At 61.1% G+C, this 54,742-nt stretch carries 44 protein-coding genes (1 of these 44 only partly in view); 24 read left to right on the top strand and 20 right to left on the bottom strand.

The window, feature by feature from the left end; genetic code table 11:
• The 7 genes from J5M56_RS07675 to J5M56_RS07705 all read left to right on the top strand — a co-directional run.
• A protein-coding gene (locus J5M56_RS07675) for a DUF2797 domain-containing protein (protein ID WP_207936292.1) crosses the window boundary here: on the top strand, positions 1-200 show its 3' portion. Its footprint begins 631 nt before the window's first position; only the last 200 of its 831 coding nucleotides appear in the window; the start codon falls outside the window, past its left edge; it ends in the stop codon at positions 198-200.
• Positions 201-213: 13 nt separating this feature from the next.
• Positions 214-2,871 (top strand): aminopeptidase N, encoded by a 2,658-nt coding sequence (gene pepN / locus J5M56_RS07680; protein ID WP_207936294.1) that lies wholly within the window; start codon positions 214-216, stop codon positions 2,869-2,871.
• Positions 2,872-3,113: 242 nt separating this feature from the next.
• Positions 3,114-4,154 (top strand): YCF48-related protein, encoded by a 1,041-nt coding sequence (locus J5M56_RS07685; RefSeq protein ID WP_207936295.1) that lies wholly within the window; start codon positions 3,114-3,116, stop codon positions 4,152-4,154.
• 20 nt (positions 4,155-4,174) lie between these two features.
• Entirely contained in the window at positions 4,175-6,550 is a 2,376-nt protein-coding gene (locus J5M56_RS07690) for an RND family transporter (RefSeq protein ID WP_186476898.1), read from the top strand.
• A 68-nt stretch (positions 6,551-6,618) separates the two neighbouring features.
• Positions 6,619-6,909, top strand: coding sequence for a DUF5629 family protein (locus J5M56_RS07695; protein ID WP_186476698.1), 291 nt, complete (start codon positions 6,619-6,621; stop codon positions 6,907-6,909).
• Positions 6,875-8,002, top strand: coding sequence for a lactonase family protein (locus tag J5M56_RS07700; protein ID WP_207936321.1), 1,128 nt, complete (start codon positions 6,875-6,877; stop codon positions 8,000-8,002). Before J5M56_RS07695 ends, J5M56_RS07700 begins: the two co-directional genes overlap by 35 nt.
• A 123-nt stretch (positions 8,003-8,125) precedes the next feature.
• The gene (locus J5M56_RS07705; RefSeq protein WP_186476699.1) at positions 8,126-8,302 is read left to right on the top strand and encodes a hypothetical protein; all 177 of its coding nucleotides are present in this window, start codon (positions 8,126-8,128) and stop codon (positions 8,300-8,302) included.
• A gap of 55 nt (positions 8,303-8,357) precedes the next feature.
• Here the strand turns inward: J5M56_RS07705 and J5M56_RS07710 are convergent, their stop codons facing one another.
• The 3 genes from J5M56_RS07710 to J5M56_RS07720 are packed head-to-tail and all read right to left on the bottom strand — an operon-like array spanning position 8,358 to position 13,827.
• Positions 8,358-8,951 carry a glutathione S-transferase gene (locus J5M56_RS07710; RefSeq protein WP_186476700.1) on the bottom strand — a complete coding sequence of 198 codons (594 nt, stop codon included), beginning with the start codon at positions 8,949-8,951 and terminating at the stop codon, positions 8,358-8,360.
• Positions 8,948-12,592: an AAA family ATPase gene (locus J5M56_RS07715; protein WP_207936296.1), complete on the bottom strand. Its 3,645-nt coding sequence runs from the start codon at positions 12,590-12,592 to the stop codon at positions 8,948-8,950. Before J5M56_RS07715 ends, J5M56_RS07710 begins: the two co-directional genes overlap by 4 nt.
• Complete coding sequence (locus J5M56_RS07720) at positions 12,589-13,827, bottom strand: exonuclease SbcCD subunit D C-terminal domain-containing protein (RefSeq protein ID WP_207936297.1); 1,239 nt, start codon at positions 13,825-13,827, stop codon at positions 12,589-12,591. The genes J5M56_RS07715 and J5M56_RS07720 overlap by 4 nt, the downstream gene beginning before the upstream one ends.
• 261 nt (positions 13,828-14,088) lie before the next feature.
• On the opposite strand from J5M56_RS07720, the gene J5M56_RS07725 reads away from it, so the two are divergent.
• Entirely contained in the window at positions 14,089-14,520 is a 432-nt protein-coding gene (locus J5M56_RS07725) for a DUF2628 domain-containing protein (RefSeq protein WP_186476703.1), read from the top strand.
• Between the two features lie 111 nt (positions 14,521-14,631).
• Here the strand turns inward: J5M56_RS07725 and J5M56_RS07730 are convergent, their stop codons facing one another.
• The 7 genes from J5M56_RS07730 to J5M56_RS07760 all read right to left on the bottom strand — a co-directional run bounded on the left by J5M56_RS07730 (position 14,632) and on the right by J5M56_RS07760 (position 21,937).
• Positions 14,632-16,257, bottom strand: a complete 1,626-nt coding sequence (locus tag J5M56_RS07730) for a BatD family protein (RefSeq protein ID WP_207936298.1) — start codon at positions 16,255-16,257, stop codon at positions 14,632-14,634.
• Entirely contained in the window at positions 16,254-17,972 is a 1,719-nt protein-coding gene (locus J5M56_RS07735; protein ID WP_207936299.1) for a tetratricopeptide repeat protein, read from the bottom strand. Before J5M56_RS07735 ends, J5M56_RS07730 begins: the two co-directional genes overlap by 4 nt.
• The gene (locus J5M56_RS07740; RefSeq protein WP_186476706.1) at positions 17,969-19,045 is read right to left on the bottom strand and encodes a VWA domain-containing protein; all 1,077 of its coding nucleotides are present in this window, start codon (positions 19,043-19,045) and stop codon (positions 17,969-17,971) included. The genes J5M56_RS07735 and J5M56_RS07740 overlap by 4 nt, the downstream gene beginning before the upstream one ends.
• Positions 19,038-19,532 (bottom strand): DUF4381 domain-containing protein, encoded by a 495-nt coding sequence (locus tag J5M56_RS07745; protein WP_060477738.1) that lies wholly within the window; start codon positions 19,530-19,532, stop codon positions 19,038-19,040. Before J5M56_RS07745 ends, J5M56_RS07740 begins: the two co-directional genes overlap by 8 nt.
• Entirely contained in the window at positions 19,529-20,473 is a 945-nt protein-coding gene (locus J5M56_RS07750; protein WP_186476707.1) for a DUF58 domain-containing protein, read from the bottom strand. Before J5M56_RS07750 ends, J5M56_RS07745 begins: the two co-directional genes overlap by 4 nt.
• A 3-nt stretch (positions 20,474-20,476) precedes the next feature.
• Positions 20,477-21,436 (bottom strand): MoxR family ATPase, encoded by a 960-nt coding sequence (locus tag J5M56_RS07755; protein WP_060477736.1) that lies wholly within the window; start codon positions 21,434-21,436, stop codon positions 20,477-20,479.
• 147 nt (positions 21,437-21,583) lie between these two features.
• Positions 21,584-21,937, bottom strand: a complete 354-nt coding sequence (locus J5M56_RS07760) for a hypothetical protein (protein ID WP_060477735.1) — start codon at positions 21,935-21,937, stop codon at positions 21,584-21,586.
• Positions 21,938-22,210: 273 nt separating this feature from the next.
• On the opposite strand from J5M56_RS07760, the gene J5M56_RS07765 reads away from it, so the two are divergent.
• Positions 22,211-27,076: an NAD-glutamate dehydrogenase gene (locus tag J5M56_RS07765; RefSeq protein ID WP_207936300.1), complete on the top strand. Its 4,866-nt coding sequence runs from the start codon at positions 22,211-22,213 to the stop codon at positions 27,074-27,076.
• Between the two features lie 60 nt (positions 27,077-27,136).
• On the opposite strand, the gene J5M56_RS07770 is transcribed toward J5M56_RS07765, so the two are convergent.
• On the bottom strand, positions 27,137-27,955 hold the full coding sequence (locus J5M56_RS07770; protein WP_060477733.1) for a pyruvate, water dikinase regulatory protein: 819 nt from the start codon (positions 27,953-27,955) through the stop codon (positions 27,137-27,139).
• A 188-nt stretch (positions 27,956-28,143) separates the two neighbouring features.
• Between J5M56_RS07770 and ppsA the strand changes: the two genes are divergently transcribed.
• The 8 genes from ppsA (at position 28,144) to J5M56_RS07810 (ending at position 36,425) form a co-directional block, all read left to right on the top strand.
• On the top strand, positions 28,144-30,519 hold the full coding sequence (gene ppsA, locus J5M56_RS07775) for a phosphoenolpyruvate synthase (protein ID WP_060477732.1): 2,376 nt from the start codon (positions 28,144-28,146) through the stop codon (positions 30,517-30,519).
• A gap of 102 nt (positions 30,520-30,621) precedes the next feature.
• Complete coding sequence (locus J5M56_RS07780; RefSeq protein WP_243430596.1) at positions 30,622-31,614, top strand: alpha/beta fold hydrolase; 993 nt, start codon at positions 30,622-30,624, stop codon at positions 31,612-31,614.
• A gap of 282 nt (positions 31,615-31,896) precedes the next feature.
• Positions 31,897-32,388 carry a ribonuclease E activity regulator RraA gene (gene rraA / locus J5M56_RS07785; RefSeq protein ID WP_060477730.1) on the top strand — a complete coding sequence of 164 codons (492 nt, stop codon included), beginning with the start codon at positions 31,897-31,899 and terminating at the stop codon, positions 32,386-32,388.
• A gap of 27 nt (positions 32,389-32,415) precedes the next feature.
• Positions 32,416-33,411, top strand: a complete 996-nt coding sequence (locus J5M56_RS07790) for a zinc transporter ZntB (protein WP_060477729.1) — start codon at positions 32,416-32,418, stop codon at positions 33,409-33,411.
• A 93-nt stretch (positions 33,412-33,504) separates the two neighbouring features.
• Positions 33,505-33,768, top strand: coding sequence for a hypothetical protein (locus tag J5M56_RS07795; protein WP_060477728.1), 264 nt, complete (start codon positions 33,505-33,507; stop codon positions 33,766-33,768).
• Positions 33,769-33,770: 2 nt separating this feature from the next.
• Complete coding sequence (locus tag J5M56_RS07800) at positions 33,771-34,595, top strand: mechanosensitive ion channel domain-containing protein (protein ID WP_060477727.1); 825 nt, start codon at positions 33,771-33,773, stop codon at positions 34,593-34,595.
• A gap of 113 nt (positions 34,596-34,708) precedes the next feature.
• A complete protein-coding gene (sigX, locus tag J5M56_RS07805; RefSeq protein ID WP_060477726.1) occupies positions 34,709-35,275 on the top strand; it encodes an RNA polymerase sigma factor SigX in 567 nt (188 codons plus the stop codon).
• Between the two features lie 109 nt (positions 35,276-35,384).
• A complete protein-coding gene (locus tag J5M56_RS07810) occupies positions 35,385-36,425 on the top strand; it encodes an OmpA family protein (protein ID WP_060477725.1) in 1,041 nt (346 codons plus the stop codon).
• A 231-nt stretch (positions 36,426-36,656) separates the two neighbouring features.
• Here J5M56_RS07810 and J5M56_RS27040 read toward each other — a convergent pair whose 3' ends face one another.
• Positions 36,657-36,785 (bottom strand): hypothetical protein, encoded by a 129-nt coding sequence (locus J5M56_RS27040; protein WP_279381806.1) that lies wholly within the window; start codon positions 36,783-36,785, stop codon positions 36,657-36,659.
• 123 nt (positions 36,786-36,908) lie between these two features.
• Here J5M56_RS27040 and J5M56_RS07815 point away from each other — a divergent pair, with 123 nt between their 5' ends.
• On the top strand, positions 36,909-37,934 hold the full coding sequence (locus J5M56_RS07815) for a quinone-dependent dihydroorotate dehydrogenase (RefSeq protein ID WP_207936302.1): 1,026 nt from the start codon (positions 36,909-36,911) through the stop codon (positions 37,932-37,934).
• Between the two features lie 95 nt (positions 37,935-38,029).
• On the opposite strand, the gene J5M56_RS07820 is transcribed toward J5M56_RS07815, so the two are convergent.
• On the bottom strand, positions 38,030-38,245 hold the full coding sequence (locus J5M56_RS07820) for a ribosome modulation factor (RefSeq protein WP_079227119.1): 216 nt from the start codon (positions 38,243-38,245) through the stop codon (positions 38,030-38,032).
• 565 nt (positions 38,246-38,810) lie between these two features.
• Here J5M56_RS07820 and rlmKL point away from each other — a divergent pair.
• A complete protein-coding gene (rlmKL, locus tag J5M56_RS07825; RefSeq protein ID WP_207936304.1) occupies positions 38,811-41,003 on the top strand; it encodes a bifunctional 23S rRNA (guanine(2069)-N(7))-methyltransferase RlmK/23S rRNA (guanine(2445)-N(2))-methyltransferase RlmL in 2,193 nt (730 codons plus the stop codon).
• Between the two features lie 93 nt (positions 41,004-41,096).
• Entirely contained in the window at positions 41,097-43,490 is a 2,394-nt protein-coding gene (locus J5M56_RS07830) for a diguanylate cyclase (RefSeq protein ID WP_207936310.1), read from the top strand.
• A 130-nt stretch (positions 43,491-43,620) separates the two neighbouring features.
• Here the strand turns inward: J5M56_RS07830 and dacB are convergent, their stop codons facing one another.
• Complete coding sequence (dacB, locus tag J5M56_RS07835) at positions 43,621-45,084, bottom strand: D-alanyl-D-alanine carboxypeptidase/D-alanyl-D-alanine-endopeptidase (RefSeq protein ID WP_207936312.1); 1,464 nt, start codon at positions 45,082-45,084, stop codon at positions 43,621-43,623.
• A gap of 187 nt (positions 45,085-45,271) precedes the next feature.
• Between dacB and J5M56_RS07840 the strand changes: the two genes are divergently transcribed.
• A complete protein-coding gene (locus J5M56_RS07840) occupies positions 45,272-45,616 on the top strand; it encodes a YggL family protein (RefSeq protein ID WP_186476713.1) in 345 nt (114 codons plus the stop codon).
• Here J5M56_RS07840 and J5M56_RS07845 read toward each other — a convergent pair.
• From J5M56_RS07845 to J5M56_RS07870, 6 genes are all read right to left on the bottom strand, one after another.
• Complete coding sequence (locus J5M56_RS07845; RefSeq protein ID WP_347709420.1) at positions 45,600-49,241, bottom strand: transporter substrate-binding domain-containing protein; 3,642 nt, start codon at positions 49,239-49,241, stop codon at positions 45,600-45,602. The genes J5M56_RS07840 and J5M56_RS07845 overlap by 17 nt on opposite strands.
• 19 nt (positions 49,242-49,260) lie before the next feature.
• Complete coding sequence (locus tag J5M56_RS07850) at positions 49,261-49,881, bottom strand: response regulator transcription factor (protein ID WP_060477674.1); 621 nt, start codon at positions 49,879-49,881, stop codon at positions 49,261-49,263.
• Positions 49,882-50,159: 278 nt separating this feature from the next.
• A complete protein-coding gene (locus J5M56_RS07855; RefSeq protein WP_186476714.1) occupies positions 50,160-51,491 on the bottom strand; it encodes a deoxyguanosinetriphosphate triphosphohydrolase in 1,332 nt (443 codons plus the stop codon).
• A 105-nt stretch (positions 51,492-51,596) separates the two neighbouring features.
• Entirely contained in the window at positions 51,597-51,926 is a 330-nt protein-coding gene (locus J5M56_RS07860; RefSeq protein WP_186476715.1) for a hypothetical protein, read from the bottom strand.
• Entirely contained in the window at positions 51,923-52,297 is a 375-nt protein-coding gene (locus J5M56_RS07865; RefSeq protein ID WP_060477671.1) for a phage holin family protein, read from the bottom strand. The genes J5M56_RS07860 and J5M56_RS07865 overlap by 4 nt, the downstream gene beginning before the upstream one ends.
• Positions 52,298-52,306: 9 nt before the next feature.
• A complete protein-coding gene (locus J5M56_RS07870; RefSeq protein ID WP_060477670.1) occupies positions 52,307-52,621 on the bottom strand; it encodes a YqjD family protein in 315 nt (104 codons plus the stop codon).
• A 321-nt stretch (positions 52,622-52,942) separates the two neighbouring features.
• On the opposite strand from J5M56_RS07870, the gene J5M56_RS07875 reads away from it, so the two are divergent.
• The 3 genes from J5M56_RS07875 to J5M56_RS07885 all read left to right on the top strand — a co-directional run.
• Positions 52,943-54,151 (top strand): ammonium transporter, encoded by a 1,209-nt coding sequence (locus tag J5M56_RS07875; protein ID WP_186476716.1) that lies wholly within the window; start codon positions 52,943-52,945, stop codon positions 54,149-54,151.
• Positions 54,152-54,224: 73 nt separating this feature from the next.
• Positions 54,225-54,464: a glutaredoxin family protein gene (locus tag J5M56_RS07880; protein WP_207936314.1), complete on the top strand. Its 240-nt coding sequence runs from the start codon at positions 54,225-54,227 to the stop codon at positions 54,462-54,464.
• 103 nt (positions 54,465-54,567) lie between these two features.
• Positions 54,568-54,742: D-Ala-D-Ala carboxypeptidase family metallohydrolase (locus J5M56_RS07885; protein WP_243430620.1), on the top strand; the 175-nt coding region annotated here is incomplete at its 3' end.

Raw genomic sequence — 54,742 nt, forward strand, 5'->3', positions numbered from 1 at the left:
AGCCGCTGGCCGATGCCGAAGTGGTGCACATGCGCTACCCGGTTCAGGCCTACCCGACAAAGGTCGTCAGCTTCAACCTCGACAAGGACCCGGTCGCCGAAGGCACGCTGCTCGGCATCAAGGGTCAGTACCTGATCTTCGATACCGGCGTGATCAATATTCGCAAGTACACGGCCTACCAGTTGGCCGTGCTCCAGTAAAAAGGACCTGCACATGCGTACCGAACAACCGCAAGTGATCTACCTCAAGGATTACCAGGCGCCCGAGTACCTGATCGACGAGACGCACCTGACCTTCGAGCTGTTCGAGGACCACACCCTGGTCCACGCGCAATTGGTCATGCGCCGCAATCCGGCGCTTGGGGCTGGCCTGCCGCCATTGGTACTGGACGGCCAGCAACTGGAGCTGTTGCGCGCCTCGCTGGACGATCATGAACTCGACGCGGGCGAGTTCCAGCTCGACGCGGACAGCCTGACCGTGCAGCCCAAGGCCGAGCGTTTCACCCTCGACACCAGCGTGAAAATTCACCCCGAGAGCAATACCGCGCTGGAAGGCCTGTACAAGTCCGGCAAGATGTTCTGCACCCAATGCGAGGCCGAGGGTTTTCGCAAGATCACGTATTACCTCGATCGTCCGGACGTGATGAGTACCTTCACCACCACCGTGATCGCCGAACAGCATCGCTACCCGGTGCTGCTCAGCAACGGCAACCCGATTGGCAGTGGACCGGCCGAAGATGGCCGTCACTGGGCCACCTGGGAAGACCCGTTCATGAAGCCGGCCTACCTTTTCGCGTTGGTGGCTGGCGACCTTTGGTGCGTCGAAGACAGTTTCACGCGCCAGTCTGGCCGTGATGTCACCCTGCGCATTTATGTCGAGCCCGAGAACATCGACAAGTGTGACCACGCCATGGTCAGCCTGAAGAAGTCCATGCGCTGGGACGAAGAGGTCTACGGCCGCGAGTACGATCTGGATATCTTCATGATCGTGGCGGTCAACGATTTCAACATGGGCGCCATGGAAAACAAGGGTCTGAACATCTTCAACTCCAGCTGCGTGCTGGCCCGTGCCGAAACGGCTACGGACGCTGCCCACCAGCGAGTCGAGGGGGTTGTCGCTCACGAGTACTTCCACAACTGGTCGGGCAACCGTGTGACCTGCCGCGACTGGTTCCAACTGTCGCTCAAAGAAGGCTTCACGGTGTTCCGCGATGCCGAGTTCAGTGCCGACATGAACTCGCGTACCGTCAAGCGCATCGAGGACGTGGCTTACCTGCGCACGCACCAGTTCGCCGAAGACGCCGGCCCCATGGCCCACCCCGTACGCCCGGAAAGCTTCATCGAAATTTCCAACTTCTACACCCTGACGGTGTATGAAAAGGGCGCAGAAGTGGTGCGCATGGTCCGCACTCTGCTGGGCGCCGAGGGGTTCCGCAAAGGCAGCGACCTGTACTTCGAACGCCACGACGGCCAGGCGGTGACCACCGACGATTTCATCAAGGCCATGGAAGACGCCAATGGCGTCGATCTGGCTCAGTTCAAGCGCTGGTACAGCCAGGCCGGTACTCCGCGCCTGGAAGTCAGCGAGGCCTATGACGCTGGCGCCCAGACTTACAGCCTGACCTTCCGTCAGAGCTGCCCGCCGACGCCTGACAAGGCCGAGAAACTTCCGTTCGTGATACCGGTGGAATTGGGCTTGCTCGATACCCAAGGCAACGATCTGGCGCTGCAACTGGTCGGGGAAACAACGGCCGTTGGTCATTCGCGGGTGCTGTCGGTGACCGAAGCCGAGCAGACGTTCACCTTCCAGGGTATCGCGAGCAAGCCACTGCCTTCGCTGCTGCGTGGTTTCAGCGCACCGGTCAAGCTGAGCTTCCCCTATGACCGCGACCAGCTGATGTTCCTGATGCAGCACGACAGCGACGGCTTCAACCGCTGGGAGGCGGGCCAGCAGTTGTCGGTGCAGGTGCTGCAGGAGTTGATCGGCCAGCATCAGCGCGGCGAAGCACTGGCGCTCGACCAGCGCCTGATCACGGCCTTGGGCACGGTACTGGGCAACGAATCGCTGGACCCGGCCATGGTTGCAGAAATGCTCTCGCTGCCTGGCGAAGCGTATCTGACCGAGATCAGCCAAGTGGCCGACGTCGATGCCATCCACGCCGCCCGCGAATTCGCTCGCCAGCAGATCGCCGAGCAGTTGTTCGATGCGCTATGGGCGCGCTACCAGGCCAACCGCGAAGTGTCACGCAGCACCGCTTACGTGGCCGCCGCCGAGCACTTTGCCCGCCGCAGCCTGCAGAACATCGCCCTGTCTTATCTGATGCTGACCGGCAAACCTCAGGTGCTCAAGGCGACCCTGGAGCAGTTCGAACAGTGCGATAACATGACCGAACGCTTGACGGCGCTGGCGGTGCTGGTCAACTCGCCGTTCGAAGCTGAGCGCGCCGAGGCCCTGGCAAGCTTCGCCGAGCACTTCAAGGACAACCCATTGGTCATGGACCAGTGGTTCAGCGTGCAGGCAGCCAGCACGCTGCCAGGCGGGTTGGCGCGGGTCAAAGCGTTGATGCAGCACCCGGCATTCACTCTGAAAAACCCGAACAAGGTGCGGGCGCTGATCGGTGCCTTTGCCGGGCAGAACCTGGTCAACTTCCACGCCGCCGATGGTTCCGGATATCGCTTCTTGGCGGACCTGGTGATCGAGCTCAATGCGCTGAACCCGCAGATTGCCTCGCGTCAACTGGCACCGCTGACCCGCTGGCGTAAGTATGACGCTGCCCGGCAGGTGCTGATGAAGGGTGAGTTGGAGCGGATTCTCGCCTCCGGGGAGCTGTCGAGTGATGTCTATGAGGTGGTGAGCAAGAGCCTGGCTTGAGTTTTTGTAACCGCAACTGACCGCTTCGCGGGTAAACCCACTCCAACAGAGACCGCCCAGGCTTTGAGGCCTGTGCCAGACCTGCTGGGGCGAGTTTATCCGCGAAGCTGTTTAGCGGTTAACAAAACATAACGTCCCGCACGTTGTAATCCTTCAAACTTCCCCGATACGATCCCCACAAGCCTCTAATGCAGGCCTTTCACAGCACGGACCCATCAAAAACAAAACAACAGGGGATGGTCATGAAGCAGCGGGTGATGACGCAGGCCAGGCGTGGTGCCTGGCCGTCGGCGGCCGGCGCAATGCTGGCGCTGGTACTGGGAATATGGGCCGACAGCGCGCAGGCCGCTGCTGCCGATGAATACTCCACCGAATCCGCCAAGGCCAGCCAGAGCCTGCTGATTGGCGCGACCCATGCCGGCAAGCGCCTTGTGGTGGTCGGTGATCGTGGCCACATTCTGTTTTCCGATGACCAAGGCATCACCTGGACCCAGGCCCGGGTGCCCACCCGGCAATTACTAACCGCCGTGTTCTTCCTCGACGACAAGCGCGGCTGGGCGGTGGGTCACGATGCGCTGATTCTTGCCAGCAGCGACGGCGGCGCCACTTGGACCAAGCAATTCGAAGACCTGGCCCGCGAAGCGCCTCTGCTCGATGTCACCTTCCTCGATGCACAGCATGGTTTTGCCGTGGGCGCCTATGGCGCGCTGCTGGAAACCCGCGACGGCGGCCAGCACTGGCAGGACATCGCCGAGCGCCTGGACAACCCCGACCAATTGCACCTCAATGGCATCGCCCGCGTGCGCGATGCTGGCCTGTTCATCGTCGGTGAGCAGGGCGGTATGTATCGCTCCAGCGACGAAGGGCAGAGCTGGACCAAGGTGCAGGGCCCTTATGAAGGCTCGCTGTTCGGCGTGATAGGCACCGCCAAGGCGCAGACGCTGCTGGCTTATGGGCTACGCGGCAATCTTTTCCGCTCAAGCGACTTCGGTGACAGTTGGCAGCCGATCGCCCTCAAGGTCGCCCGTGGCGAGCTCGAATTCGGCCTGGCAGGCGCTACGCTTGTCGAGGATGGCAGCCTGGTGCTGGTCGGCAACGGCGGCAGCGTGCTGCGCAGCATCGATGACGGGCAGACGTTCAGTGTCTACAACCGCAGCGACCGCATCGCGCTGGCCGGTGTCACTGGCCTGGCCGACGGCGGCCTGTTGCTGGTGGGGCAGGGTGGCGTACATCTGGCCAGTGCCGACGGCGCGCAGCGTGCGGCTAAGCAGGTGCGCCCATGACCAGCAGGGAGAGCATCACCATGCACCCGCATCATCAGGACAAGGCGACACTGCTAGAACGCCTGATCTTCAACAACCGCCCGGTGGTCATCGCCCTGTGCCTACTGGTGAGCATTTTCCTGTTCTGGCAAGCCACGCAGATCCGCCCCTCGACCAGTTTCGAGAAAATGATCCCGCTGCAGCATCCATTCATCGAACAGATGATGGCCCACCGCAGCGACCTGGCCAACTTGGGCAACACCGTGCGTATCTCGGTCGAGGCGGTCAACGGCGACATCTTCGACAAGGACTACATGGAAACCCTTCGCCAGATCCATGACGAGGTGTTCTACATTCCAGGCGTCGATCGCGCCGGGCTCAAGTCGCTTTGGAGCCCGAGCGTGCGCTGGAGCGAGGTGACAGAAGAAGGGTTTTCAGGCGGTGAGGTGATCCCCAATACCTATGATGGGTCCCAGCAGAGCCTGGATACCCTGCGCGACAACGTGCTCAAATCTGGCCAGGTTGGGCGCCTGGTGGGTAACAACTTCAAGTCCAGCATCGTCGACGTGCCGCTGCTCGAAAGCTTCCCTGACCCCAATGACCCCGGCAAGCAGGTCAAACTCGACTACCAGCAGTTCTCGCACCAACTTGAAGAAAAGATCCGCGACAAGTTCCAAGCGCAGAACCCCAACGTCAAGATCCACATCATTGGCTTTGCCAAGAAGGTCGGTGACCTGATCGACGGCCTGGTGATGGTGGCGATGTTCTTCGGCATCGCGCTGGTGATTACCTGGGTGCTGCTCTACTGGTTTACCTGGTGCATCCGCAGCACCATCGCCGTCCTCATCACCACCCTGGTGGCAGTGGTCTGGCAACTGGGCCTGATGCATGCGGTCGGCTTCGGCCTGGACCCTTACTCGATGCTGGTGCCGTTCCTGATCTTCGCGATCGGTATTTCCCACGGTGTGCAGAAGATCAATGGCATCGCTTTGCAGTCCAGTGATGCGGACAATGCCTTGACCGCCGCCCGGCGCACCTTCCGCCAGTTGTTCCTGCCTGGGATGATTGCCATTCTTGCCGACGCCGTCGGGTTCATCACCCTGCTGATCATCGACATCGGGGTGATCCGCGAGTTGGCCATCGGCGCGTCCATCGGGGTGGCGGTGATCGTGTTCACCAACCTGATCTTGCTCCCGGTAGCGATTTCCTATGTTGGCATCAGCAAGAAGGCCATCGAGCGCAGCAAGAAGGACGCTACCCGCGAGCACCCGTTCTGGCGCCTGTTGGCGAACTTCGCCAGCGCCAAGGTGGCTCCAGTGTCGATCGTTCTGGCCTTGATCGCGTTCGCAGGTGGCCTGTGGTACAGCCAGAACCTGAAGATCGGCGACCTCGACCAGGGCGCGCCGGAACTGCGCCCGGACTCGCGCTACAACCAGGACAACAACTTCATCATCAGCAACTATTCAACCAGCTCCGATGTGCTGGTGATCATGGTCAAGACCCCGGCTGAAAGCTGCTCGGTCTACTCGACCATGGCGCCGATCGACGAGTTGATGTGGACCATGCAGAACACCCCAGGCGTGCAGTCGGCGATCTCCTTGGTAACCGTTTCCAAACAGGTGATCAAGGGCATGAACGAGGGCAGCCTGAAATGGGAAACCCTGTCGCGCAACCCGGACATCCTCAACAACTCCATCGCCCGCGCTGACGGCCTGTACAACGCCGACTGTTCGTTGGCACCGGTGCTGGTGTTCCTCAACGACCACAAAGCCGAAACCCTGGAGCGGGTGACAGCCGTGGCCAAGGCGTTCGCCGACAGCCATGACAAAGAGGGCCTGCAGTTCCTCCTGGCGGCAGGTAATGCCGGTATCGAGGCGGCCACCAACGAGGTCATCAAGTCGGCCGAGCTGACCATCTTGATCCTGGTTTATCTGTGCGTGGCGGCGATGTGCATGATCACCTTCCGCTCGTTTGCTGCAACACTCTGCATCGTGCTACCGCTGGTACTGACGTCGGTGCTGGGGAACGCCTTGATGGCATTCATGGGCATTGGCGTGAAGGTCGCTACCTTGCCGGTGGTGGCCCTGGGCGTGGGCATCGGCGTGGACTACGGCATCTACATCTACAGCCGGCTGGAAAGCTTCCTGCGTGCGGGGCTGCCGTTGCAGGAAGCCTACTATCAGACCCTGCGCTCGACGGGTAAGGCCGTGTTGTTCACCGGCCTGTGCCTGGCGATCGGCGTGTGCACCTGGATCTTCTCGGCCATCAAGTTCCAGGCCGACATGGGCCTGATGCTGACCTTCATGCTGCTGTGGAACATGTTCGGTGCGCTATGGCTGCTGCCAGCACTGGCGCGCTTCCTGATCAAGCCTGAGAAAATGGCAGGTAAGCAGGGCGGTTCGATCTTCGCCCATTGATGTATCACCGGGGGGCCGCAATGCGGCCCTCAGGTTATACTGCTGGCTCATTTCTCTACGGTATTCCCATGTCCCCCCTCGCTACCGCCCTCACTTGCTGCGACATGCTCCTGATCGATGGCCTGCATGCCTTCGAGTTCACCTGCGACGAAGCCGGCCTTTCCATCGAATGCATGGACGGCCGCCAGCACCGCCGCTGGTCGTTCACCCCGGAGCAGGTCGCAGCCGCTGTAGGCGAAGGTGATCAATGGCAACTCAGCGATGCCCAGGGCGAGCATCGTCTAGTCTGTATGAGTGCCTTTCGCGCCCCGGATGAAGACGATGATGAACCGGACCTGGACCAGCCTGCTGACCGCTAGCCTGATGAGCCTGACAATCACCGCCAATGCTGCCACCTTGCTCGTGGGCAGCTACACAGACGGCCAGAGCCAAGGCATCTATCGCTATGCCTTCGATCCCAAGACCGGCCAGATTGCCTCGCCGCCGCTACAGGTCGTTGACAGCGTAAGCCCGTCCTGGCTGGTGCTCTCAGCGGACCATCGCCAGCTGTTTGCCGTCAACGAAACGCCCGATGGCAAGGTTTCCAGCTTCAGTATCGCTGCCGACGGGCAGATCAAGTTGCTGAACCAGGTGAGCAGCCGGGGCGATGAGCCAACCCACGCCAGCCTCAGCCGCGACCAGCGCTATCTGTTCGTCGCCAACTACGCCGTCGCCCCCGACCCCGGTGGCAGCTTGGTGGTTATCCCGGTGGCCAAGGACGGCAAGCTCCAGGACGGTATACAGCAATTGCGCCATGTACCCAGCGGCGTCAACCCTGAGCGCCAAGCAGGCGGGCACGTTCACTCGCTGGTACTGTCGCCGGACGGCCAACATGTGTATGCCTGCGACCTTGGGGCCGACAAGGTGTTCATTTACCGCTATGACGGCGCCAGCCCCGACCAGCCGCTGAGTGCGGCGGTTCCGGCGTCGGTGGACTTGCCGCCTGGCAGTGGGCCGCGGCACCTGCTGTTCGATGCCAAGGGCCGGCATGCCTACCTGACGCTGGAGATGAGCGGCGAGGTGGTAATGTTCGACGTCAAGGACGCCGTGCTGCAGGCGCGTCAGCGCCTGCCGCTTACCGATCAGCAGGATGCCGCCGCCAAGGCTTCCGGCGGGCTGCACTTGTCGGCCGATGGGCGTTTTCTCTACGTGAGCAACCGCGGCACAGCGAATGAGATCGTGGTGTTCAGCGTAAACAAAGACGGTCAGCTGACGTTGCTGCAGCGCCATTCGGTGCAAGGCGACCACCCGCGGGAGTTTGCACTGGACCCCAGCGGCAACTACCTGCTGGTGGCCAACCAGAAAAGTAACCAGATCGTGGTCATGCGCCGCGACCTGCGCAGCGGCAAGCTCGGCGAGACGGTGCAGACCTTCGCGCAGGATGCGCCATCGGATCTCAAGTTCGTCGAGTAACCATCGATAGCGGTGATAAGCCTTAGCAGTGCAATGAATTTCTGCAGCGGATCTGGGCGGCGTACGTTTGACCCAAGGCCCAAGTGGCTCAACGTCAAACTCTACAAGTCGAGGTCCGCCACCATGAACTTCAATCTGTTCCCCGTTATCGCCGCATCGGCCATTTCTGCTTCTGTGGTGTTGCCAGCCCATGCCCATGCTGACGGCATCAAGGCAACGGCAACCCACAGTTACACCCAGCAGTACCTGCGCCAAAGCGCCACCTTCCATGCGGCGTTGAGTGGCAAGCACAGCCACTGATCTGGCCTGCGGGTAAACCCGCATCAGCAGGAACCAAGCTGCAGCAAAGCAGGTTCTAGCGAGCCATCACTGACGTGAACAGCTGCGAAGCCAACCACCCCGCCAGCCAGCTGCGCACACGCGGATAAGCCGCCTCGGCGAACCACTGCGGTTCGACCCCGGCAAACTGGCGCACCAGCGGTAGCAGGGCGGCGTCGGCCAGGCTTGGATGATCGGCCAGCAAATACGGCCGGCCCTCGAGCAACTGTTCAAGCTCCGCCAGCCAATACTCCCCCTGCTGGCGGTAGTGCTCGCGGGTATGCTCAGGGTAACGCTCGGCATATTTGTACAGGTTCACCTGCGCCTTGAACGTGCTGTCGTTACGGGCTATCAGGGCTTGGGCATGCTGTGCAGCAGCGGGGTCGGCCAACAGGCGCCAGTCCTGTGGATCGTGCTGCTCGAGCGCCCAGCGCATGATGTCCAGGCTCTCATCCAGTACACCTGCCCCAGTATCGAGCACCGGCACCGTGCCCTTGGGCGACAGGGCCAGCAGTGCTGCAGGCTTGTTTTTCATCGCCACCTCGACTACCTGCACCGTGCAGCCTGCGTAGCGTAGCGCCAGGCGTGCACGCATCGCCCAGGGGCAGCGGCGGAATGAATAGAGGATCATCCGCACACCTGCACGTCGCTCAACCCATTGCCCTGGCGGCGCACCTGGATCTGCACTGGGATCCGTTCGTGCATTTCCTGTACGTGGGAGATGACCGCGACCTTGCGCCCCTGTGCCTGCAAACCGTCAAGGGCATCCATGGCCAGTTGCAGCGACTCGGGGTCCAGGCTACCAAACCCTTCATCGATGAACAGCGATTCAATGCGCAAGGTGCTCGAGGCCATCGAGGCCAGGCCCAGGGCCAATGCCAGCGAAACCAGGAATGTCTCACCGCCAGACAGTGAGTGCACCGAGCGCAGTTCATCGCCCATTTCGGTATCCAGCACCAGCAGACCCAGGGCGCTGCCACCACGCTTGAGCCGATAACGACGCGCCAATTGGCGCAATTGGGCATTGGCGTGGTGCAACAGCAAGTCGAGGTTGTAGCCTTGGGCGATTTTGCGGAACACATCGCCTGAGGCCGAGCCGATCAGCGCGTTGAGCCGGGCCCAACGCTGCCACTGGGTGTAAGCCTGCTCGATGTCTGCCGCCAGCGCCTGGCTCGCCTGCTGGCGGCGTTGGTCATCGGCTTGCTGCGCGCGCAGTTCGGCGCAGAGCTGTTCATGCTCGGCCAGGCGTTGGCGTATCGAGCCCAGGGCGAGCTCAAGCTCTTCGACGGTCGCCTGCACACTCATCTGCGCCGCGTGCTGCTCTAGCCGTTGCGCCCGCTCCTTGAGCAATACGTGGCTCTGTTCGAGAGTTTTCTCGGCCAGTTGCAGGCGCTGGCGTAGCTCGCTCAACTGGCCTTCGTCGATGGCTAGCAGGCGATCGAGCCCAGCGTCGTCGAGCTCTGGGTGCGCTGCGCGCCACTGGGCGATATCGCCTTGCAGCTGCTGGCATTCATCGTTCAGCGCCTGCTGTTGCTGGGCGGTGGCCTTGAGCTCACTTGCCAGTTGCACGCCCTGTGTGCGCAGGTCCTGAAGGCGCTGGGTGGTTTCTGCATCGGCGGCGCGGGCTTGTTCGAGCTGGCTGTCCAGATGCTGTTGCCAGGCTTCGGCGCTGGCGTGTTCGGCCAGCAACTCGGTCAAGGCGGCCTGGGCCTGCTGGTGTTGCGTGTCGAGTTCGGCGAGCTGCTGCTGCGCCTGCGCCAGCCCCTGAATGCGCAGCTGTTGCTGGTCGCGCAGTTTGTCCAACTGTTGCTGGCGCGCCTGCAGCTCGTCTTGTTCGTCCTTGCGCTGCTCCAGTTGCTGCAGGCGTTGGGAGATCTGCTGGTCGAGGGCCATGAAAGCGTTGGCTGGGTCATCGCCCAAGGCCTTGAGCACATCGCCCGGCAGCACACCTGCCAGGTCATCGAGCCCTTGTTGCAGCAGCCGTTCATCGCTGGCCATTGCCTGGTGCTGTTGGTCCAGATGACGCTGGGCCTGCTGTTGGGCCTGCTCGGCGACCTGCAATTGTTGGTTCAGGCGGGCGGCATCTTTTTGCAGGGCGAGCAGGGTGCTTTGACGTTTCTCGTCCTTGCCGATTTCCTCCTCCAGGCGTTGTAACTGGCTGTCGAGCCAGGCGCTGCGGGCCTTGTCGGCTTGCGGCGCGAGCGCGGGCCAGAGGCTATGGGCTTGCAATTGTGCCAGCAGTGGCTGCAACTGCTCGCTCATGGTCTGCTGCTGTTGCTGATGGTCCTTGAGCTGGGCGTTCACTACACCGAGTTGAGTGCGCAGCTCAACCAGTTTGCCGTTGAGGGTTTCGACCTGCTTTTGCGCAGCGTCCTCTTCAGCCTGATCATGGCGACCGAGGCTTTGCAGCAGTGCGTCGGGCTGGTGAAACGGATGATCGGCACTGCCGCACACTGGGCAGGGCTCGCCATCGCGCAGTTGGCCGCGCAGTTCTTCGACGCTGGTGTTACGTGCCAGGCGCTGGCGTTGCAGCAACTGACGGGTAAGATTGAGCGCCTGTTCGGCCGCTTCGAGCTCAGCCTTGGCCGCGGTCCCTTCGCCGATGAGCTGCTGGCGCTGTTGCATGGCTTGCAGCTGACGTTCACGCACGGCATCCAGCTGTTGGCGCAGTTCCTGTTCACGGCCATGTAGGCGTGATAGCTCCTCGACGGCGCGTTGTTGCTTGCGGTTGTCCTGCAGCATGTTGCCGAGCAGGTCGATCTGTTCAGCCAGCGCTTGGGGTTCAGCCTTGGCTTCGCGGAACAACAGCTCGAGCTGCTCACGTTCAGCTTGCAGGTGTGCGTTGGCCTGACTGGCTTGAGCCTGCAGGGTCGGTAGCTCCTCGCGGCCCTTGGCCAGGCGGCCGCCAATCAACATCACTTGCTTGAGTTGTGGCAGGTAGGCCTGCCAGGCATTGGCCAGACCAGCCAGATGCTGGCTGTCGACCAGGGCGGCGTCGATCATCGCCAACTGTTGTTCGCAACGCTGCTGCTGTTGCTCGGTTTGCAGCAGGTGCTGCTGCCCGTCGGCCACCTGCTGTTCGGCAAGCTGACAGGCAGTTTGCTGCTCGAGCTGCTGCTGGCCGAGGCGGGCCAAGGTGTCTTCGCCTGCGAACGCCTGGCGTAGGCGCGGCGCACTTTCGCTGTGCAGGGCCTGGCTGTGGGCCAAGGCTTCGCGGGCGGCGATTTGCGCCTGCTCCAACGCCGCGGTGTGTGTCTGCAGCTCCAATTGCTGGCGTTGTTGTTCGGCGAGCTGCTCGGCCAGCGGGGCCAGTTGCAGGCGCAGGATCTGCTGGCGGTGGAATTGATGCCGCTGCGGCGCCAGGCGCTCGAGGCGCTGCAAGTCCATGCGCTGGTCGACCAGTTGCTGCCAGCTTTGCTCGGCAGCTTGCAGGCTGGCCTGGGCTTGGGCGTGCTGAGTGTTCAGCTGACGTTGTTCAGCGAGCCAGTTGCGCTGCTGCTCCAGCTGACGCTCGCCGGCCTGGTCGGCCTTTAACTGCTGCAACGCCTGCTCCAGGCGCTGGTCGAGCTCAGCGCGCACTTGAGCGGCCATCGGCAGCAGATGGCTGGCGCGCTCTTTGAGGGCATTGTGGGTTTCGGCGGTTTCCCGGGCCTTGCTGAACGCACGCTGGCCCAAACGGGTATAGATGGAGGTGTTGGTGAGCTTTTCCAAAAGCTCGCTGCGCTCTTTGTCATCGGCCTTGAGGAACGCGCCGAACTCGCTCTGGGCCAGCATCACTGCACGGGTGAACTGCTCGAAATTCAGGCCCAGGCGGGCTTCGATCAATTGCTTGTATTCGTTCTTGCCGCTGCCCAGCACCTGTTCGCTGTCGAGGTCATACAGGCTCTGGCGGCTGAGCTGGAGCTTGCCGTTGGCCTTGTCGCGGGCGCGGTTGGCTTCCCAGCGCGCACGGTAGCGATGGCCATCGATGCCGATGAAATCAACTTCGGCAAAGCCGCTACCGGTCCCGCGACGCAGGAGGTTGCGCGGGTCCGATGTAGGGATCTCGCCTTCGCCGTCCGGTACCTTCGCTTCACGGGCGATATCGTTCAGGCGCGGCACGGTGCCGAACAAGGCCAGGCACAAGGCATCGAGCAGGGTGCTCTTGCCGGCGCCGGTCGGCCCGGTGATGGCGAACAGGCCAGCACTGGCCAAGGGCTCGGTGGTGAAATCGATGTCGACTGGGCCGGCCAGGGAGGCCAGGTTCTTCAGGCGGATGGCGAGAATCTTCATGGCTGTTCCTCTTGCAACTGAACGTCTTGCAACAGCAGAGCGAAGTCGGCCAGGGCCTGCTCGTCGGCAAGGTTGCCATAGGCCTGCTCCCAGGCGCGGCTGAACAGGTCCTGTGGGGTCATCTGCGCCAGCTCGACGAACACCTGGTCATCGTCTTCTGCAGGGCCTTTGCCTGCATATTCGGTACTGATGCGGACCAGCCTAACGGCCTTGCCATGCAGGGCGCCCTCAATTTGCTGGCGCAGGTCGGGCTGCGGTTCATCCAGCCTTACCCGCACTTCCAGCCACGGCTGGCGGTTGGGGTCATCGAGCAGGTCGATCACTGGCAACTCGGCCAGTTGTTCCAGCAATTCGCCTAGCGGCGCCGGGCCGACCCGCTGCAGGGCCACGGCGCGGGGTACCGGGCGAGCTTCGACGCTGACCAGTTCGCTGCCTTGGAACTCGACTTCAAGCACTTGGTGCGGGTAGCTGATTTCGGCGAACGACAATGGGATCGGCGAGCCACTGTAACGGATACGGTCTTCGCGGTTGACCTTCTGCGGCTTGTGCAGATGGCCGAGTGCGACGTAGCTGATCGATTTATCGAACAACTTGGCCGGCAGGGCCTCGGCGTTGCCGATGATCAGGCTGCGCTCGGAGTCCTCCGACACGGCACCACCCGCCATGTGCGCATGGCTGATGGCGATCAGGGCTTGGTCTTTCTTGCGTTTCTTCTGCGCCGCCCCGATCAGCTGTTTATGCACCTGGGTAATGCCTTGCAGGTAGTCGTCGCCCAACTGCGGGCCAGTGACTTCAGCCGGGCGCAGAAAGGGCAGGGCCAGGCACCAGGCAGCGACCTTGCCGCGGCTGTTGGTGAGCGGGATCAGCAGGCGGTCGGCATCGAGCTGGCCTTCGTCGAGCCATTGCACCCGGCCCAGCGCGTGGGTGCGTAGGCGGCGCATGAGTGCGGCGGGCAGCTCGATGCGCGAGCCCGAATCGTGGTTGCCGGCGATCATGACGATCTGCAGCTTGGGCTGCTGCTCGTGGGCCTGGACGATGAAGTCATAGAGCCGTTCCTGGGCTTTGACCGGAGGGTTGACCGTGTCGAAGATGTCCCCGGCGATCAGCAGCGCGTCCGGCTGGCGAAGGTGTAGCTGGCCGAGCAGCCAGTCAAGGAAGCAGGCGTGTTCGAAGTCGCGTTCCTGGCCGTGCAGGCTTTGGCCAAGGTGCCAGTCGGAGGTGTGAAACAGACGCATGGATGACCTGTCGATATCGAGTCAGCAAGCCGGGGCTTGGCGTGAATGGTGGGCTTTGCGCAGCCGGGTATGGTAACCCAAGGCGGGTGCACAGGGCAGTCGCGCCTTGGCTGAGCCTGTTAGGATGGGCAGCACCTGGATGACTGGATTGATATGCTTCGAACCCTTGGGTCCTTGCCTTGTTCAGGGTGCTGGTCTACCCTGCGCCGCGCCAGGTTCATGGCCATTCGACAAGTACGGACGTTTCTACAAGGAGTTTCTATGGAAGGTATCCCGCAATCCCAGTCGGCAACTGGCAACCTCAAGCCTAAATGGCAGGAACGCTTTGCCTTCTTCGAGCAGCACGGCGCACCGACTTCCGCTTCTTACAAAGCCGCGTTCCGCGCCTTGCCTTTTCGCAAGAGAATCTTGATCAACAGCAACTTCATTGGCTTCTTCTTCGGCCCGATTTACTGGTTCGTGCTGGGGATGTGGAAGAAGAACCTGGTGATGCTGGGCGGCATGGTTGTCGTCAGTGTACTGCTTGGCCTCTATGAAATGTCGACCGGCACCGAGATCCCGCGCCCGGTGGACAACGGTATCAATATGGCTTTCGCCTTTTTGTACATGTTCTTGACCAATCGGGCTTATTACCTCAAACAGGCCAAAGGCGTGAATGGCTGGAATCCGTTTGAGGGGCAGCGGATGATTTGAAGCTGCGTCCTAGAGATCGAGGGCAGGCCTGGTTCGCCATGGGTGCAGCGAATGGTTTCAGGTCTCGCCGGCGATAAAGCACGTAGTGCTTGCCAGGCCTACCTCAACACCTCACTTCGGATAAAGCGGCGGTAAGCTCCCACCGTCACCCGCCGGCAACAATACCTGCTCAGCCGGCGGAATCGTCCTGATCGCGCGCCACAGATCCTCACCCTGCCAGTACTGGCCACTTTCGCTGTACAACGCCCCGTTCAACCCATCCAGCGCATCGGACAGCGGCACGAAGCGCGCAGCCATCTCGGCCAAGGTTTCAGGCTGCTGCCGCGCCCAGGCATCCAGGGCCTGGCGGGTAGCCTGGGGGTCGTTGGCCTGGGATGCGCGTTTCAGGTCGTCCAGCAAGGTACGGGGGCTCGGGCCGTTCTGCGCAGCACGCAGTACTGCCGGTTGCGAGCGGGCGCGCCACCAAAGAGCGAACCCCATGAGCGTGGTCAGGGCGAACACCAAAGTCGCCAGCTGCCACGGCCAGATCAGGTGGCTGCCTGCGTTGTTATCCCCGACCGGGGTGTCGGCGCTCAGTGCCGGGTTATCCTGCACATCCAGAGTACGCGCTGGCAGGCTGCTGTGCTCAAGGTGGTCTTCACGCGTGTTCCACCAGGTGATTTCCAGGGCTGGCAGGGGCAGTTTGCCGCTGTGGGTCGGCACCAGCGCTTCACGTTCTTCGCGGTTGGCAGTCATGCCCCGTTCGCTGATCTCGTTGCGTAGCAGCGGTTGGTCCGGATAGCGGCGCAAACCGACGATTTCGGTGGCCGGCAACTGTGGCAACTGGGTGCTGGACAAGCCCTGCGCGCGCAACGTGATACTACGGGTCAGTGAGTCGCCAATCTGCGGTGACTGGTTGGCTGGGTCGGGATTCCAGTGTTCTTCCAAGGTCAGCTCGCGTGCCGGGAGCCATGGTGCACTGGCAGGCCAGGCGCTGGGGATCGGGCGAACACTCAGGTGCAGTGGCAGTGAGCTGACCTTCACTTGGCGGCCAGCGCGGGTAGTGCCAGCCGGCTGCTCGCCGTTGTCGGCGGCGGTGGCGGTGAAGGTCAGCGGGGGGATATCCAGGCTACCGCTTTGCTGGGGATACACGGCGTAGCGGGTTTCGATCACCCCGTGGCGTATGCCGTTGATTTCTTTCTCGTAGGTGCGCGACTCCCCCAACGGTTCCACCTTGGCGTTGTCCAGCTGCAGCGGGCTCAAGGTGCTGTCATCGTACAGCGACACCGAATGGTAAATGCGCAACGTCAGCACGGCCTGGGCCTGGACGTAGACCTCATCGCTGTCCAAGGTGGCTTCGATGAAGACTTGCGAGGCGGTTTCGGGGCGGCTGGAGTCGGCTTGCAACACCTGCACATCGATGGGCTGGCTCTGCGACTGGCCCAGTTGCAGCTCAGGGATTCGCAGGCTGCCGCTGCGCTTTGGCAGCAAGGTGATGATCCAGCGGGTGCTGGCCCGGGTTTCACCATCCAGCGTATGCAGGCTGTTCAACTGGCGTGTGCCACGCACTTCGAAGTCGTCTTCCAGCGCGTGCAGGTCGGGCTTGCCGAACTGGGTCACATCTTGGCTTTCCAGGGTCAGCTCAAGGGTTTCGCCAGCCTCCAGGCGCGTGCGGTCAACACTGGCCTGCAGCGTAGGAAGGGCATGGGCCATGACGGCCCAAAACAGACTCAGAACAAAGACGCCGAAGCGACTCATCGTGTTTTTTCCTGATGCAATTGCTGTTCATACCAGAACTTGCGCCGCAGCAGCTCCGCCGGATTGTCGGGGATCTCGCGCAGCCATTGTTCCAGGGCCTGGCGCTGTTCGGCGTCGAGGTTGCTCGAGTCCGGGCGCTGGGGGGGCTGGGTGACACTGTCGTCATCGCCGCCCTGGTTGCCAGGGGCTGCCTGGCTGTCGTTGTTGCCGTCACCGGCATGCTCGGTTGCGGCTTGTTCTTCGTTGCCTGGCGTGCCTTGTGCGGGGTTACTGGCCGAGCTGCTGTTGCCTTCGGTTTCACTGCCAGGGGGGCTCTGCGCATCGCTGTTGGCAGGTTGATCTTGCGCCTGGCCCTCGCGTTGCTGCAGCAACTGTTGCACCAGTGCCTGATTGGCCAGCGCCGGCTGCAGGTCGGGCTGCCGCTCCAGGGCCTGTTCGTAGGCGTCCAAAGCAGCCTCCAACTCGCCGCTGCGGGCCAGGGCATTGCCTCGATTGTAGTGGTCGGCAGCGCTATCGCCCTGAGCGAAAGCCTCGGCGGCGCCGGCGAAGTCGCCGGCCTGGTACAGCGCCATGCCACGCCATTGCGGGTCCCGGAAGTGCTGTGCGGCCTCGGCAGGGCGTTGCTTGTTCAGCAGCTGTTGGCCCTGCTGGTCGGGGCGCAGCCACAAATCGTTGAACTCCAAAGCCTGGCTGGGCTGTGGCAAGGCCAGCAGCAGCGGCAGACAGAACAGCCAGCCGCGCCGTCCGGCGCAGGCGGCCAGTAGCAGCAAGGGCAGCAACAGCCAGTGGCCCTGGTCGGCCCAGCTGTCCAGTTGCAGGGTCTGGTCAGCATCGCGCAATTGCCGCGGATTGTCGAACAGCCCCAGGCCGCGCAGGTCGAGGTCATCAATACGGGCGTGCCGGTAGCGGCCGCCGGTGCCATTGATGAAACCTTTGAGGCTGGCGCTGTCGAGGCGCGGCACGAGGATGCCACCCTGGTCATCCTTGAGGAATTCTCCGTTGGGCTGACGCACGGGTGCGCCGTCGCGTGTGCCGATGCCCAGCATCAGCAAGCTTGGGCCCTGACGGCCTAGAGCCTGGGTGATGCCTTGGCGCTCGGCTGCACTGAGCGCCGAGCCCACCAGCAACAGGCGACCCTGACCCAGGCCGCTCTGGGCCAGCAGCGCCAGGCCTTTCTGTACGGCCAGATCGGCGCGCTGCCCGGGTTTGGGCATGATCGATGGGTCGATGGCCTCCAGCAGGTTGCGCGTGGTGCTCAGGTCATCCGACAGCGGCACCAGGGTGTGTGCGCTGCCGGCATAGACCACCAGCGCGGTCTGGCTATCGTTGCGATGTTCGAGCAGATCGAGGATCTTGCGCCGGGCCTGTTCCAGACGGTTGGGGGTCACATCCTCGGCAAGCATCTGCGGGGTCAGTTCGAGCAGAATCACCAGCGGATCGGCCGGGCGCTGACGGGTTTCTTCCAGGCGCTGCCAACTCGGGCCCAGCAGGGCTAGCACCACCAGCAGCCAGGCCAAGCCCAGGGCCACCCAAGGTAGCTTGCTGTTACTGCCGCTGCCGCCGCCGAGCAGTACCGGTTGGAACGCCACTGGCAGAATCATCTGCCAGCGCCCGGCGCGTTTGCGCCGGTGCCATAGCTTGAACAACAGCCAGCCGAGCAGAGGGACTACCAGCAGCCAGAGGGGGCGCAGCCATTGTGGCCATAGATCGATCATCGCCGTTTCCTCAGGCGCAAGCGTTTCAAGCGTTGCCGCCATTCTGGATGGGGCTGCAGGAAGCGCGGTCTGCGCAGCACCTTGTGCAACCAGTTATCGGGCCACTGCACTGCCATCACCAACAACACGCTGAGCAGCAAAGCCAAGGCCAGGGGCCAGGCATACAGCGCTTTAGCCGTGCGCGCCTGGGTCGGTTGCTGGGCCACAGGCTCGAGCTGGTCGAGGGTGTCACCGATGGCGTTCAGCTCAGCGCCATCATGGGCACGGAAGTAGGCGCCATGGGTGATGTCGGCAATTTCCTTGAGCGAGGCTTCGTCCAGGTCCAGGCTCGGGTTCAGGCCAAGCAGGCCAGGGGTGCCGCTGGCTTGCGGGTTGGCGCCGATGCCGATGGTATAAATTCTTACTCCTTCCTGGGCTGCCAGGCGGGCGGCGGTCAATGGGTGGATCTGCCCGCCGTTGTTGGCACCATCGGTCACCAGTACCAGCACCCGGCTTTGTGCCGGGCGTTGGCGCAGGCGTTTGACTGCCAAGCCGATAGCGTCGCCGATGGCGGTGTTCTTCCCGGCGATGCCGATTTGCGCCTGGTCCAGGAAGGTCCGCACCGTGCGGCGGTCGAAGGTCAGTGGCGCTTGCAGGTAGGCCTGGCTGCCGAACAGGATCAGCCCCACCCGATCGCCTTCGCGATCTTGCAGAAAATCGCCCAACAGTGCCTTGACCAGGTCGAGCCGGCTTACATCTTCGCCTTTGAACTGCATGTCAGGGAAGTCCATTGAACCGGAGACATCCACCGCAACCAGCAGATCACGGCCACTGGCCGCCACCGGCACGGGCTCGCCGAGCCACTGTGGGCGGGCCGCGGCCAACAATAGCAACAGCCAGATCACCATGTACGGCGCCTGTTGGCGCAGGGTTGGCAAGTTCAGGCGGGCGCGGCGCCCGGCCAGCCCTTCCAGCTCGTCAAGGAAGCCAACCTTGAGCACCGGCTCGCCACTGTCAGCGGCAGGCAGCAACAGGCGTAACAGCCAGGGTAGCGGCAGCAACAGGAAGATCCACGGCCAGGCCAGTTCAAACATGTTTGCGGATCCAGGTTTCCACCGCCTGGCTGAGCCCGGCGATGGCTTTGTCATCGAGCTTGCACTCAGGCTTGTAGGCGCCTTCGACCAGCACCATCCAGCGGGTCAGGCCGGCAGCCGGGCAGCGGTTGTCGAGAAAGGCCAGCCACTGCCGGCCGTTCAAGGTATGGCTGTTGGCGCCAGGGTAGTGGTTGCGGCACAGGCGCTTGAGCAAGGCGTTGATCTGTTGCAGCCAGGCGCCGGCCGGTGCGCCGTCGTAGGGGCGCGGCAGGCGCGCGAGTTCGGCCAAGGCCTCCACCCGCACCGGGTCGAGCGGCAATTCGGCGCGCACCACCGGGCGTTTGCCCGGCCGCCAGCGGCGCAACCGCCACAGTCCCCAGCCCAGCAGCGGCAGCAACGCAAGCAACAACCACCAACCCGGCGCGGGCGGCCAAAGGCTGATCGCTGGCGGCGCGATCAGTGGTTGCAACTGGTCCAGCGGGTTCATTGGTCACTTCCGGGGCGCTGAGCGTTCAGGTACGCGCGCAATTGCTCGATCATCTCACTCTGGGTACTCAGCGGCATCAACACCACGCGAAGTTTCTGCGCCATCAGCTCCCACCGCTCGATCCGCGCTTCAGCCTGTTGACGGTAAGCCTGGCGCAGGTTTGGGTCCAGGGTGTCGAGCTCAAGCTGTGCGCCACGCTGGGCAAAGCGCAGCAGGCCGGCAGCGGGCAGGGCATGGTCCAGAGGGTCGGACACTGGCATCAACAGCAGGTCGCAGTGGCGCGAAAGCATGGCAAGGTGCTGTTCGGCCTGGGCACTGAGCGAGCGTTCGTCGCAGATGACGATGGCCAGGCTGCCGGGGCGCAGCACTTCGCGCGCCCGGCGCAAGGCCAGGCCAAGGCTGTCGGCCTGGGGCGCAGCTTCGGTATGCAGTGCCTGGTTGACCTTGGCCAGGCGGTTAAGCAGCTGCAGCAGGCTCTGCTTGCTGCGCCGAGGCTTGATCTCGTGATGGTCGCTATCGCCGAACACCAGGCCGCCGATGCGGTCGTTGTGACCCAGCGCAGCCCAGCCGAACAACGCTGCCGCTTCGGCGGCAAGCACAGACTTGAACATCAGCCCCGAGCCAAAGAACAGGCGCTGGCTCTGTTCCACGAGGATGAAGATCGGCCGCTCGCGTTCTTCGTGAAACAGCTTGGTGTGCGGTTCCTGAGTGCGTGCAGTGACGCGCCAGTCGATGTTGCGCACATCGTCACCGGCCTGGTAGACGCGCACCTGGTCGAAGTCGACGCCGCGCCCGCGTAGCTTGGAGTGGTGCAACCCCACCAGCGGGCTGCGCTGGCCAGGGCGGGAAAACAACTGAATCTCACGCACCCGGTGGCGCATGTCGATCAGTTCGGCAAGGCCGATGCGTATGCCGGGTTCGGCCTGCAGCGTGGTGGGCATGGGTCAGGCGACGGCCACGACGTCGAGGATGCGCTGGACCACGCGGTCCTGGTCCACTCCTGCCGCCTCAGCTTCGAACGAGAGGATGATGCGGTGGCGTAGCACATCGAACAGCACCGCCTGAATATCCTCTGGGCTGACGAAGTCGCGCCCGGCCAGCCAGGCGTGGGCGCGGGCGCAGCGGTCAAGGGCGATCGAGCCGCGGGGGCTTGCGCCATAGGCGATCCAGTCGGCCAGCTCGGTGTCGAACTTGGCCGGGGTGCGGGTAGCCATGACCAGCTGGACCAGGTACTCCTCCACCGCGTCTGCCATGTAAAGGCCGAGGATTTCCTTGCGCGCGGCGAAGATTGCCTGCTGACTGACCCGGCGCTCAGGTTTCACTTCCCCGCCCAGTGCTTCACCACGGGCCTGGGCGAGAATGCGACGCTCCACGGCAGCGTCGGGGAAGCCGATTTTCACATGCATCAGGAAACGGTCGAGTTGGGCTTCAGGCAGCGGGTAGGTGCCTTCCTGCTCGATCGGGTTCTGGGTGGCCATGACCAAGAACAGCGGGGAAAGATCATAGGTGCTGCGGCCCACGCTGACCTGGCGCTCTGCCATGGCTTCGAGCAGTGCCGACTGGACCTTGGCCGGGGCGCGGTTGATTTCGTCGGCCAGCACCAGGTTGTGGAATATGGGGCCTTGCTGAAATACGAAGCTGCCGGTTTCCGGGCGGTAGATTTCGGTGCCGGTGATGTCGGCCGGCAGCAGGTCCGGGGTGAACTGTATGCGGTGGAACTGTGCCTCGATGCCTTCGGCCAGCTCTTTGATGGCTTTGGTCTTGGCCAGGCCAGGGGCACCCTCGACCAACATGTGGCCGTCGGCCAACAGCACGATCAACAGCCGCTCGACCAGTTTCTCCTGGCCTAGGATCTGTGAGGAAAGAAAGGTGCGTAGCGCGATCAGCGCTTCACGGTGTTCCATCGGCGGCGGTTCCTGGGTTCGCGCCAGGTCGCGCACGACCTGGCAGGGGGTGATACTTTAATCTATCCAGGGGGGCGCCGACCAATGGCGGCCGGGAATTTTATCGCTGCCAAGTGGGCTGGGCACCAGGCAGGCGTGGGCAGGTGCTCAGAGTTCGCTGACCAAGCTGCCGGTGCCATCGAGAATGTTGCGCAGGGTCAGCGCCACTTCTTCCAGGTCAGTCCCTGTCGAGGTCAGCACGATCTCCAGCGTGTCATCCCCTTTGAGCGCATCACGGTCCCCGGCGGCCACCTCGATCAACAGGCGTTGCGCGCTCAAGGTCACCTTCAGCCCGTCGAGGGTCGACGGCTCGTCATCCAACGTCAGGTCGACGGTGTCTTCGTCAGGGTAGCGAGTCAGCAGAAACATCTGCCCCTTGTCGCTGTGGCAGCACAAGGTCGCCATGTTGTCTTCCTCGTCATCGCAAGGGGTGGCGAACAGCAAGGCGGTGTGGATTTGCATTAGGACGACTCGGGTCAAGGGGATTGAGCGGGAATTCTGACAGCCTTGCACGCATCCATAAACGTAAATTGCCAGCCCTTGACCGAAATTGTCGCAGCCTCGCAAGCGGTAATGACCGCTCAGTCGTTAAGCTTCGCCAAGCCCGAACGTGGATGGCACGTTCGATGTCTGGTTTTTTGCGTCCGGCTTGCCACGGGTTGGCTATGGTTGATCGGTACAAGGCGGACGTGCACGACGCTACAACCAATACAAAGCCCAAGCGGAGTACCACAGATGGCGTTTTTCACCGCAGCCAGCAAAGCCGACTTCCAGCATCAACTGAAAGCGGCCCTGGCGCAGCACATCAGCGAACAGTCCCTGCCACAAGTGGCGCTGTTCGCCGACCAGTTCTTCGGCATCATCTCCATGGACGAGCTTACCCAGCGCCGGCTCTCGGACCTGGCCGGTTGCACCCTGTCGGCATGGCGCATCATCGAGCGCTTCGACCCACAACAGCCGCAGGTGCGGGTGTACAACCCCGACTACGAACGCAATGGCTGGCAGTCCACCCACACTGTTGTGGAGGTACTGCACCACGACTTACCCTTCCTGGTGGACTCGGTGCGTACCGAGCTCAATCGCCGCGGCTACAGCATTCATACCCTGCAGACTACGGTGCTGAGCGTGCGCCGGGGCGCCAATGGCGAGTTGCTCGAGCTGCTGCCCAAGGGCACCCAGGGCGAGGGCGTAGGCCACGAATCGCTGATGTACTTGGAGATCGACCGCTGCGCCAACGCTGCCGAGCTCAGCGTGCTGACCCGCGAGATCGAGCAGGTGCTGGCCGAAGTGCGCGTGGCGGTCGCTGATTTCGAACCGATGAAAGCCAAGCTGCGTGACGTCGTTGCCCAGGTGGAAAACACCGCCTATGGCCCCGCCCAGCACGAGAAGGGCGAGGTCAAGGCATTCCTCGAATGGCTGCTGGACAACCATTTCACCTTCCTCGGCTATGAAGAATTCACCGTCCAGGCCGACAGCTCCGGCGGCCAGATGGTCTACGACGAGCAATCGTTCCTGGGTCTGCCGCGTCGCTTGCGCGTGGGCCTTACGGCTGAAGAGCTGCGCATCGAAGACTATGCGGTGGCCTATCTCAACGAGCCGTTGCTGCTGTCTTTCGCCAAGGCCGCGCTGCCCAGCCGTGTACATCGCCCTGCTTACCCGGATTATGTGTCGATTCGCCAATTGGGCGAGGACGGCAAGGTCATCAAGGAACACCGCTTCATGGGCCTGTATACCTCGTCGGTGTACGGCGAGAGTGTGCATGCCATCCCGTACATTCGCGTCAAGGTCGCCGAGGTGGAGCGCCGCTCAGGTTTCGATCCCAAGGCGCACCTTGGCAAAGAGCTGGCCCAGGTGCTGGAGGTGCTGCCGCGCGACGATCTGTTCCAGACCCCGATCGACGAGCTGTTCAATACCGTGATGTCGATCGTGCAGATCCAGGAGCGCAACAAGATCCGCGTGTTCTTGCGCAAAGACCCTTATGGCCGCTTCTGCTACTGCCTGGCTTACGTGCCCCGAGAGATCTACTCCACCGAGGTGCGGCAGAAAATCCAGCAAGTGCTGATGGAGCGCCTGAAGGCCAGCGACTGCGAGTTCTGGACGTTCTTCTCCGAATCGGTGCTGGCCCGCGTGCAGTTGATTCTTCGGGTGGACCCAAAGAACCGCATCGATATCGACCCGCAACAGCTGGAAAACGAAGTGATTCAGGCCTGCCGCTCGTGGCAGGACGATTACTCGGCGCTGGTGGTGGAAAACTTTGGCGAAGCTCAGGGCACCAACATCCTCGCGGACTTCCCCAAAGGCTTCCCCGCAGGCTACCGCGAGCGCTTCCCGGCCCATTCGGCCGTAGTCGACCTGCAGCATGTGCTCGCGTTGTCGCAGAGCAAGCCACTGGCGATGAGCTTCTATCAGCCGCTTACGCGCCTGGGTGAACGCCTGCTGCACTGCAAGCTGTATCACGCCGATACACCGCTGGCGCTCTCGGATGTTCTGCCGATTCTGGAAAACCTCGGCCTGCGGGTGCTCGGCGAGTTTCCCTACCGCCTGCGCCACGCCAACGGGCGTGAGTACTGGATCCACGACTTCGCGTTCACCTACAGCGAAGGCCTGAGCCTGGATATCCAGCAGCTCAACGACGTTCTGCAGGATGCTTTCGTCCACATCGTCAACGGCGATGCCGAGAACGATGCGTTCAACCGCCTGGTGCTCACCGCCGGCCTGCCATGGCGTGACGTGGCTCTGCTGCGCGCCTATGCCCGCTATCTCAAGCAGATCCGCCTGGGCTTCGACCTCGGCTACATCGCAAGCACCCTGAACAACCATACCGACATCGCTCGTGAGCTGACGCGGTTGTTCAAGACCCGCTTCTATCTGGCGCGCAAGCTGACCGTCGATGACCTGGACGATAAGCAACAGCGCCTGGAGCAGGCGATTCTCACGGCCCTGGACGAGGTGCAGGTACTCAACGAAGACCGCATCCTGCGCCGCTACCTCGACCTGATCAAAGCCACGCTGCGTACCAACTTCTATCAGCCCGATGCCAACGGCCAGAGCAAGTCGTACTTCAGCTTCAAGTTCAACCCGCGGCTGATCCCTGAACTGCCCAAACCGGTGCCGAAGTTCGAGATATTCGTTTATTCGCCACGGGTCGAGGGCGTGCACCTACGCTTTGGCAACGTCGCCCGTGGCGGCCTGCGCTGGTCGGATCGTGAGGAAGACTTCCGCACTGAAGTCCTGGGCCTGGTCAAAGCCCAGCAAGTGAAGAACTCGGTCATCGTCCCGGTGGGTGCCAAGGGTGGGTTCCTGCCGCGCAGGCTGCCGTTGGGTGGTACCCGCGACGAGATCGCCGCCGAGGGCGTGGCCTGCTATCGCATTTTCATCAGCGGCCTGCTGGATATCACCGACAACCTCAAGGACGGAGGCGTGGTGCCGCCGGCCAACGTGGTACGCCACGATGATGACGATCCGTACCTGGTGGTGGCCGCCGACAAGGGCACTGCGACCTTCTCCGACATCGCCAACGGTATCGCCATCGATTACGGCTTCTGGCTGGGTGATGCTTTCGCCTCCGGCGGTTCGGCCGGGTATGACCACAAAAAGATGGGCATCACCGCGCGCGGTGCCTGGGTGGGTGTGCAGCGTCACTTCCGTGAACGCGGTATCAACGTGCAGCAGGACCCGATTACCGTGATTGGCGTCGGCGACATGGCCGGTGACGTGTTCGGCAACGGTCTGTTGATGTCTGACAAGCTGCAGTTGGTGGCAGCGTTCAACCATCTGCATATCTTCATCGACCCTAACCCGGACCCGGCTACCAGCTTTGCCGAGCGCAAACGCTTATTCGACCTGCCGCGTTCGGCCTGGACCGACTACGACACCAGCATCATGTCCGAGGGCGGGGGGATCTTCCCGCGCAGCGCCAAGAGTATCGCCATCAGCCCGCAAATGAAGGAGCGCTTCGCCATCGAGGCGGATCGGCTAACTCCAACCGAGTTGCTGCATGCCCTGCTCAAGGCACCGGTGGACCTGCTGTGGAACGGTGGTATCGGCACCTACGTCAAGGCCAGCAGCGAGAGCCATGCCGATGTTGGCGACAAGGCCAACGACGCGTTGCGGGTCAATGGCAACGAACTGCGTTGCAAGGTGGTAGGCGAGGGCGGCAACCTCGGCATGACCCAGCTTGGGCGTGTTGAATTCGGCCTCAATGGCGGGGCTACCAATACCGACTTCATCGATAACGCCGGTGGCGTGGACTGCTCCGACCACGAGGTCAACATCAAGATCCTGCTCAATGAAGTGGTGCAGGGTGGCGACATGACCGAGAAGCAGCGTAACCAGCTGCTGGGCAGCATGACCGAGGAAGTGGGCAGCCTGGTGCTGGGCAACAACTACAAACAAACGCAGGCCCTGTCCCTGGCAGCGCGCCGCGCCCGCGAACGGATCGCCGAATACAAGCGCCTGATGGCTGACCTGGAAAGCCGTGGCAAACTGGACCGGGCCATCGAGTTTCTGCCTTCCGAAGAGCAATTGGCCGAGCGCCTGGCCGCAGGCCATGGCCTGACCCGGGCCGAGCTGTCGGTATTGATTTCGTACAGCAAGATCGACCTCAAGGAGCAGTTGCTCAAGTCGCTGGTGCCGGACGACGACTACCTCACCCGTGACATGGAAACCGCTTTCCCGCCGTCGCTGGTCAGCAAGTTCGCCGACGCCATGCGTCGTCACCGCCTCAAGCGTGAAATCGTCAGCACCCAGATCGCCAACGACCTGGTCAACAACATGGGCATCACCTTCGTCCAGCGTTTGAAGGAGTCCACCGGCATGAGCCCGGCCAACGTTGCCGGGGCCTATGTGATCGTGCGCGACATCTTCCACCTGCCGCACTGGTTCCGCCAGATCGAGGCGCTGGACTATCAGGTGCCGGCAGATATCCAGCTGACCTTGATGGACGAGCTGATGCGCCTGGGCCGCCGTGCCACCCGCTGGTTCCTGCGTAGCCGGCGCAACGAGCAGGATGCAGGGCGCGACACTGCGCACTTCGGGCCAAAGATCGCCCAGCTGGGGCTCAAGCTCGACGAGCTGCTCGAAGGGCCGACCCGCGAGCGCTGGATGGTGCGCTACCAGAGCTTTGTCGACGCCGGTGTACCCGAGCTGCTGGCGCGCATGGTCGCAGGCACCACCCACCTGTACACCCTGCTGCCGATCATCGAAGCCTCGGATGTGACCGGCCATGACCCGGCTCAGGTGGCCAAGGCGTTCTTCGCCGTGGGTAGTGCACTGGACCTGACCTGGTACTTGCAGGAAATCAGCAACCTGCCGGTGGAAAACAACTGGCAGGCCCTTGCCCGCGAGGCATTCCGCGACGACATCGACCTGCAGCAGCGAGCGATCACCATTTCCGTGCTGCAAATGGCCGATGCCCCGCAAGACATGGACGCACGGGTGGCGCTGTGGGCCGAGCAGCATCGGGTGATGGTAGAGCGCTGGCGTGCCATGCTCGACGACCTGCGCAATGCCACGGGTAACGACTATGCGATGTATGCGGTGGCCAACCGCGAGCTGGTCGACCTGGCAATGAGTGGGCAGGCGGCGGCGGTGCCGTCCTAAAACAAAGCCCCGGCAGTGATGCCGGGGCTTTTTTATTGCTGAAGCGCCCCTTTGGCAGGCTTACTTGAACCTGCGCTCCACACCTTTTTCCACCAGAATTTTCGCCGAAATCTCTTCCACCGAAAAATGCGTGGAATTGATGTTGGGGATGTTCTCCCGGCGGAACAGGCTCTCCACCTCGCGTACCTCGAATTCGCACTGGGCAAAGCTTGAATATCGGCTGTTGGGCTTGCGCTCGTGGCGGATGGCGGTCAGGCGGTCGGGGTCGATGGTCAGCCCGAACAGCTTGTGATGGTACTTCTTCAATACCGCCGGCAGTTGCAGGCGTTCCATGTCGTCTTCGGTCAGCGGATAGTTCGCTGCGCGGATACCGAACTGCATAGCCATGTACAGGCAGGTCGGGGTCTTGCCACAGCGTGACACGCCCACCAGGATCAGGTCGGCTTTGTCGTAATAGTGAGTGCGTGCGCCGTCGTCGTTATCCAGGGCGAAATTCACCGCTTCGATGCGCTCCATGTAATTGGAGTTGCCGCCGATTGAGTGAGATTTGCCCACCGAATACGACGAATGGGCAGTCAATTCCTGCTCGAGCGGGGATAAAAACGTCGAAAAGATGTCGATCATGAACCCGTTCGACGTCGCCAGTATCTCGCGGATGTCCTGATTGACGATGGTGTCGAAGATGATCGGGCGCATGCCGTCACGCTCTGCCGCCGTGTTGATTTGCTGCACCATCGCACGGGCTTTGTCGGGGCTATCGATGTACGGGCGGGTAAATTTATTGAAAGGAATGCTCTCGAATTGAGCGAGGAGGCTCTGGCCCAGGGTTTCGGCTGTGATGCCGGTGCCATCGGAGATGAAGAACGCGGTTCGTTTCATTTGCGATCTGGGCCTTAAGCTGATGTCGTTTCTTGGATATGATAAGTTCGGTTTGCCGAATGCGGCTGTCGGCATTCTGCCATATTTTGCGAATCTATTTTCCAGGTACAGGCCACCAGCGTCCGGCCAAGTCACAGCGGCAGGCGGGCGCCCCAGCGCTTTTCCCAACAGTTAGTGGAGAGATCACCTTGGTAGAGTACGTAGTTTCCCTCGATAAGCTCGGCGTCCATGATGTAGAGCACGTGGGGGGCAAGAACGCATCCCTGGGCGAGATGATCAGTAACCTCGTCGGTAAAGGCGTGTCGGTACCGGGCGGCTTTGCCACTACGGCTCAGGCATACCGCGACTTTCTCGAGCAAAGTGGCCTGAACGACAAGATCCACGCGGCCCTCGACGCCTTGGATGTAGACGACGTCAACGCCCTGGCCAAGACTGGCGCGCAAATCCGCCAATGGGTGATGGAGGCTGAATTCCCGGCACGCCTTGATTCGGAAATCCGAACCGCGTTCGCCGAAATGTCCAAGGGCAATGACAATATCGCTGTGGCCGTGCGTTCCTCGGCCACCGCCGAAGACCTGCCGGACGCCTCGTTCGCCGGTCAACAGGAAACCTTCCTGAATATCCGTGGCGTCGACAACGTGATCCGTGCGGCCAAGGAAGTGTTCGCCTCGCTGTTCAACGACCGTGCCATTGCCTATCGCGTCCACCAGGGCTTCGACCACAAGCTGGTGGCCCTGTCCGCAGGCGTGCAGCGCATGGTCCGCTCCGAAACCGGTACCGCTGGGGTGATGTTCACCCTCGACACCGAGTCGGGTTTCCGTGACGTGGTGTTCATCACCGGCGCCTATGGCCTGGGTGAAACCGTGGTGCAGGGTGCGGTCAACCCTGACGAATTCTACGTTCACAAGCAAACCCTGAAGGCTGGCCGTCCGGCCATCCTGCGCCGCAACCTGGGTAGCAAGGCCATCAAGATGGTCTATGGCGATGAAGCCAAGGCCGGCCGCTCGGTCAAAACCGTGGAAGTCGAGCGTGCCGAGCGCGCGCGTTTCTGCCTGAGCGACGAAGAAGTCAACGAGCTGGCCAAGCAGGCGATGATCATCGAAGAGCACTACCAGCGCCCGATGGACATCGAGTGGGCCAAGGATGGTGACGACGGCCAGCTGTACATCGTCCAGGCCCGCCCCGAGACCGTGAAGAGCCGCGCCAGCGCCAACGTCATGGAGCGTTACCTGCTCAAAGAAAAGGGCACCGTTCTGGTGGAAGGTCGCGCCATCGGCCAACGCATTGGTGCAGGCAAGGTGCGTGTGATCAACGACGTGTCCGAGATGGACAAAGTGCAGCCGGGCGACGTGCTGGTTTCCGATATGACCGACCCGGACTGGGAGCCGGTGATGAAGCGCGCCAGCGCCATCGTCACCAACCGCGGCGGGCGTACCTGCCACGCCGCTATCATCGCGCGTGAGCTGGGCATTCCAGCCGTAGTTGGTTGCGGCAACGCCACTCAGGTGCTCAAGGACGGTCAGGGCGTGACGGTGTCCTGCGCCGAGGGCGACACCGGTTTCATCTTCGAAGGTGAGCTGGGCTTTGACGTCAAGCAGAACTCGGTGGATGCCATGCCAGAGCTGCCGTTCAAAATCATGATGAACGTCGGCAACCCCGACCGTGCCTTCGACTTCGCCCAGTTGCCCAATGCCGGCGTTGGTTTGGCGCGCCTGGAGTTCATCATCAACCGTATGATCGGCGTGCACCCCAAGGCACTGCTGAACTACGCCGGGCTGCCACCGGAGCTTAAAGAGAGCGTCGACAAGCGCATCGCCGGTTATCACGACCCGGTCGGCTTCTATGTCGAAAAACTGGTGGAGGGTATCAGCACCTTGGCTGCGGCCTTCTACCCGAAAAAGGTCATCGTGCGCCTTTCGGACTTCAAGTCCAACGAGTACGCCAACCTGATTGGCGGAAAGCTTTACGAACCGGAAGAAGAAAACCCGATGCTGGGCTTCCGCGGGGCTTCGCGATACATCAGCGAGTCGTTCCGTGACTGCTTCGAGCTCGAGTGCCGAGCCCTCAAGCGCGTGCGCAACGAGATGGGCCTGACCAACGTCGAGATCATGGTGCCGTTCGTGCGGACCCTGGGCGAGGCCAGCCAGGTGGTCGATCTGCTGGCTGAAAACGGGTTGGCCCGTGGCGATAACGGTCTGCGCGTAATCATGATGTGCGAACTGCCGTCCAACGCGATCCTTGCCGAAGAGTTCCTCGAATATTTCGACGGTTTCTCCATCGGCTCCAACGACCTGACTCAGCTCACCCTGGGCCTGGACCGCGACTCTGGCATCATTGCCCACCTGTTCGATGAGCGAAACCCTGCGGTGAAGAAATTGCTGGCCAACGCCATTGCCGCGTGCAACAAGGCTGGCAAGTACATCGGCATCTGCGGTCAGGGCCCCTCGGACCACCCGGACCTGGCCAAATGGCTGATGGAGCAGGGCATCGAAAGCGTGTCGCTGAACCCGGATTCGGTTCTTGAAACCTGGTTCTTCCTGGCCGAAGGCCAAGGCGCGGCCTGATACGGTAAATTGCGTGGGCGCATCTGGCGCGCCCACGCCTGGTTTTTTCCAGGGCGGGTTCCAGCGATGGATCACGCCCTTTTTTGTGCATCAAGCAACCTTATGCAAAGCAGCAGCAATCTTTTTCCCGTGGCCTTGCTCAGTGCCGAGCGCCGCGGTGACCTCAGTGAAGACGTATACCGCATCAAAGCCGGCAACAGCCCCGACGCCAGCGTCGAATTGGCTGTGACCCGTCTGGGGCTGGCCGATCACGGCCGGGCCGAGGGGGTGCCGGTAATTCTGCTGCACGGTAGCTTCTCGAACCGGCGTTTCTGGTATTCGCCCAAGGGTATTGGCCTGGGCGCAGAACTGGCGCGGGCCGGGTTCGATGTATGGGTACCTGAGATGCGCGGGCATGGTTTATCGCCGCGCAACAATGCCTGGAAGCACAACAGCGTGAGCGACTACGCACGCTATGACTTGCCGTTGATCGCAGCATTCGTGGCTGAACAAACCGGGCAGGTGCCGCACTGGGTCGGCCACTCGCTGGGCGGTACGACGTTGGTTGCGGCCCTGGGGGGTGGCTACCTCAGTGCTGACCAAGTGGCCAGCCTTGCGTTGTTCGGTACCCAGATCAGCCGGGTGTACTGGCCCTTGAAGGTGCCGCCGCTGACCTGGGGGGCGAAGCTGTTGCTCAAGCGTTGGGGGCAGATTTCGGGGCCGCGCTTCAAGCGTGGGCCGGAGGACGAGCCGATTGGCGTGGCCCTGGAGAGCATGCGATGGCACGGCCTGTTTGGACGTTTTGGTGACAAACAGGGCGACTGGTGGGCGGGCTTGGCCGAGGTTGATGTGCCGCTATTGGCCGTGGCCGGGGCCGGCGACTTCCAGGACCCGGTGTGGGCCTGCCGTAAGCTGTTCGACCAGTTCGGTGGCGAGCGCAAGCAGTTCCTGCGCCTGGGCGTCGAACAGGGCTTCGAGGCCTTCGGTCACGTCGACATGCTGGTAAGCAAGGCGGCACAGGCGCAGGTCTGGCCGTTGGTGCAGCGCTGGTTGCGCGACCCGCTGGTGCCGGTACATGAATCGACGGTGGTGCGCGAGGCGGTGCCTGTCAGCTGAATACGTTTCACTGATACTCGATGCATGGCGGCTACGCGGGTTTTGGGGTTGTAAGGGCTCGTTTTGGTAGCAACTGGCTTGCCGACCTGTACCGGCCGCTTAGCGGGTAAACCCACGTATTGGGCTCATTTGCATGCATGCGCAGCATCTGTGGTGGCCGGCTCAACCGCGAAGAACCCAATGCGGGTGAAACATGACCTGCCGGTCTCGGATGACTACACCCGCGTCTACGGTGTAGCCTTGGCCAACACCCGCTTTCGTTGTGACTGACAGGAGCTTCCCATGCAGCATTACGTAACGCCCGACCTGTGTGACGCCTACCCGGACCTGGTCCAGGTGCTCGAACCTATGTTCAGCAACTTCGGTGGCCGTGATTCATTCGGTGGCCAGATCGTCACCATCAAATGCTTCGAAGACAACTCCCTGGTCAAAGAGCAGGTCGAGCTCGATGGCACTGGCAAAGTCCTGGTGGTCGATGGGGGAGGCTCGCTGCGTCGTGCGCTGCTCGGTGACATGCTCGCTGAAAAGGCAGCGAAAAATGGTTGGGAAGGCCTGGTGATCTATGGTTGCGTCCGCGATGTGGACGTGCTGATTCAGACCGACGTCGGGGTGCAAGCCTTGGCCAGCCATCCGATGAAAACCGACAAGCGCGGCATAGGCGACCTCAACGTGGCGGTCACTTTTGCAGGTGTCACTTTCCGCCCTGGTGAATACCTCTACGCCGACAACAATGGCGTGATCATCTCGCCAAGCCCACTGAAAATGCCGGAGTAACGCGCTGCTGGCGCTGATGGAGCTTTGATGTTCGAGGAAGACAACGCGCAGTGGGGGCTGGTGCATGCCCTGGTGCTCGATGGTGAAGGCGGCGCACGTGCTATTGCCCGCACCGAGCTGGATGGCCTGCAATTGCAGCCTCAGGAAAGCTTGTGGTTGCACTGGGATCGCAGTCATCCGCAAACGCGCAGTTGGCTGTTGCACGATAGTGGCTTGAGCGAGTTCGCTTGCGACTTGCTGCTCGAGGAAAACACCCGGCCGCGCTTGCTGCCTCAGCCCGGTGAACAGCTGCTGTTGTTTTTGCGTGGGGTCAACCTCAATCCGGGCGCAGAGCCTGAGGACATGGTCTCGGTGCGCATCCATGCGCAGGCGCAGCGGGTAATCTCGCTGCGCTTGCGGCCGCTGCGTGCCAGCGATGAAGTGTTGCAGCAACTGGAGGAGGGTAGAGGGCCGAAATCGGCGTCCGAACTGTTGCTGCTGATGGGCGAACTGCTGACCGAGAAAGTCCAGAGCCTGGTCAGCGACCTCTCAGAACTGGTCGACCTTGAAGAGGAAAAAGTCGAGTCCGACGAGAGGTACACCCCGGAGCATGGCAGCCTGCAGCAAATCCGTCGCCGTGCGGCGGGCTTGCGGCGGTTTCTGGCGCCGCAGAGGGAGATCTATGCGCAGTTGTCGCGCAGCAAATGGAGCTGGTTCTGCGATGCCGACGCCGATTACTGGAACGAGCTCAACAACAGCCTTATCCGCTACCTCGAAGAGCTCGAACTGACCCGCGAACGGGCAGCGTTGGTGCTGGAGAGCGAGGATCGCCGCCTCAACGAGCGGATGAACCGCACCATGTACCGTTTCGGCATCATCACTTGCATCTTCCTGCCCATGAGTTTCATCACCGGGTTGCTGGGCATCAATGTCGGTGGCATACCAGGGGCGAGCAACCCTTACGGCTTTTTGTTGGCGTGCATCGTGGTGTTGGCGCTGGCCGTGGGGCAGTGGTGGTTGTTCCGGCGGTTGCGTTGGGTATGAAGGTGCCGAGCGATCTTGAAACATTCGTTGCAGTGCGATGTGTGACCCATCGCCCGGCCATCTCGTCTCTGACTGACAATGCGCGAGGTGCCCATGCACGATCCGTTTGAACAATCTTTGCGTGACCTGCTCAACGCATCGCCCTCCGGTGAGGAGCGAGACGATGCCGCGTGCCTGGGCCGCGTGCTGAAAACCGCCAACCGCCAGGTCGGTGCCGGCGATCTGTTCAGCCTGCTTGGCCGCTGGAGCCAGGCATTGCTGATCGCCGTGAACAATGGCTCGGCGCACGTCGCGCCGGTGCGTCGACACTCTACCCGCAACGCTGCCGCTGGCAGCAAAGCAGATAAGGCCGATTGAATATGGAACTCGATCTCTGGACCCAGAGCCTGGTCACTGCGATGACCGCCCTATGGACCAAGGTAGCGAACTTCATCCCCAACCTGTTCGGCGCGCTGGTCGTGGTGCTGCTCGGTTTTGTCGTGGCCAAGCTGCTCGACACGCTGCTTTCCAAACTGCTGGCCAAGTTCGGCCTGGACCGCCTGATGGCGGGCACCGGGTTGACCAAGATGCTTGGCCGGGTTGGCATCCAGGTACCGATCTCGACGCTGATCGGCAAGATCGTCTACTGGTTCGTGCTTCTGATCTTCCTGGTTTCGGCCGCTGAATCCCTCGGCCTTGAGCGGGTTTCGGCCACTCTGGACATGCTTGCTTTATACCTGCCCAAGGTATTTGGCGCAGCGTTGGTGCTGCTGGCCGGCGTGCTGTTGGCGCAGGTGGCCAATGGCTTAGTGCGTGGCGCTGCCGAGGGTATCGGCTTGGAATACTCCGCCGGCCTTGGGCGCATCACCCAGGGCCTGGTGATCATCATCAGCATCTCGGTGGCGATCAGCCAGCTCGAGGTCAAGACCGACCTGCTCAACCATGTGATCGTCATCGGGCTGATTACCGTTGGTCTGGCCGTTGCGCTGGCCATGGGCCTCGGCAGCCGCGAAATCGCCGGGCAAATTTTGGCGGGCATTTATGTGCGTGAACTGTTCCAGGTCGGCCAGCAAGTGCGCGTTGGAGAGGTCGAAGGCATGATCGAGGAGATCGGCACGGTCAAGACGACCCTGCTGACCGATGAGGGTGAGTTGGTATCGCTGTCCAATCGCGTGCTCCTTGAGCAGCGAGTCAACAGCCGCTAACCGCACAAAAGCTGTTAATGTATGCCGCCGCGAAATCAGCCCAAGGGGGCTGAGCGGCGACATTGACCTGACTGTCGGCCAGACCTGTTTTGAATAAAGTTCATTCGCCGCCCATGCGTTATGACCCCCGCGAACTCACCGACGAGGAGTTGGTGGCGCGTTCGCATGAGGAGCTGTATCACGTTACCCGCGCCTATGAGGAGCTCATGCGGCGCTACCAGCGGACCCTTTTCAACGTCTGTGCGCGTTACCTAGGGAACGACCGCGATGCTGATGATGTCTGTCAGGAGGTGATGCTGAAGGTGCTGTATGGCCTGAAGAACTTCGAGGGTAAGTCCAAGTTCAAGACCTGGCTCTACAGCATTACCTACAACGAATGCATTACCCAGTACCGCAAGGAGCGTCGAAAACGCCGGTTGATGGATGCCTTGAGCCTGGACCCTATAGAAGAGGCGTCCGAGGAAAAGGCTCCGAAACCGGAAGAAAAAGGCGGGCTGGACAGGTGGCTGGTGCATGTGAACCCGATCGATCGGGAAATTCTGGTGCTGCGTTTTGTCGCAGAGCTGGAGTTCCAGGAGATCGCCGACATCATGCACATGGGCTTGAGCGCAACGAAAATGCGCTACAAGCGCGCCCTAGACAAGCTTCGTGAGAAATTTGCCGGATTGGATGAAACTTAGTCCGCAGCAAATATCTCTAACGAATCGGTGAGTTCTGCTAGACTTGCCGTCGAGTTGTCCCCCCGGATTGGTGGGACTGCTTAACTATCACCAGATGGGGATTTAACGGATGAAACTGAAAAACACCTTGGGCTTGGCCATTGGCTCGCTCGTCGCTGCTACTTCGTTCGGCGTTATGGCTCAAGGCCAAGGCGCGGTCGAAATCGAAGGCAACGTGACCAAGCAGTACTACGACAGCGAGCGTAACTTCAAGAACGACGGCACCAACCCTGGTGTTCGTCTGGGTTACTTCCTGACTGACGACGTATCCCTGGACCTGGGCTACAACGAAACTCACAACGCCCGTGGCGAAGTCTTCAACAAGAACATCAAAGGTTCGAAGGCCAAGCTGGACGCTACCTACCACTTCGGTACCGTTGGCGACGCTCTGCGTCCATACGTATCGGCTGGCTTCGCTCACGAGAGCCTGGGCCAAGCCACTCGTAACGGCCGTGACCACTCCACCTTCGCCAACGTTGGCGCTGGCGCCAAGTGGTACATCACCGACATGTTCTTCGCCCGTGCTGGCGTTGAAGCCAACTACAACATCGACAGCGGCTACACCGAGTGGGGTCCGTCGGTTGGTGTTGGTCTGAACTTCGGTGGCAGCGGTGGCAAAGCTCCAGCTCCAGCACCAGCTCCAGTTGCTGAAGTTTGCTCCGACTCCGACAACGACGGCGTTTGCGACAACGTCGACAAGTGCCCAGACACCCCAGCCAACGTTACCGTTGACGCTGATGGCTGCCCGGCTGTTGCCGAAGTCGTTCGCGTTGAGCTGGACGTCAAGTTCGACTTCGACAAGTCGGTCGTCAAGCCAAACAGCTACGGCGACATCAAGAACCTGGCTGACTTCATGAAGCAGTACCCACAAACCACCACCGTGGTTGAGGGTCACACTGACTCCGTAGGTCCAGACGCTTACAACCAGAAGCTGTCCGAGCGTCGTGCCAACGCTGTCAAGCAAGTGCTGACCCAGCAGTACGGCGTTGAGTCGAGCCGCGTTCAATCGGTAGGCTACGGCGAAACCCGTCCGGTTGCTGATAACGCCACCGAAGAAGGCCGCGCTATCAACCGTCGCGTTGAAGCTCAGGTAGAAGCCCAGGCCAAGTAATTGGTTTGATGCTTCAAAGAAAAACCCGGCCGAGGCCGGGTTTTTCTTTGCCTGTAATTCGTGTGGCTGGCGCCGTGGCCTGCCTTTCGCGCTTATCCCTTAGCAGCGCGCAGAGCAGCACCAGATTAAGCAGCAGCGATAACATGGCCAAGGTTCGTCAGGCTCTGAGTGGCTCATCCTCAAGCAACTGGTATGAGCGACCAAGCCAATGCTGGCCTTCACCACGCTCGTTCAGCGGCTCTGAGTAGCGGCGACCACCACCGAAGCGCAATCGCACAGCGCCATGGAGCCGACGTTGGGGCTGTTTTTTCCGGCGCATCGCTGCCCTGTACCCAGGCCAGAGGCGGTGTACTCAAGCATTCACCTGTCCGTTCTGACTAAGCAGTAGGCAAGTGAAGTCGCACCCCATGTGCCAAGCCCCTGTCATGCAAGGCCAGTGCTGGCTATAATCGCTGCCTCACTCACCCCGAGCCTTTCTCACCCATGTATAACCTGGCCCGCCAGCTGCTGTTCAAGCTTTCCCCGGAAACCTCTCATGACTTGTCCCTGGACCTGATCGGCGCCGGTGGCCGGCTTGGGCTCAATGGCATGCTCTGCAAGCAGCCGGCTGCGTTGCCGGTGACCGTGATGGGGTTGAACTTCGCCAACCCGGTGGGGCTGGCAGCGGGCCTGGACAAGAATGGCGCGGCCATCGACGGTTTTGCCCAGTTGGGCTTTGGTTTCGTCGAAATCGGCACCGTAACTCCGCGCCCGCAGCCAGGTAATCCCAAGCCGCGGCTGTTCCGCCTGCCGCAGGCGACCGCGATCATCAATCGCATGGGCTTCAACAACATGGGTGTCGACCACCTGCTCGAGCGCGTGCGTGCATCGCGTTACACCGGCGTACTGGGTATCAACATCGGCAAGAACTTCGATACTCCAGTCGAGCGCGCAGTCGACGACTACCTGATCTGTCTGGACAAGGTTTACACCCAAGCCAGCTACATCACCGTGAATGTCAGCTCGCCAAATACCCCGGGCCTGCGTAGTCTGCAGTTCGGCGATTCGCTCAAGCAACTGCTCGATGCCTTGGCCGAACGACGTGAGCAGTTGGCTGCACAACATGGCAAGCGGGTACCTCTGGCAATCAAGATTGCCCCGGACATGAGCGATGAGGAAACTGCATTGGTGGCCTCGGCGCTGATGACCTCGGGCATGGACGCGGTAATCGCCACAAACACCACGTTGAGCCGCGAAGGGGTCGAAGGCTTAGAGTTCGGTGCTGAGGCCGGTGGGCTGTCCGGTGCTCCGGTACTGCATAAGAGCACGCACATCGTGAAAGTGCTGGCTGGTGAGCTGGGTGGCAAGCTGCCGATCATCGCCGCTGGCGGCATTACCGAAGGCCGTCATGCAGCCGAGAAAATCGCAGCAGGCGCGAGCCTGGTGCAAATCTACTCGGGCTTCATTTACAGGGGGCCGCAGCTGATACGCGAAGCGGTAGATGCGATCGCGGCGATGCCCAAGGCCTGAGGCAAACACAAAAAAGGGCCCCATCAAGGGGCCCCTGGGCCGAAGCCCGCCGCCCGGATGGGGCGCGCATGGTGACTCGAATTCAGTGTCCTCGTTCAGCCAACGGCGTGATTTTCGTTGAGTCTATGGATGCCAGCGGTGCCAGTCATGCCGTCCCAGTTATCGCCGCGACCTTCGCGCCAGCCATTGATCCAGGCTTGACGTACCGAAGGAAGTGTAAACGGGCAAAGTTCGCGGGATTTGCCGGTGACCCCATATTGGTAGCCACGTGAATATGCTCTTTCCAACGGATCACGCTTAAGTCTTCTCATAGGGTGTTGCCCTCACTTGTTGACTGTAATGTCCCGTCGGCCTCTCCGAGGCCGGGCAGAGTCTTTCTGCCGGTTTGCGCTCGCTGCCGGCGTGGCGAGCTGAATGTGCCGCCTCGTTGCGAAGCGGCCTGAGACCAGTTCTAACGAATGCAGGTCACGGTGTGAATGATCGATTTGTCATAAGGACGTAACCTTTCCTAGGGTGAAGGGATAAGTAAATAAATGCGACTCAACCCTATTTGCGGTTTGGCCCGCACACATCGGGGTTTTGCGGAACCTTGACGTCATTTCGCCAGCGTTGCGACGGGGGCGAAGAAATATCTAGTAATGCGACGAAGGGTCACGCTGGCTCCGTAGTTCGTGGAAATTATCTGTACTGCCTGATGATCTAAGCTGTTCTTGCTACCTGGCGAGCGGCGGATCAAAACAGGCGGCCTGGCCACCCGGCTGCAATCAAGCAGCAAGGTATGGCCACTCGGATGCCTGCTCAAAGGGTATTCGGGCAAACATCGGCAAGGTGATGCGTCGCCTTGCCACTTACATAGCCCAAGGCGCTGGAAAACTCATGTCGGATCGTTTCGAACTCTATCTCACCTGCCCCAAAGGCCTCGAAGGCCTGCTTGCCGAAGAGGCCCGCGGCCTTGGCCTCGATGATGTACGCGAGCACACCTCGGCCATCCGTGGCGAGGCCGACATGGAAACTGCCTACCGCCTGTGCCTCTGGTCGCGCTTGGCCAACCGAGTGTTGCTGGTGCTCAAACGCTTCTCGATGAAGAATGCCGATGACCTTTACGATGGCGTGCACGCTGTCGACTGGGCCGACCACCTGGCTGCCGACGGTACGCTGGCCGTGGAGTTCAGTGGCCACGGCTCAGGCATCGACAATACCCATTTCGGGGCGTTGAAGGTCAAGGATGCCATCGTCGACAAGTTGCGCAACCGTGAGGGTATGCGCCCATCGGTTGAGAAGCTCGACCCGGATGTACGTGTGCATCTGCGCCTTGACCGAGGCGAGGCCATTCTCTCTCTCGATCTGTCTGGGCACAGCCTGCACCAGCGTGGGTATCGCCTGCAGCAAGGCGCCGCGCCGCTGAAGGAAAACCTCGCGGCTGCCGTGCTGATTCGCGCTGGCTGGCCACGTATCGCTGCCCAAGGCGGCGCCTTGGCCGACCCGATGTGCGGTGTAGGTACCTTCCTGGTGGAGGCTGCGATGATCGCTGCCGATATTGCGCCCAACCTCAAGCGTGAGCGCTGGGGTTTCAGCGCCTGGCTCGGCCATGTGCCGGCGACCTGGCGTAAAGTGCACGAACAAGCGCAGGCCCGAGCGCAGGCCGGCCTTGCCAAGCCACCGCTGTGGATTCGCGGCTATGAGGCTGACCCGCGGCTGATCCAGCCGGGGCGTAATAACGTCGAGCGCGCAGGCCTTGGCGATTGGGTCAAGATTTACCAAGGTGAAGTCAGCACCTTCGAGCCGCGCCCGGACCAGAACCAGAAAGGCCTGGTCATCAGCAACCCACCGTATGGTGAGCGCCTGGGTGACGAAGCCAGCCTGTTGTACCTTTATCAGAACCTCGGTGAACGCCTGCGCCAGGCTTGCATGGGTTGGGAAGCAGCGGTGTTCACCGGCGCACCCGAACTGGGCAAGCGCATGGGTATCCGCAGCCACAAACAATATGCCTTCTGGAACGGCGCCTTGCCGTGCAAGCTGTTGCTGTTCAAGGTGCAGCCTGACCAGTTCGTCACTGGTGAACGCCGCGAAGCTCAGCCCGAACATGGCCAGGACCGCCGCCCTGCGGCAGTCGCCAGCGTGCCGGCACGCCTATCTGAAGGCGCGCAGATGTTCGCCAACCGATTGCAGAAAAACCTCAAGCAGCTCGGTAAGTGGGCGCGTCGGGAGCAGGTCGACTGCTACCGTCTTTACGATGCCGATATGCCTGAATACGCCCTGGCGGTCGACCTGTATCACGACTGGGTGCATGTGCAGGAATACGCAGCGCCTCGCTCGATCGACCCGGACAAGGCACAGGGACGCTTGCTCGATGCCCTGGCTGCAATCCCCCAGGCCCTTGGCATTGATCCTCAACGTGTGGTGCTCAAGCGCCGTGAGCGCCAGAGCGGCACCCGTCAGTACGAGCGTCAGGCCACTGAAGGGCGTTTCCAGGAGGTCAATGAAGGTGGTGTGAAACTGCTGGTCAACCTCACTGACTACCTCGATACCGGCCTTTTCCTCGATCACCGCCCCATGCGCATGCGTATCCAGCGTGAGGCCGACGGCAAGCGTTTCCTCAACCTGTTCTGTTACACGGCCACGGCCACCGTGCATGCAGCCAAGGGCGGTGCGCGCAGTACCACCAGTGTCGACCTGTCGAAAACCTACCTGGACTGGGCCCGCCGGAATTTGTCGCTGAACGGCTTTTCCGAGCGTAACCGGCTGGAGCAGGGCGATGTAATGGCCTGGCTTGAAGCCAACCGCGACAGCTACGATCTGATCTTCATCGACCCGCCAACTTTCTCGAACTCCAAACGCATGGAAGGTGTGTTCGACGTTCAGCGCGACCATGTGCAACTGCTTGATCTGGCAATGGCTCGTCTGGCGCCGGGGGGGGTCCTATATTTCTCCAACAACTTCCGCAAGTTCCAGCTTGATGAGCACTTGAGCACGCGCTATGTGGTCGAGGAAATCAGCGCTCAGACGCTGGACCCGGACTTCGCGCGCAACAACCGCATTCACCGCGCCTGGCGCCTGCAATTGCGCTAAGTCGAAAAGGCGCGTTGCGCGCTTAGTGGCCAATAGCTATAACTCAGCTGATGGCCGAGATTTCGCAGGACGCTGACGTGATGAGATTGATCTATGTCGAAGTGGGGCGTACGTGCGAAGGTGTTGGGTCTGTGCAGCGAGGCATTGGCTGGCTGGGCGGTGGCGTTGGTGGCGTTGGTGGCCGGTGCTCTGCTGACGGCGGGCCTGGCCTTGGCTGCCCAGGCACTTTACAAGCAACAGCTGCGTCAGCGCTTCGAGCTGCTGGCCACTGAACGTCAAAGCCGGATTGCTGAGCGCTTCGACGATCAGGAGCAGCGCCTGGACGGGTTGCGGCGTTTTTTCACCTACTCCAGGGATATTACGCCAAGCGAGTTCGAGGGCTATGCCCGAGCCTTGCTGCAACGAACCCAGGCTTATTCCTGGGCACCGCGAGTAGAGGCGTCGCAACGACGTGAGTTCGAGCGCCAGGCCAGTGGCTGGCTTGGCCACGATTACCAGATACGCCAGCTTGATGCTTCGGGTAATTGGCAGTCGGCACCTGCGCGGGATCATTATTACCCGGTGCTCTACACCCAGGCCGATGCCTTGCAAGGGCAACCTTACGGGCTCGACCTGCGCAGCCAGCCGGCACGTGAGCAGACCTTGGCGCGGGCGGTGCATCCAGGCAGTATGGCGGTTTCTGCACCGCTGGACATGCTTAGTGTTGCGCCGCAGTTCAGCCGTGGGGTGATGATCGTGGCTCCGGTGTTTGCCGATGCTCAGCCCGATGGCCCCCCGCAAGGCTATGTCATGGCGCTGATGAACATGCGCCAGTTGCTCACTGAGGGCCTTCCGGCGGCCGCCGATGACAACCTGGTAGTGCGCATCACCGACCCGACTGGGCGCGGTGGTCATGAAGTGCTGTTCGACTCGCAGAACCCGGTGGCGGCACTTAGCATGGTCAGCACTCAGTTGCTGCACCTGGCCGATCACGCTTTCCAGCTGGACATTCGCCCTAGCCAGGCCTTTCAGAAGGCCAACCAGTCTTCGGCAGCTTTTGCCGTTACGTTACTGGGTGGTTTGTTGAGCCTGTTGTTGAGCACGCTTCTTTACAGTCTGTTCAGTCAACGGCAGCGCGCCTTGGCGCTGGTCGAACAGCGCACGGCGCAGTTGCAGATCAGCGAGCAGTCGTTGCGCGAAACCCACAACCGGCTGCGCAGCGTGCTGGATGCGGCAACGCAAGTAGCGATCATCGCCACCAGCCTCAAGGGCGTTATCAGCACCTTCAACACAGGTGCCGAGCGCATGCTTGGTTATTCGGCCAATCAAGCCATCGGGCATCTGCAACTTGAGGATCTGGTGTTGCCTGAGGAGCTGAACCAGCGGGCCCAAGCATTGAGCACCCGTTACGGGCGCCAAATCGCCGGTGGGCAGGCGATGTTTGCCGAAACCATCCACGACAGCAGCGGTGAGCCGGTCGAGTGGACCTTGGTGCGTAAGGATGGCAGCCATTTACAAGCCAACATGCTGGTCACCGCCGTGCTCGATGAGCAGGGGCTCTGGGTAGGCTACCTGGCCATCTGCATCGACGTCACCGAGCGACGACGTGTGCTGGAGGCGTTGGCCATGCGTGATCGTCTACTGGAGAAACTCAGCGCGCAAGTACCGGGGGGGATCTATCAGTATCGGCTGGATGCCGACGGGCACTCCTGCTTCCCCTATGCGAGCCAAGGGCTGTTCGATATCTACGAAATCGACCTGCAGCTGCTGCGCAAGGATGCTACGGCGGTATTCGAGCGCATTCATCCTGACGATCTGGAGCGTGTGCGCCGCTCGGTGCGTTACTCTGCCGAACACCTGTGCGCGTGGCGCGAAGAGTACCGGGTGTGCCTGCCGCGCGCTGGGCTGCGCTGGGTGCGTGGCGAGGCGACCCCAGAGCCTGGTGAAGATGGTTGCACGCTGTGGCATGGCTACCAGACCGATATTTCTGATCTCAAAGGGGTCGAGGAAGAGTTGCGCGCGTTGTCGATTACCGACGCATTGACTGGGATACATAACCGCCGTTATTTCCAGGAGCGCTTGAGGGCCGAACTTGAACGCGCCCAGCGTGGCGGGCTGGACTTAGCCGTGATCATGCTCGACATCGATCATTTCAAGCGGATCAATGATCACCATGGCCATGCCGTGGGTGACTTGGTGCTTCGACGTTTGTGCCAGCGCATTGCTCAGCGGTTGCGCCGTACTGATGTGTTCTGCCGCTTGGGGGGCGAGGAGTTCATGGTGCTGTGCCCGGGCAGCAATGCAGAACAGGCGCGGGTGCTGGCCATGGAGCTGTGGCAAGCGGTGCGTAGCGTGCCCATTGAAGGAGTGGGCAAGGTCACCGCGAGCTTCGGTGTTGCTGGCTGGCGCGAAGGAGAGGGCGCTGATGCCTTGCTGTTGCGTGCCGACGCTGGGGTGTATGCGGCCAAGCAGGCTGGCCGGGACAGAGTTGAACCCGAGCTGACCTGACAGACGCATGTGCTTGCACCGGTAGTTTCGCGGGTAAACCCGCTCCTTCACGTGAACAACTGCGCTGTAATGCGCTGCTGTTAGTGCCGGAACGGGTTTGGCCGCGAAGAGGCCAGCCCAAGCAGGCGTATCAAGGCGCTGCTGCAGTGATGTTGTTGTTCAATTTCGGTTGGCGATACAGGTCCAGCAGAACCTGGTCGAGCACCTGCGAGGCGCCCCAGGGTTTCGGGTCGTTGAGGATCGCTGCTACTGCCCAGGTCTTACCGTTGCTGTCGCGGCTGAAGCCGGCGATGGCTCGCACGGTGTTCAGGGTACCGGTCTTGATATGGCCCTCACCTGCCATGGCAGTGCGCTTGAGGCGCTTGCGCATGGTGCCATCCATGCCTACCAGCGGCATCGAGCTGATGAACTCGGCCGAATAGGGGCTGTTCCATGCCGCTTGCAGTAGCGCGGCCATCTCGCGGGTGCTGACCCGCTCGGCGCGTGACAGGCCTGAGCCGTTCTCCATCACCAGATGTGGAGCGGTGATACCTTTTTTCGCCAGCCACTGGCGTATCACACGCTGCGCGGCCCGTGCGTCGTCGCCATCGGCGTCGGTGCGGAACTGCGCGCCCAGGCTGAGGAACAGCTGCCTGGCCATGGTGTTGTTGCTGTATTTGTTGATGTCGCGGATCACTTCCACCAGGTCCGGTGAGAAAGCACGTGCCAGCAGGCGTGCGCTCTTGGGCACGTTTTCCACGCGATCGCGGCCCTGAATGCTGCCACCAAGCTCGTTCCAGATTGCCCGCACGGCCCCGGCAGCGTAGGTCGGGTGGTCCAGCAACGACAAATAGGTCTGCGAGTTGCAGCCATCGGCCAGCTGACCTGTGACGGTCACACTGACCCCGTCAGCCTGCTGCACAGGGTTGTAGCGTACGTCGCCGCTGCATTGCTTGCCTGCCACGGCCTTGACCTGGTTGTCGATGCGAATGCTTGCGATCGGTGGTTCCACGGCAACGGTGACTTTGCCTCCATCGTTGCGAGCGACGAAGCGCAGAGCCTTGAGGTTGATCATCAGGGAATCGGGCTTGACTAGAAACGGCTTGTTGACGTCGCCGCCGTCATCATCGAACTGGGGCAGGTTGGGTTGCACGAAATGGCTGCGGTCCAGTACCAGGTCGCCGGTGACGGTGCGCACGCCATTGGCGCGCAGGTCACGCATCAGCAGCCAGAGCTTTTCCATGTTCAGTTTGGGGTCGCCGCCGCCCTTGAGGTACAGGTTGCCATTGAGCACACCATTGCTAAGGGTGCCATCGGTGTAGAACTCGGTTTTCCATTGAAAGGTCGGGCCGAGTAATTCAAGGGCGGCGTAAGTGGTGACCAGCTTCATGGTCGAGGCCGGGTTCACCGATACATCGGCATTGAACACGGTCGCAGTGCCCGGGCCATTCAACGGCAGCATCACCAGCGAGAGGGCGCTGTCCTGTAACTTGTTGGCCTTGAGCGCCTGCTGAACCTTGGGCGGCAGGTTGGTATTGACGGCGGCAGCCTGGCTGGGTAGCGCGAGGGGCAGCAGCAGGCTGGCAAGAACGAGAGGGCGGAGCTGTTTGATCATAAGAAGTAAACACCCTGCAGACGAGGGAAAAAGACACAGGGGCTGTAAGAGATGATCGCCCCAGGATGAAATATAGAGCGCATTATGCCCCAAGCGCAGCGTTGATGTGCCACGTTCGACGGAAAAGCGCCTTTGTAGCGCGGAAACTGTTAAAGTGCCGCGCGTAATTACTTAAGAGGATTGTTTCATGGCTACCAACCGTTCCCGTCGTCTACGCAAGAAGCTGTGCGTGGATGAATTCCAGGAGCTGGGTTTCGAACTGAACCTGGGTTTCAAGGAAGACCTGTCCGACGAAGCCATCGATGCCTTCCTCGACGCATTTCTGACTGAAGCCATGGATGCCAACGGCCTGGACTATGTCGGTGGCGATGATTTTGGCCTGGTTTGCTCGGCCAAGCGCGGCTCGGTCAGCGAAGAGCAGCGTGCTGCCGTAGAAGCCTGGCTCAAAGGCCGCAGCGAGCTGACCAATATTGAAGTCAGCCCGCTGCTGGATGCCTGGTATCCAGAAAAGCCGATCAACCCGGCTTCCTGATGCCTGCTTGAGCGGCCCCGCCCGGGGGTTCGCTCGATAAAGCGCTGGCCAGTTCTCTGGCCAGCGCTTTCTCTACTCGGCGCATATGCCGTGCCAGTACCTGCCGTTGTAATTTGATGCATGGCGTAGGGCCATCTTGCCTTTCCAGGGCCGCGCAGGCCTCCATCATGGCCTTTGCTTCCAAAAGCCGCGCCGCGCTCAGGATCTTGTGCGCCTGCTCGCGGATACCGTCTGCCTGTTCGACAGGGTCCAGGGCCATGAGCAATTTCAGATCGTCTTTCAGGCTTTTATGCACGGCGGTGAGAAACAGGCTGCGGCTTTGGGCACTGTCGCCTACGATGCCAGTCAGGCCTGCGAGGTTAAAAGGTGGCGCTACTGCCGGGCTTGGACGGGGCGTGATTTTGGCCAGGCACTGGCTCAGGGTACGCAGGCTGATAGGCTTGAGCAGGCAGTCGTCCATGCCTGCACTCAGGCATTTCTGTCGGACTTCCGGCTGAGCGTTGGCGGTGTAACCCAGAATGATGCAGCGCGGGCGACCTAGCTTGCGCTCTTCGCAGCGAACCGCGGTAGCCACTTGGTAACCATTCATGTGAGGCATGTTGCAGTCTAGTACCAGCACGTCGAACGGCATCGTGCGCCATTTCTCCAGGCCTTGGCGGCCATCGCTTGCACTGGTATGGCTAAGCCCCAGGTAGCTCAGTTGTTGCGCCATCAGCATCAGGTTGGCTGGGTGGTCATCGATGACCAAGACCTTCAGGTCGGCAGCGGGGACCTCGACCTCTTCCACCTCCGATACTACAGGCACCGGCGCTTCGACAGGCTCCAAGGGCATCATCAGGCGCACCTGAGTACCTGTCCCGGGAGTGCTGTTGATACTTAAAGTGCCACCCATCATCTCGCTTAGGCTACGGCAGATCGCCAAACCCAGCCCAGTGCCCGCACGGGCGCCCTGGCTGTGTGGGTTGGCTTGCACGAATGGGTTGAACAAGTGCTGCAAATCACCTTCCTCAATGCCGATGCCGCTGTCACGCACTTCGAGCTCCAGGGTCGGCGGCGCGTCAGGGCCTTGGTCGCGCAAACCTAGCGTGACGTGGATCTGCCCTTGCTCGGTGAACTTGATGGCATTGCTGACCAGGTTGGAAAGTATCTGCTTGAACCGCAGCGGGTCGAGCAAAGCATGGCAGCGGGCGTTGGGGTTGATCCATACCTGGAGTGCCAGGCCTTTCTGGCGGGCCTGGCCATCGAACACCCGGCCTACCGACTCCACCAGCGCTGCGGGATCCACTGCTTCCGGGCTGAGCGACAAGTGACCGGATTCGATCCTCACGATGTCGAGGATATCGCCAATCAGGCCCAGCAGATCCCTGGCTGAGTGGTGCGCCACCTCCAGTGAGGCTGGGTCGACCTGCCCTTGCAGCGCTCGCCTGAGCGCCAGTTCGAGCATACCGATGACCGCGTTCATCGGAGTACGTATCTCGTGGCTGATGGTGGCCAGGAAGGTGCTTTTGGCGCGGTTGGCATCGTCGGCCAGGCGTTTGGCGTCGCGCAGTTCCTGCACCAGCTTGCGACGCTCACTGATATCGATCCAGCCGCCGATAATCCCCTGCACTTCACCCAAAGAGTCGCGGTAGGGCAGGATCCAGTGATAGATCGTCATCTCCCGCTCGTGAAAGCGCAGTGGCCGGTCGATGATCAGCGGCACGCCGGCGGCCATCACCTGCTGGTAGTCAGCCTGGATCTGGCGAGTGTTCTCGGCAGCGGTAAATTGGCTCTCATCCAGGCGCTTGCCGATCACGTCTTGCTGACGGGACTGGACGGCCTCCAGGTAGCTAGCATTACAGCTTTTCAACCGGCCCTCGCGATCGCGCACGTACATCGGGTGAGGGGTTCCGTTGAGCAAGGCGCCCATGAATTCCAGTTGATCGCTCAGCGCCCGTTCGGCGCGCTGGCGTTGTTTGATCTGCCCGCGCAGACGCGCGTTCCAGATCAGAGCCAGCAACAGCAGCACACCGGTGCCCAGCAGCACCTGAAGAATCTGACGCCGCAAGGCAGGCCAACGGGCATCTTCATGCACATCATAGCCGCGCCACCGATTGTTGATGGCGCCCAATTCTTCCGGCGAAATACTCAGCAGCGCTTTGTCGAGGATGCTGGCAAGCGGCATGTCATGTTCGCGGGTGGCCATGGCGAAGACAGCCGGTTCGTTGCCCACCGTGTTGCGAATGACCAGGTTGGGGTTGCCGGCCAACGCGTGGTTGGCATTGATCAACGGCGTGATCATGGCATCGACTGCGCCACTGTTGAGCAGGGCCACGGAGTAGTAGGGGCTTTGCGTTTCGATTCGGCCAATCTGTGGAAAGCGGCTTGCCAGCAGATCGTCCAGGTTACTGTAGCGGGACATCGCAACGCGCTGACCGCTCAGTTGTTCCAGTGAAGCGTATTGTTCGTCACGGGCGCGGGTCACCAGCACATGGGGGCTTTCCAGGTAGGCGCGGCTCAGGTGCAGATGTTTGTCGGTGCTTCCATCGTTAGCCAGCGCGGCGATCATGTTCACGCGCCCGTCGCGCAGCTGCGCGAGCATATCAGCGATGCCGTTGGCCCGTTGTACCTCGAAGCGCAGGCCGGTACGCAGGCGAATCAAGTCCAGCAGGTCGGCGGTGATTCCACGAAAATGGCCATTGGCATCGAAGTAGGAAAGTGGTGCTGCAGTTTCGTCGATGGCGACCCGCATGACCGGGTGGCTCACCAGCCATTGCTCTTCTTCAGGCGTCAACTGGAGCTTGCGGTCACTCAGCAGCAGATCACCGCCTGCGCTCCATCGTTTGAAGATGCTTGCGCGTACGGCGCTGGGCTGCCGGTCGAGCGCTGCATTGACCAGTGCCTTGAGCTGAACGTCCTGCGTGCGCAGGGCAAAACTGAAACCGATGCTTTCGTGCTGGCCAAAACTTGCCATGCGCAAACGCGGCAAGTGCCCGCGGTTGAGTTGGTAATGTGTCGAGATGGTATCGCCGATAAATACGTCCGCCTGGCCGAACGCCACGGCATTCAGGGCTTGTGTGGTTGAGTCGAATGCCAGCACCTGGGCCTGGGCATACTCAGCGCGGACTCTGTCCTTGGGCAAGTAGTGGTACAGCATGCCCAGTCGCAACCCAGCAAGGCCTGAGTTCAGGGGAAGCCCTTCATCTTCCCGCGTGACCAAGACCGGTTGGTCGATTGCATAGGGATGGGAAAGGGTCAGGCCCTCGATTGCCGCTTCATAGCCGTTGGCACTGGCCAGTAAATCGATTTTGCCTTGCTTGAGCGCCTCAATTGCTGCGCTGCGGGTGGCGTAGCGCATGACCTGGACCGGCAAGTTCAATGCTTTGCCGATCAGGTTGGCGTATTCGGCGGTAAGGCCTTGATAGACTTGCCCACCCCCGGTGATGTCGAAAGGAGGATAGTCAGGCGCCGATATGCCCAGAACCAGTACCGATCGGCCCTCCAGCCACTGCCGCTGTTGTTCGGTCAGGCGCGGGCTGATTGGGTTGCTCGAAGATCGCGCCAACAGTGTATAGGGCTCGGCGTCAGGGGTTGAAGCCTGAGCCAGGTTGCAGGCCAGCACCAGGAAAAGACCTAGGCAGGTAATGATTCGCACAATCAAGACCTCAGACCAGCGCGTTGCGTTTTGCCATTTCGATCAGCTCGACCAAAGAATCGGCCTGCAGCTTCTGCATGAGGCGCTTTTTATAGGTGCTGACTGTTTTGTTGCTTAGAAACATGCCTTTTGCAATCTCTTGATTGCTACGACCTTGTGCAAAAAGTTGTAACACCATGAGTTCTCGATCGTTAACGAGTCGGAAAAGTCTTAGGTCTGAGTCTGCTGTTTCATGGCTGTGATGAATGGCCTGACTGGGAAAATAATTGTATCCGGCAATGACGGCCTTGATTGCGCTGAGTAGCTCACTAAGGTCTTCTTGCTTGCATACATAACCAGCTGCACCAGAGTGCATACAACGTACGGCGAACAGTGCCGGGGCCTGTGCGGTAAGTATCAGCACCTTCAAAGGCATGGCCATCGCCTGAAAGCGTGAAAGCACCTCCAGGCCGTCCAACCTAGGGATACTGATGTCGAGAATCACCAACTCCGGCTGGGTTTCGCGAATCAGTTGCATGGCATCCACACCATTGTCGGATTCGCCCACGACTTTGTAATTCTGGTTTTCCAGCAGCATGCGAACTGCAAGACGGATGACGGGATGGTCATCGACAATGAATACAGTGTTCATATCAAAACTCCCTGCTGCGTATGACGGAGGCAGGTGGCACCTTACCCCAGTTGGACGTCAGCAGGGGGGTGCAGTATAGAGATTCGTTAGATATGGGAAATGGCTTACAACTAAGTACACATTGAGCTACGAAGTGTAAGGAATTACTTCGCTACCAAGGATGATTCGGTAACTTTTCAGCAGCCCGTGTAGCATGTGTTTAGTAATGGATGCCGCGTGTAGGAAGTTTCTGATAGTTAGGCCTTGGCCCGGCTATTCAACCGGGCGCAGGGGCTTGTTCAGGTCGGGCTCGAACGGCCGGTCATTTCCCGCGCCATTTCGCTGGCATAGCTGTCAGTCATGCCGGCGATGAAGTCGATCATGCGCAGGAACGCCTTGTGCAACGAATCATTGGGGCTGGGGGCGTTGTTACCGATTAGGTCAAGCACGCGGCGGCTCTTGAATGAGGGGGTACGCCCGCCGTGTTGCTCTAGGGCCGCAGCGCAGAACGTGTTGAGGAGTATTTCTAGGGTGGTGTAGGCGCCAATCTCATGCAACGTCTTGCGCTTGTCCTGGAAAATCTTGTTTCGCGCCATCGCCTTTGCCTGCAGCACGCAGCGCTTGGCTGGGCCGTGCATGTGCTCGACCAGATCGCCAGTCAGGCGCCCGCTCAGCAGTGTTTGCTGCTGCTCGACGAAAGCCGCGGCGGCCGCATTGGTTAGATGTTCGATTGCCTTGCCCCGCAAGATCGCAAGCTTGCGTCGACGTGAGTCGGCAGGCCCAAGCTGGCGATAGGTTTCCGGCAGGTCGTCGCCGACAAGGTCCAGCAACAGCGCCTCGACTTCGGCGTAGTGCAGCAGCTCCATCTCCAGGCCGTCTTCCAGGTCGATCAGCGCATAACAGATGTCATCAGCCGCTTCCATGAGGTAGACCAGCGGATGGCGGGCCCAACGCTGGTCCTCGAGCAACGGCAGGCCAAGCTTGCGGGCGATCTGTTCGAGCAGCGGCAGCTCGCTCTGGTAGCAGCCGAATTTGTGTTTCTTATAGCCAAGTGCATCTGCGTGGCGAGCGGTCCACGGGTACTTCAGGTAGGTGCCCAGGGTCGCGTAGGTAAGCCGCGTGCCGCCGTCGAACTGGTGGTACTCAAGTTGAGTCAGTACGCGAAAACCCTGGGCGTTACCCTCGAAGTTGAGAAAGTCAGCGCGCTCATCATCGCTCATGTCGTCCAGCCAGCCCCTGCCTGCCGCCTGTTGGAACCAGTGGCGAATGGCATCTTCACCGGAGTGGCCGAACGGCGGGTTGCCAATGTCGTGGGCCAGGCAAGCCGACTGCACGATCATCCCCAGGTCGCTCGGATCGCACCAGTCGGGCAGGCTTGAGCGCAGGGTCTCGCCCACGCGCATGCCAAGCGAACGGCCCACACAGCTCACCTCCAGGGAATGCGTCAGGCGTGTGTGGATATGATCATTGCTCGATACCGGATGGACTTGCGTCTTGCGCCCCAGGCGGCGGAAGGCGCCCGAGAAGATGATCCGGTCATGGTCTTTGTGAAAGGGGCTGCGGCCAAGCTCATCGGCGCTGTACAGCGCTTTGCCGAGCCGTTCGCGGGTGAGCAGGGTGTGCCAGTCCAAGGCGCTCTCTCCTGTCGATCGAAGGGTATAGCTTCAGGTGCGGCGGGCAGGGGTGCAAGGGGCAGATTAAAACCGCCCCTGTGGGATTAGGGCCGCAGGCCATGCTCAGTGGCGGCGATTGCCTTGCAGGAACAGGCGCACCAGAGGAACCAGGCTTGTACCCAAGCGTACCAGGCGGCTGAGGTTGCCGCTGCGCACGCCTTTGCCGGTCAGAAAGCCTAGCGCGACCACTGCGCCTATTCCCCAAAGCGGTGCATGTTTGATGCCCAAACCGTCATGCAGCGAGCTGCCAATGCCGCGCAGGCGCACCAAGGGTTGCAGCAGTTGGCCGGACTCCTGACGAATTTCCTGGCGATGCATTTCAAGGCGCAGGCGCAGAAGCGCTTTGCGCAGTTCACGTGGGTTACGCGTATGGGGAAGTTCAGGCAGGCTCATGGCAACAGACGCTCCCTATCCTTGGCCAGTTCTTCGAGGGTGGCATTGAAGGGCGATGACTCGTCAAACACAGCGGCTTTGAGGCGCAGGCCGCAGAACACAGCTGCCAAGCCATAAAAAACGCATAGACCGATGATACCCGCCAAGCGATAGCTGTCCCACAGAAGGACCAGCAACAGGCCAGACAATGCCGTGAGCAGCAGCAGGGCGAAGACCAGCGCAAGTCCCGCGAACAACAGCAGCCTCAGGGTACGGCCTTTTTGCTCCTGCAGTTCGATTCCCAATAGTTCGATGTGGCTGTGCAAAAGCCCCAGTACCGCAGCACCCAGGCGTTTGCCTGAGGCGCCGGTGGCAATGCTGTCGTTCTCCATGGAAGCTCCTCAGCGCCGGTTGGCGAGCAGGCCGATCAACAATCCGACGCCGGCAGCGATACCGATGGCCTGCCATGGGTTTTCCTGCACGTACTGCTCGGCGCTACCAAGGGCTTCCTGGCCGCGCTCACGCACCGTTTCTTGCGTCAGTTGCAGGGTTTCACGTGCCTGGGAAAGGCGCTCATGAAGCTGACTGCGCAGCTCTTCAGCCTGATCGCCCGCCAGATTGGCGGTGTCTGCCAGCAGTTTCTCCGTGTCACGGACCAAGGTCTGGAAGTCAGCCATCAATATCTCTTGTGCAGTCTTTGCCGATTTGCTGGCCATGGGGCTCTCCCTGGTAGGTATTGAAAGTATGTAGATAGTTCGAGTGACGCGGCGCTTGGAAGGTTCAGTCGCTGTACTGGTATGGCACTTGCTAACGGAAATTGCCACAACGCAGGGCGTCATCTGGATCGATGCGCCGAAGCAGGGCGTCGACCCTGACAGGCACCGATAAACCTTAACCCAATCCACGACAAACCCAAGAAAAAACCACGCAGGCTGCGCTCGTATCGCCACAACCGGGCGAAAGCTGGCACCGAATCGGTGCAGGGATGCAAGGTCTTGAACTGTCCTGGTGCTCAATTTCAGCAGGTCTGCCTTTTCATGGAAAACATGCACAGCGCAATGGGCTCCCTGGTCCATAGCTCGAATACCTTGTTCATCCTCATGGGCGCCATCCTGGTGCTCGCCATGCATGCCGGCTTCGCATTCCTGGAAGTCGGCACGGTGCGGCACAAGAACCAAGTCAATGCACTGTCCAAGATCCTCAGCGATTTTGCCGTTTCTGCATTGGTGTACTTTTTCATCGGTTACTGGGTCGCTTATGGCGTGAGTTTCTTGCAGCCTGCTTCTGAACTGGCTGTGGACCATGGCTACGCGTTGGTTAAATGCTTCTTTCTGCTGACCTTCGCTGCGGCGATTCCTGCGATCATTTCCGGTGGCATCGCCGAACGTGCAAGGTTTGCGCCCCAGTTGTGCGCCACTGCGCTGATCGTAGCGTTCATCTATCCCTTCTTCGAAGGGGTGGTGTGGAATGGCAATCTTGGTGTGCAGGCGTGGTTGCAGGCGCGCTTTGGGGCGCCGTTCCATGACTTTGCAGGCTCTGTAGTGGTGCATGCTATGGGTGGCTGGCTGGCGCTGGCAGCGGTGCTGCTGTTGGGCGCGCGGCGTGGACGTTATCGCGATGGCCGGCTGGTGGCCTTCGCACCTTCGAGCATCCCTTTTCTGGCGCTGGGGTCGTGGATCCTGATCATTGGCTGGTTTGGCTTTAACGTGATGAGCGCTCAGACCCTGCAAGGGGTCAGCGGCCTGGTGGCAATCAATTCGCTGATGGCCATGGTGGGCGGCACTCTTGCGGCCTTGCTGGCTGGGCGTAACGACCCAGGTTTTCTGCACAACGGCCCACTGGCGGGCCTGGTGGCGGTCTGTGCCGGTTCTGATCTGATGCACCCTATTGGTGCGCTGGCCACCGGCCTGGTCGCGGGTGTGCTGTTCGTATGGAGTTTTACCGCTGCGCAGAACCGCTGGAAGATCGATGATGTCCTCGGTGTCTGGCCGCTGCATGGCTTGTGTGGCCTATGGGGTGGCATCGCCTGTGGCGTGTTCGGGCAGGAGGCGCTGGGCGGCATGGGCGGGGTAAGCTTGATCAGCCAGTTGCTGGGTAGCCTGGCAGGAGTAGGGGTGGCAGTGGTCGGTGGTTTTGCCGTGTATGGGTTGATACGGCGACTGCATGGCCTGCGTTTAAGCCATGAGCAGGAATTTCAGGGTGCTGACCTGTCACTGCACCGGATAGGCGCCACCAGCCAGGATTGAACAGCTTCAGGTGCGCCGTGGGCAAGAGAGACCTAAAATAGGGTTGTCCAATTGCTGAATCGAGCCTTGCCCCATGCTGCCTGAATGCCAACTCTTCGGCACCGTTGGGTGCCACTTGTGTGAAGTGGCCGAAGCCGTGCTCATGCCATTCGTCGACCACGGCCTGCTTATCGAACTGGTTGACATCGCCGATGAACAAGCGCTGTTCGAGCGGTATGGGCTGATCATTCCAGTGCTGCGCCGCGCTGATACTGCTGCCGAGCTGCATTGGCCTTTCGATGCTGAGCAGGTGGTAGCGTTTCTGACCTCATAACAGCCGAGGGAAACCTCACCGGCTGGAGGGGGTTGGCGGTGCAAGCAATGATGACCAACCGATGACGCGTATCGGTTCGGTGCATTGTCAAAAGAGGCTCGCCATGTTCATCACACCGCACTTCACACTCAGGGAAATGACCGTTTCGCAAACTGCCGCAAGAGGGGGGCTGGACAATACCCCCACGCCCGAGGCGATGAGTAATCTGCGCCTTCTTTGCCAAGCCCTCGAGCAAGTGCGAGCGCTGTTCGGCCGCCCTGTCATCATCAGTAGTGGCT

Source organism: Pseudomonas sp. 51_B (assembly GCF_017491595.1).
In the GTDB taxonomy this organism is placed as follows: Bacteria; Pseudomonadota; Gammaproteobacteria; order Pseudomonadales; family Pseudomonadaceae; genus Aquipseudomonas; species Aquipseudomonas promysalinigenes.

What these genes read in the sequence shown, in the direction of transcription:
- J5M56_RS07870 (WP_060477670.1), bottom strand. Translation starts at nt 52,621, where the DNA reads ATGGCCAGCAAATCGGCAAAGACTGCACAAGAGATATTGATGGCTGAC.
- rlmKL (WP_207936304.1), top strand. Translation starts at nt 38,811, where the DNA reads ATGTCGGATCGTTTCGAACTCTATCTCACCTGCCCCAAAGGCCTCGAA.
- J5M56_RS07880 (WP_207936314.1), top strand. Translation starts at nt 54,225, where the DNA reads ATGCTGCCTGAATGCCAACTCTTCGGCACCGTTGGGTGCCACTTGTGT.
- J5M56_RS07810 (WP_060477725.1), top strand. Translation starts at nt 35,385, where the DNA reads ATGAAACTGAAAAACACCTTGGGCTTGGCCATTGGCTCGCTCGTCGCT.
- J5M56_RS07820 (WP_079227119.1), bottom strand. Translation starts at nt 38,245, where the DNA reads ATGAGAAGACTTAAGCGTGATCCGTTGGAAAGAGCATATTCACGTGGC.
- J5M56_RS07750 (WP_186476707.1), bottom strand. Translation starts at nt 20,473, where the DNA reads ATGCCCACCACGCTGCAGGCCGAACCCGGCATACGCATCGGCCTTGCC.
- J5M56_RS07690 (WP_186476898.1), top strand. Translation starts at nt 4,175, where the DNA reads ATGCACCCGCATCATCAGGACAAGGCGACACTGCTAGAACGCCTGATC.
- J5M56_RS07700 (WP_207936321.1), top strand. Translation starts at nt 6,875, where the DNA reads ATGAACCGGACCTGGACCAGCCTGCTGACCGCTAGCCTGATGAGCCTG.
- J5M56_RS07710 (WP_186476700.1), bottom strand. Translation starts at nt 8,951, where the DNA reads ATGATCCTCTATTCATTCCGCCGCTGCCCCTGGGCGATGCGTGCACGC.
- J5M56_RS07725 (WP_186476703.1), top strand. Translation starts at nt 14,089, where the DNA reads ATGGAAGGTATCCCGCAATCCCAGTCGGCAACTGGCAACCTCAAGCCT.
- J5M56_RS07875 (WP_186476716.1), top strand. Translation starts at nt 52,943, where the DNA reads ATGGAAAACATGCACAGCGCAATGGGCTCCCTGGTCCATAGCTCGAAT.
- J5M56_RS07695 (WP_186476698.1), top strand. Translation starts at nt 6,619, where the DNA reads ATGTCCCCCCTCGCTACCGCCCTCACTTGCTGCGACATGCTCCTGATC.
- J5M56_RS07735 (WP_207936299.1), bottom strand. Translation starts at nt 17,972, where the DNA reads ATGATCGATCTATGGCCACAATGGCTGCGCCCCCTCTGGCTGCTGGTA.
- J5M56_RS07795 (WP_060477728.1), top strand. Translation starts at nt 33,505, where the DNA reads ATGCACGATCCGTTTGAACAATCTTTGCGTGACCTGCTCAACGCATCG.
- J5M56_RS07865 (WP_060477671.1), bottom strand. Translation starts at nt 52,297, where the DNA reads ATGGAGAACGACAGCATTGCCACCGGCGCCTCAGGCAAACGCCTGGGT.
- J5M56_RS07730 (WP_207936298.1), bottom strand. Translation starts at nt 16,257, where the DNA reads ATGAGTCGCTTCGGCGTCTTTGTTCTGAGTCTGTTTTGGGCCGTCATG.
- J5M56_RS07745 (WP_060477738.1), bottom strand. Translation starts at nt 19,532, where the DNA reads ATGAACCCGCTGGACCAGTTGCAACCACTGATCGCGCCGCCAGCGATC.
- dacB (WP_207936312.1), bottom strand. Translation starts at nt 45,084, where the DNA reads ATGATCAAACAGCTCCGCCCTCTCGTTCTTGCCAGCCTGCTGCTGCCC.
- J5M56_RS07715 (WP_207936296.1), bottom strand. Translation starts at nt 12,592, where the DNA reads ATGAAGATTCTCGCCATCCGCCTGAAGAACCTGGCCTCCCTGGCCGGC.
- J5M56_RS07705 (WP_186476699.1), top strand. Translation starts at nt 8,126, where the DNA reads ATGAACTTCAATCTGTTCCCCGTTATCGCCGCATCGGCCATTTCTGCT.
- J5M56_RS07850 (WP_060477674.1), bottom strand. Translation starts at nt 49,881, where the DNA reads ATGAACACTGTATTCATTGTCGATGACCATCCCGTCATCCGTCTTGCA.
- J5M56_RS07765 (WP_207936300.1), top strand. Translation starts at nt 22,211, where the DNA reads ATGGCGTTTTTCACCGCAGCCAGCAAAGCCGACTTCCAGCATCAACTG.
- J5M56_RS07830 (WP_207936310.1), top strand. Translation starts at nt 41,097, where the DNA reads ATGTCGAAGTGGGGCGTACGTGCGAAGGTGTTGGGTCTGTGCAGCGAG.
- J5M56_RS27040 (WP_279381806.1), bottom strand. Translation starts at nt 36,785, where the DNA reads ATGCTTGAGTACACCGCCTCTGGCCTGGGTACAGGGCAGCGATGCGCC.
- J5M56_RS07860 (WP_186476715.1), bottom strand. Translation starts at nt 51,926, where the DNA reads ATGAGCCTGCCTGAACTTCCCCATACGCGTAACCCACGTGAACTGCGC.
- J5M56_RS07685 (WP_207936295.1), top strand. Translation starts at nt 3,114, where the DNA reads ATGAAGCAGCGGGTGATGACGCAGGCCAGGCGTGGTGCCTGGCCGTCG.
- J5M56_RS07840 (WP_186476713.1), top strand. Translation starts at nt 45,272, where the DNA reads ATGGCTACCAACCGTTCCCGTCGTCTACGCAAGAAGCTGTGCGTGGAT.
- J5M56_RS07815 (WP_207936302.1), top strand. Translation starts at nt 36,909, where the DNA reads ATGTATAACCTGGCCCGCCAGCTGCTGTTCAAGCTTTCCCCGGAAACC.
- J5M56_RS07760 (WP_060477735.1), bottom strand. Translation starts at nt 21,937, where the DNA reads ATGCAAATCCACACCGCCTTGCTGTTCGCCACCCCTTGCGATGACGAG.
- J5M56_RS07800 (WP_060477727.1), top strand. Translation starts at nt 33,771, where the DNA reads ATGGAACTCGATCTCTGGACCCAGAGCCTGGTCACTGCGATGACCGCC.
- J5M56_RS07780 (WP_243430596.1), top strand. Translation starts at nt 30,622, where the DNA reads ATGCAAAGCAGCAGCAATCTTTTTCCCGTGGCCTTGCTCAGTGCCGAG.
- rraA (WP_060477730.1), top strand. Translation starts at nt 31,897, where the DNA reads ATGCAGCATTACGTAACGCCCGACCTGTGTGACGCCTACCCGGACCTG.
- sigX (WP_060477726.1), top strand. Translation starts at nt 34,709, where the DNA reads ATGCGTTATGACCCCCGCGAACTCACCGACGAGGAGTTGGTGGCGCGT.
- J5M56_RS07790 (WP_060477729.1), top strand. Translation starts at nt 32,416, where the DNA reads ATGTTCGAGGAAGACAACGCGCAGTGGGGGCTGGTGCATGCCCTGGTG.
- J5M56_RS07770 (WP_060477733.1), bottom strand. Translation starts at nt 27,955, where the DNA reads ATGAAACGAACCGCGTTCTTCATCTCCGATGGCACCGGCATCACAGCC.
- pepN (WP_207936294.1), top strand. Translation starts at nt 214, where the DNA reads ATGCGTACCGAACAACCGCAAGTGATCTACCTCAAGGATTACCAGGCG.
- J5M56_RS07720 (WP_207936297.1), bottom strand. Translation starts at nt 13,827, where the DNA reads ATGCGTCTGTTTCACACCTCCGACTGGCACCTTGGCCAAAGCCTGCAC.
- J5M56_RS07740 (WP_186476706.1), bottom strand. Translation starts at nt 19,045, where the DNA reads ATGTTTGAACTGGCCTGGCCGTGGATCTTCCTGTTGCTGCCGCTACCC.
- J5M56_RS07755 (WP_060477736.1), bottom strand. Translation starts at nt 21,436, where the DNA reads ATGGAACACCGTGAAGCGCTGATCGCGCTACGCACCTTTCTTTCCTCA.